Source organism: Streptomyces sp. NPDC003379 (assembly GCF_053589195.1).
In genome coordinates this window covers 1-51,626 of sequence record NZ_JBSFRK010000055.1, presented here as the reverse complement: position 1 = coordinate 51,626, position 51,626 = coordinate 1, and the positions used below count along the sequence as shown (strand labels likewise).

Here is a 51,626-nt window from a genome sequence, read left to right as displayed (position 1 = left end):
GACGCGCGGGCGCGGATCGATCAGGTACTGCGGCTTGCCGTCCTTGACGACCTCCAGATCGCCCTCGGCCCCCGGCTTTTAGGGGCGCGGGGAACTGCGCGAGCAACCCATGGCGGCCGTCAGTCGCACGACGGCCCCCGGCGGGCAGCCTCTTGGGCGCTACAGAAGCTCCCTCAGCCGCTCCGCCAGCAGGTCCCAGCGCCACTTCTCCTCGACCCAGGAGCGGCCCCGCTCCCCCATGCGGGCCCGCAGCTCCCCGTCCGCCAGCAGCGCAGCGATCCGCTCCGCCGCCTCCTCGGGGGCGCCGCCCCGGACGACCCACCCCGTCTCCCCGTCAAGCACCGCGTCCGGCGCCCCGCCGGAGTCGCCCGCGACGACGGGAAGCCCGGTCGCGGACGCCTCCAGGTAGACGATGCCGAGTCCCTCCACGTCAAGGCCCCCGCGCCTGGTCCGGCACGGCATGGCGAAGACATCACCGGCGCCGTAGTGCGCGGGCAGTTCCTCCCAGGGCACCGCCCCCGTGAACCGCACGGAGTCCGCGACCCCGGTCTCGGCGGCCAGCTTGCGCAAGTCGTTCTCGTAGGGCCCGCCTCCGACCACGAGAAGCACCGCCTCCGGCTCCCGAGCCAGAATCCCCGGCATGGCGAGGATCAACGTGTCCTGCCCCTTGCGCGGCACCAGCCGCGAGACGCAGACGACCACGGGCCGGTCGGCCAGACCGAGCCGCGCCCGCACCGCGTCGCCGCCCGAGCCGGGGTGGAACGTCTTCTCGTCCACACCCGGCGGCAGCTGGACCATGCGTCCCGCCGCGGCGGGCGTCAGGGCGGCGGCGATGCGCGAGCGCGTGTACTCGCCGAGATAGGTGATCGTGTCCGTCGACTCGCCGATCCTGCGCAGGAGTTGACGTGACGCGGGCAGCTGGGCCCAGCCCGCCTCGTGGCCGTGCGTGGTGGCGACGAGCCGCGTCGCCCCCGCCTTGCGCAGCGCGGGCGCCATGAGCCCCAGCGGCGCGGCCGCCCCGAACCACACCGACGTACAGCCGTGTTCGCGCAGGAGCGAGACCGCGCGGCGGGTGACGCGCGGGGTGGGGAGCAGCATCGTCGTGGGGTCGCGTACGACCGTGAAGGGCTGCTCGGCGTCGAAGGCGGCCGTCGCCTCGGCACCCTCGCGGCCGCGCTTCCAGGTGGAGGCGTAGACGACGAGCTGCTCGGGGTCCAGGCGCAACGCCATGTTGTGCAGGAACGCCTGGATGCCACCGGGCCTGGGCGGGAAGTCGTTCGTGACGATCAGGGTCTTGTGCATCGCGCCCGACAGTACCGAAGGCGGCCGACAGCAACCGAATGGCCCAGCCTCTTCGCCCTCGCCCGGCCCCGCCCGGCATCATGACACCCCGAATCACAATGAAGTGTGCGAAAAGGGGTGAGGTGCGCGCATGGCAGACACAGCACGCATGACGCGCATGTTGCACATGGTGGGCTCGGTGCGCATGGCGGGCATCGCACGCCTCCTCGCCGTCTGGGTCCTCACCAGGACACTCCTCCTGCTCTGCGTCTTCCACGTGCTCACCGCCCCGGGCCCCGACGTCACCAGCGACGTCTCCGTCATCTACCAGGGCTGGTACGAGATCCTGCGCACCGGCACCTTCCCGCTCGACGACGTCACCTGGCAGTACCCGCCCGCCGCCGCCCTCGCCGTCCTCTCCCCCGCCCTCCTGCCCTTCCTCGGCTACGCCCCGGCCTTCTTCGTCCTCGCCCTCCTCGCCGACGCCACCGTCTCCGGGCTGCTCCTGTACGCGGGGCGGCGGCCCGGCAAGTCGGTGCGGGGGCTGTGGGTGTGGGTCGTGGGCGTGCCTCTGCTGGGGCCGACCGCGTACGCGCGCTACGACATGACGGTGACGGCCGTCGCGGTCGCCGCGCTGCTCGCGGGGGCCCGGCATCCGCGCACCATGGGGGCGCTCGCCGGGTTCGGGGCGCTGCTCAAGGTGTGGCCGGTGCTGCTGCTCGTCGGCGCCCCGCGCGGGCGGGCGACCCGCCGGTCGTGGGCGGCGGCGGTGGGCACGGCTCTCGGCGCCACGCTGGCGTTCCTGGTGGCGATGCCGGGGGCGCTCGCGTTCCTCACCTTCCAGCGGGACCGCGGCACGGAGGTGGAGTCGCTCGGCGCGCTGGTCTTCCACGTCGGGCGGCACCTCGGCTGGCGGGGCGAGGTCCGGCTGAACTACGGCTCGGTGGAGTTCCTCGGCCCCTGCGTCCCGCTGGTGAGCGCGGCGGCGCAGCTCCTGTCGGCGGCGGCCTGCTGCTGGCTCCTGGCGTGGCGGCTGCGCGCCCGTGCCCGCTCGGCGAGCACGCTCGCGGACGCGGCCTTCGTGGCCGTGCTGCTCTTCACCGCGACGAGCCGGGTGATCAGCCCGCAGTACATGCTGTGGCTGGTCGGCGCCGCCGCCGTCTGTCTGGCGTTCCGCGCGAGCCGCATGGAGCTCCCGGCCCGTCTGGTCCTCGCGGCCACGTTCGTGACGTTCCTGGAGTTCCCGGTCTGGTTCTCGCACGTGGTGGCCAGCGATCCGCTGGGCGTGGCCCTGCTGCTCGTACGCAACGGCCTGCTGGTCGCGGCGGCGCTGCTGGCCTGCCGGAGCCTGTGGCGGCAGACGGTGTCCGAGCCGCGCGGCCGGGCCGCCCGGCCGGTGCCGGGGCAGGTCAGCCGAGCTCCGAGCGCAGATACGTACGCCAGCGCGCCGTGAACTCCTCCGGCGTCGTGTCCAGGACGTCCCGCAGCGCGTCCTCGACCGCGCCCGCCCGCTTCTCGTGGTCGCCCACGGCACGGTAGAAGTCCGTCAGCTTCCGCTCGCCCCACCGGTCCGCGATCATCCGGCAGGCCAGCCAGGCGCTCTCGTACGACTCGGCGAGCCGCGCCGCGTCCTCGCCGAAGCCGAAGTCCTCGTCCTCGGGGAGCGCGCCGGGCGGCCGCCCGACCTGCGCCGCCCGCCGCAGCTCGGGCGCGGCCTGCGCCGCGGTGCGGCCCGTGCCGCGGTAGCCGACCCAGTCCGCGAAGCCCTCGGAGAGCCACAGCGGGGTGGCTCCGGAGGTCTGTGTGCGGGTCGCCACATGGGCCGTCTCATGGGTGAGGACGACCTGCTTGCCGAAGTCCCCGAGGACGCCGTACGCCTCGGGGTTGATGATGATCCGGTCCGCCGGGGCCCGCCCCGAGCCGCCCGCCTCACCGGTGGTGACCGCCGCTATCCCCCGGTACCCGGAGGCGGGCGCCCCGAGGAGGCCCGCCATGCCCTTCAGGGAGCGGGGCACGATGACGACGGCCTTCTCCGGCCACTTCCCCGGCCAGGCGTCCCGCACCGCGGGCACCGCCCGGTCGGCGAGCTCGCGGTAGGCGCGCAGCTCCTCCGCGCTCTGTCCGACGCCGAGGACGAGGCTGCGCTCGCCCCGCTCGGCCCGCACCCGCCCCTGGTCCCACAGCTGCTGGCTCGCCTTCTTCGCGGGCCGCTCTGAGGTGACGTACCACCGCCCGCCGTGCCGCTCCAGGGAGAGCGTGCGCGCGGCGGTGAGCGGGGCGCGGTCGTGGCCCTTGACGCGGTAGCGGAGTTCGACGCCGGCCGTGGCCCGGGAGCCGGAGCGCTCCAGGCCGTTCAGGTGGTACTCCCAGGACTCCAGCGGGACGGCGCGGACGTTCGCGAAGAGGTCCGACGGGCCGCCCGCGTCCGCTGCCGCCCGCTCGGACCTCTCGGGCCTCTCGGTTCGCTCGTACGCCTTCTCGTCGCCGTCGAGGACCGCGTGCGCCCTGCGCTCCAGGAGCCTGCGGACGTCGCCCGCGGCGGTGTCCGGGACCGGGTCGGCGCCGCATCCGGTGAGTACGGCGAGGCAGAGCGCGAGGCACAGCGCCACCGCCCACGACCCACGCCTGTGCCCAGCCACCTCCCGATCGTACGGGGCGGGGGCGGCAGGCCGCCGGTCAGATCCGCGTCACGGACGAGACCGGCATCATGCCGACGGGGTCGTAGCGGACCGGCGCCCCGGGGTAGGGGGCGTGCACCACCTGGCCGTTGCCCATGTACATCCCGATGTGGCTGGCGTCGTCGCGGTAGGCCACCAGGTCGCCGGGCTGTGCCTGGGCCAGGGGCACCTGGCGCCCCGCGTGCCGCTGGGCCTGCGAGGTGCGCGGCAGGCCGACCCCGGCCTGGGCGTACGACCACTGCATGAGGCCCGAACAGTCGAAGCCGGAGGGGCCGTTGGCGCCCCACACGTAGGGGCGGCCGACCGCCGAGCGGGCGGCGGCGATGGCGGCGGCGGCCCGCGAGGAGGACGGGGCGGCGCCTTCGAGGTCCGGCGGCGGCTCCGCGTGCCCGCCGGAGCGCGAGGACTTGTCGTACGCGTCGCGCTCCTCGCTCGGCAGCGAGTTGAGCAGCCGCCTGGCCTTGGCGAGCTTGTGCTCGACGGCGCGCTTGTGGCGGGCGACGGTGGTGCGGCTCTTCTCCAGCTCGGCGAGTCTGCGCCCGGCCTCGGCGCGCTGCTGTGCGAGGCCGCGCTGGGCCTTCTGGAGATCGGCGAGCTGTCCCGCGTGCCGGGCGCTGACGCGGTTCAGGGCCGTGGCCCGGTCGAGGTAGCCGCCGGGGTCGGAGGAGAGCAGCAGCTGGAGCGAGGGGTCGATGCCGCCCTCGCGGTACTGCGCCTCGGCGAGCGCGCCGAGCGCGCCGCGCATCTGGTTGATCCGCTCCTGGCCGCGCGCGACGCTGTCCCTGGCCCGCTCGACCTGCCCGCGCAGCTTGTCCGTGCGCTCGTCGGCCTTGTTGTACGCCTCTGTCGCGTGCTCGGCCTCTTCGTACAGCCGGTCCACCTCGGCCCGGGTGCCGGACGGCTTGTCCTGCGGTGCGGCGCCCGCAGGCGCGGCGCCGAGGGCCGCGGCGGCGGTGGCCACGGCCGCCGAGAGGACGGTGACGCGCGTGCCCCGGTCGAGGCCGGGCTGTGCGGGACGGCGATGGGATCCCACGGGAAGCCGCTCTCCCTTCCGCTGACGGTCCCCCGGCTGGTCCGGGGGAATGCGCGCCGACAGTAACCGTGTGGCTACGCGACGGCCAACGGCCGGATGGGTGCGGACAGCCCGAAGCCCCGTTCAGACGCAGGTCATGAACGGGGCGTGGGGTCAGCGGCGGTTGCCGGAATTCGCCCGTTCGGGCGGTGCCGGCGAGGCATTGACGTCAGGCGGGGCGGCGCGTCGGGGTCAGACGCGGACGCCGAACTGGAAGTCGCCCAGGTACTCCATGGACTCGTAGCGCACCACGGCGCCCGGCTTCGGGGCGTGCAGCACCTGGCCGTTGCCGGCGTAGAGGCCGACGTGCGCGAGGTTGTTGAAGAACACGAGGTCGCCGGGCTTCAGTTCGCCGCGGCCTATCTTCGTACCGTCGTTCTGCTGCGTGTACGTGGTCCGCGTGAGGGAGACTCCGGCCTGGGAGTACGCCCACTGGGTCAGCCCGGAGCAGTCGAAGGAGTTGGGACCGGTGCCTCCGGAGACGTACGGCTTGCCGAGCTGGGTGGCGGCGGCGTTCAGGGCGGCGGCGCCGCGGCCCGACGCGGGGGTCTCCTTGCCGAGGTCCGCGCGCTTGCCGGCGGCGCGGCTCGCACGCTTCTTCTCCTTGGCGGCCATGTCCGCCTTCTCCTCGGCGGTCAGCGTGTTGAGGAGCCTCTGCGCCTCGCCGAGCTTGCCCTGGACTTCCCGCTTCTTCTTGCCGAGCTCCGTACGGGTGTCCGCGAGGTCGTCGAGCTTGCCCGCGGCCTCCTTGCGCTGCTGCGCGAGGTCCCGCTGCTTCTTCTGGATCTTCTTGAGCTCGTCGACCTGCTGGCTGCTCAACTGGTCCAGGGTGGACGCCTTGTCGAGGTAGTCGTCCGGGTCGGCGGAGAGGAAGAGCTGGAGGGAGGGGTCTATGCCACCGGAGCGGTACTGGGCGCTGGCCATGGAACCGATGCCGTCGCGCAGGTCGTTGAGCTCCCCCTGGCCCTTGGCGACCTTGTCCTGGAGAGCGTCGATCTGCTTCTCCAGCTTCTTCTGCTTCTCCTTGGCCCCGTTGTACTTGTCGGTGGCCCGTTCCGCGTCTTCGTAGAGCTTGTCGACCTTGGACTTGACCTCGTCCTTGCCCGGCTTCGGCGCGGCCTGGGCAGCGCCCTGCGAGGTGAGGGCGACGGCAGCGGCGGCGGTCGCGGTGAGCACGGTCACGCGGGTGCGGCTCGGCTGCTTGGGTCGACGGTGGGACGCCACGCGGGCGGCTCCTTCTTCCTCCGGCCGCCTACCGGGACGCGGCGGGCGGGTACCACCGCCGCCACCCCGGATGGGTGATCAACCGAGCGGGGGTTCGAGGCGAGACCCTAGTGACCTTCTTGTGATCAGTTCAAATCCCGTCGGCAAAAAACCGGTCGCCAAGCGCAATCTTTACCGATAACGCACAGCCAGTGATGATCTTCTGACGCTACGTCGTATGCGAGAGGCGCCCAATTCGGGCATAGGGCCCAGGAGTTATGTGATGCCCCTTAGCCCCGCGAAAGCCTCTTCAAGAGCACCACCGAAGCCACCGGCCGCGCCCCCGCCTTCGCGATCCCGTCGGCCACTTCACGGTCGGTCGAGACGACGACCACAGGCCTGCCCGGCGGCTCCGCGCGCACCAGCTGACGGATCAGCTCATCGGCGGTCACACCCGGCTTGGAAAAGAGCACCCGCACCCCGCGCGGCGGCGCGAGCAGCACCGGAGCGGCCAGTTCCGCGCCATCGAAGACGCAGGTGACCTCGGCGCCCGACTGGAGGGCGAGCTGCGAGAGCGAGCCGAGCAGACGCAGCCGCTGCTTCTCCAGCGGCATGGTCGGATAGCCGGTCTTGGTGACGTTGTAGCCGTCGACGACCAGGTGCGCCTGGGGCAGGGCGAGCAGCTGGTCCAGGATCGCCGGGTCGTTCTCGGAGAGCGCGCGGGCGGCGATGTCCTTGGGGGACATCCGGCCGGGCTCGACGGCGTCCACGGTCTCGGCGGGCCGTACGGAGACGGGCGGCAGGGCCAGTTCGCGCCGCAGCCCCTGGGCCGCCTCCAGGACCGTGTCGAGCAGCAGCCGCACCCGCATGTCCTCGACGCTGCGCCCCTCGCGCGCCGCCCTGCGGCTGGCCTCCAGGGCGGCCTCGCTCTCGCCGAGCCGCGCCTTGAGCCGCCGCGTCTCGCTCTCGGCGGCGGACACCTGGGCCTGGCCCTCGGCGCGGATCGCCTCGGTCTCGGCGGTGGCCTTGCGCAGCGCCGCCTCGCCGCGCTTGACGTCGCTGAGCGCGCCGCGCAGTTTGCGATGCATCGATTCGGCTTCCCTGCGCGCCGCTTCCAGCTCCGCGCGCAGCCGCTCGGTCTCCGCCCTGGTCTGGTCCCGGGCCGCGGCGAGCTCCTCGCGCAGCCGCTCCAGCTCCGCCCGCGTCTCCTCGTCGACGCGCTCGGCGTCGGCCCGCTGGGCCTCCTCGCCGGCGGCGGTCACCAGCTTCACCCAGCCGGCGGGGCGCAGCACATAGGCCGCGGCGGCCACGTCCAGGGGGTCGGCCGCCGGGGGCGGGGAGCCCGCGTCCAGGGCGCCGGCGAGCTCGCCCTGCGCCTCTCTGAGGCGTTCGCCGATGCGCTGGCGGAAGAGGGTGTCGCTCTCCAGCGCCGCCGCCATGGCGTTGCCCGCGAACTTCGCGCGCCGGGTGGGGGTGAAACGGGCGTACTGCCGCAGCTGTGCGGGCAGTTCGGCCAGGGTCAGTCCGCCGAAGCCGTCCGAGACGAGCCGGACGACCCGTCGGCGCACCCCGTCGGGCAGCGGACGGTCGAGCACCTCAGCGGTGCCGTCGTCCGGCTCCCCGCCTGCGCTCTCCACCATCCGTCACCCCACTAGCTGTGCGGGCCCCGCTCCCTCAGGAGTCGGTGCCCGGCCTGTCCACGAGTTCCACCTGGTCCACGGCGTTGCACCAACGGCAGCGCACCGACTCGATGGTCTCACTGACCACCTCGCGTTCCTCGACGTTCGACTCACCGGCCAGGTCGAGGTGCACATACTCGACGACCTTCGACGTGCGGGTCACGTCGAAACGCGTGAGATTGCCGCACAGCGTGCAACGCCACCGGGTGGTGGCGGTCGGCAGGGGAACCGTCATCGTGGCTGTTCGCTTTCCTCGGTGGCCGTGGTGCGTCCGCGCTGTTCCGTGGTGCGCATTGCCCGTAACCCTAAGGCCTGTAAGGGGCGCCATGCGGCGGCCTCCGTCGCGGCATGGCGGTCTATGCGGGTAGCGACCGTTACGTCATGCTCTGTCCATGATCAAAGCATGGGGTCCCCCGGCGGCCGGGCTGCTCAGGGGGCGGTCCGCCCCGGTGACGTACGGACTGATCGCCGTCTGCTGTCTGGTCTTCGTGGTCTCCCCGGTCTCCGGGCTCAACCACGCCTACGGCACCGGCGACCGGCTGCTCGCCGCGCAGCAGGCCTACTTCGAGCGCTGGGGCGTGGTGCCCGCCGAGCTGTTCAGCGGCGTCCCGCGCGCCGCGCTCGGCCCGTTCACCGCCCTGTTCGTACACGGCAGCTGGGTACATCTGCTCGGGAACCTGCTCTTCCTGTACGTCTTCGGGGCGATGGTCGAGGAACGCATGGGGCACCTCCAGTACGCGCTCTTCTACGTCAGCTGCGGCTACCTCGCCCTGCTCGCCTACGCGGCGGCGCACGCGGCCTCCGGCCAGACGCTCGTCGGCGCCTCGGGAGCGATCTCCGCCGTCCTCGGCGCCTTCCTCTATCTCTTCCCGAAGGCGCGCGTCACCAGCCTCTTCCCGTTCCTCTTCTTCCTGCCGCTGCGCTTTCCCGCCTGGGTGGTGCTGCCGTTCTGGGTGGCGCTGCAGTGGCTGGCGGCGGGGCAGGGCGGCAAGGGGACGGGAGTGGCGTATCTGGCGCACCTGGTGGGCTTCTCGCTCGGGTTCCTGTACGCGTGGGGGTGGTGTGCGCGCCGGAGGAGGGTGGCGCCGAGCGCGTCCTCGCCGGGGCGGGGGCCGGAGACGGGAGGGCTAGAGTGAAAGGCACAGCACCGGCCACCGAGGGAGACAGCCAGCCGTGATCACCGCGATCGTGCTCATCAAGACCAGCGTGGACCGGATTCCGGAGATCGCCGAGTCGATCGCCGCGCTCGACTCGGTCAGCGAGGTCTTCTCCGTGACCGGTACGTACGACCTGATCGCGATGGTCCGGGTGCCGCGCCACGACGACCTCGCGGACGTCATCCCCGGGCGGATCAGCAAGATCCCCGGCGTGGAGGCGACGGACACGCACGTCGCGTTCCGTACGTACTCGCAGCACGACCTGGAGGCGGCGTTCGCGATCGGCCTCGACTCGTAGTCGGTCGAGGGGCGTCACCCGGGCTCCATGAGGATTTCCTCATCTGCGGCTCATCCTGACGCAGCGGTACGCCGTCCACCCTCCTCTCATGGTCTTCTCCCACCGCATGGCCGCCCTGGCCGCCGTCGTGGCGATCCCGCTCGGCATCGCCACGACCAGCTACCTCCTGACCGACGACCCCGCGCCGCCCAAGGCCCCGCCGAAGGTGGAGCTGGAGAGCCGCTCGCCGTCCGCGAAGCCCACCACTCCCCGGACCGCCCCCAGCGACGAGAAGGTCCACCCGCCGCCGGTCGGCGACGAGAAGGTCACCCCGCCGCCCGTCAGCGACGAGAGGGGCACCCCGCCCCCCGTCAACGACGGGAAGGTCCCCCCACCGCCGGCCAACGGGAGTTCCTCGGGCGATGACAGTGACGACGACGGCAGCGCAGGCGGGGACGGCAGCGACGACGACGGCGCCGGTGACGACGGTTGAACCGCCGCGCCACCGGATCTCCGCCCGCGTCCGCATCCTGCTGTGGCTGCTCGTGGTGATGGCCACCGCGCTCACCGCCGTCGCGGCCACCACCCGCTCGGTGCTGCTGCGGGAGGTCGACCACCGGATCGACCGCCTCCTGACCCAGGAGACCGGGGAGTTCACCAACTTCGTACACGAAGGTGTCGATCCGCACACGGGCGAGAAGTTCACCGACGCCGACCCGCTGCTGCGGCTCTTCCTGTCACGGCAGTACGCCGATCCCGACGAGGAGCTCCTCGGCCTGATCGGCCGCGCCGGCACGGTGCCCGCCAAGAAGCAGCAGGCCCGTGAGCCGCGCATCGACCACCCGCTCGCCGAGGACCCCGCCTCGCTGACGGCCGTCTTCGACTCCCCCGACGCCACCGGCACGCTGCGCCGCCCCGAGGGCGAGGTCCGCTGGTCGAAGGTGGTGATCAAGGCGAGGGGCGCGCATGCGGAAGCGGCCTTCGTCGTCGCCTTCCACCCGGCAGGCGAACAGGCCAAGGCCAGTGACGTGTTCACCATGCTGCTCGCCATCTCCGGGGTCGCGCTCCTGATGACCACCGGCATCGGCTGGGCGGTCGCGGGCCGCATCCTCAAGCCCGTGCGGCTGGTGCGGACGACCGCCGCGCACCTCACCGAGCAGGACCTGACGCAGCGCATCCCCGTGCAGGGGCGGGACGACATCGCGGCCCTCGCCGAGACCTTCAACGGCATGCTGGACCGCCTGGAGCGGGCCTTCGCGGCGCAGCGCGAGTTCGTCGACGACGCCGGGCACGAACTGCGCACGCCCATCACCATCATCCGCGGCCACCTGGAGCTGATGGGCGATGACCCGGCGGAGCGCGAGGAGACCGTCCGCATCGTCACCGAGGAGCTGGACCGGATGAGCCGCATAGTCGAGGACCTGCTGCTGCTCGCCAAGGCCGAGCGGCCCGACTTCGTCACCCCCGGGCCGGTGCAGCTCGCCGAGCTGACCGCGGACGTCTTCGTCAAGGCACGGGCGCTCGGCGAGCGCGACTGGCACCTCGCCGAAGTCGCCGACGCGGAGGCCGACCTGGACGCCCAGCGCATCACCCAGGCGATGGTGCAGCTGGCCCAGAACGCCGTCCAGCACACCGTTCCCGGGCAGCGCGTCAGCATAGGGTCGCGGCTGCACGGGCGGCAGATCGAGCTGTACGTCGCCGACAGCGGGCCCGGCGTACAGCCGCAGGACGCCGGGGTGATCTTCGAGCGGTTCCGCCGCGGCACCGCGCGGCGCGGCGCGCGCGCCACCGGGGCGGGGCTCGGCCTCGCCATCGTCAAGGCCATCGCCGAGAGCCACGGCGGGCGCGTCGAACTGCGCCCCACGGTCGGCGGCGGCGCCACCTTCGTACTCGTGCAGGCCCGGCCGGAAGGGGCGGCCCACCCATGAACCGCATTCTGATCGTCGAGGACGAGGAGCGCATCGCCTCCTTCGTCGAGAAGGGCCTGCGCGCCAACGGCTTCACGACCACCGTGGTCGGCGACGGCGAGTCCGCCCACGACTACGGCCTGACCGGTGGCTTCGACCTGATCGTCCTGGACATCGGGCTGCCCGGCATGGACGGCTTCACGGTGCTGCGGCAGCTGCGCGAGGCCCGGGTCACCACGCCCGTCATCGTGCTGACCGCGAGCGACTCGGTGCGGGACACGGTGGCGGGCCTGGAGGGCGGCGCCGACGACTGGATGACCAAGCCCTTCCGCTTCGAGGAGCTGCTCGCGCGGGTGCGGCTGCGGCTGCGTACGGCGGCGCGGGCGCCCGAGGTGACGGTGCTGCGCAGCGGCGAGCTGTCCCTGGACCTGCGCACGCGCAGGGCGCGTGCGGACCGGCGGACGGTGGATCTGACGGCGCGTGAGTTCGTACTCCTGGAGCTGTTCCTGCGCCATCCCGGGCAGGTGCTCTCGCGCGAGCAGATCCTCTCCCACGTGTGGGGCTACGACTTCGACCCCGGCTCCAACATCGTGGACGTGTACGTCCGCGCGCTGCGCAAGAAGCTGGGCTCGCAGCGGGTGGAGACGGTACGCGGCATGGGGTACCGCCTCCCGGCCTGACCGCCCGGGCGCGAGTCCGGTCCGACGGCCGGTGAACTTTCTTTCATGAACGGCTCATCGAGGGCTCACCGCGGCGCACCACGCTGAACAGCGTGACCTCGCACCCGCGCCGAGCCGTGACTCTCTGCGCAGCGCTCAGCCTCTGCGCGCTGCTCCTGGTCCCCGGCAACTTCCCCGGCCTGAGCGGCGACGCCCGCCTCACGCTGGGCGTCTTCGCGCTGGCGACCTGCGCCTGGATCGGCACGCCGATCGACGACACCTACATCGCGCTGGGCGCGGGCCTCGCCCTCACCGTGACCGGTGTGATCAGCAGCGACACACTCTTCGGCACCCTCGGCGACGAGACGGTGTGGCTGCTGATCTGCGCCTTCGTGCTCGCCGCTGCTGTGGCGCGCAGCGGACTCTCGGGGCGGGCCGCGGCCTTCCTCGTCACCGGGGCGCGCAGCGTACGGCAGCTGACGCATCTGACGACCGCCGCCCTGGTGGTGACGGCCTTCGCGGTGCCCGCCACCTCGGGGCGGGCCGCGCTCGCCCTGCCCGTCTTCCTCGCGCTCGCCAAGGTCCTCGCCGAACGCGTACGGCTCGTGGTGATGCTCGCGCTGCTCTTCCCCACCGTCATCCTGCTCTCCGCGGTCGCGACCCTGATCGGCGCGGGCGCGCATCTGATCACCGTGTCGGTGCTGTGGGAGGCGACCGGTGAGCGGATCGGGTTCACTCAGTGGCTGCTGCTCGGGTTCCCGCTCGCCATAGCCTCCTCCCATCTGGCGGCGGAAGTCGTCCTGTTGACGACGACGCGGCGCGCGGACCGCGAGGGCCCGGTCCACATCACCCTCGACCAGCTCCAGGAACACAGCGAGCGGCCGGTGACCGGCCCCTGGGAGCCCGCCGAGACGCGCTGCGCCCTGCTGCTCGCCACGGTCGTGGCCCTGTGGTGCAGTGAGCCGCTGCACCAAGTGCCGCCCGCCGTCGTCGCGTTGATCGGCGCGGTCGTGGCCTCCTCCCCCGCTCTCGGCACCGTACGGCTCAAGGACGCCCTGCGGACCGTGCCCTGGTCGCTGCTCCTGTTCATGGCGGCCACGATGGCGATGGGCGTCGCGCTCACCGACTCCGGGGCGGCGAAGTGGCTGGTCGGCGGGTTGCCGCTGGATCTGCCGCCGTGGCTGTTCCTCACCGTCGTCGTCCTGGTCAGCACGGCCGCGCATCTGGTCCTGCAGTCCCGCTCGGCGCGCTCCTCGGTCCTCGTCCCGCTGGTCGTCGCGGCGGCCGCCGGCGCGGGCGTCAACCCGGTGGCCGCCGCCCTCGCCTCCACGGCGGCCGCCGGCTTCTGCCACACGCTGCCCGCCTCCGCGAAGCCGGTCACGCTCTTCGCCGACATCCCAGGCACCCCCACCTACACCCCTCGTGACCTGCTGCGCCTCTCCGCGGTCCTCGCACCGCTGACCGCCGCGCTCGTCCTGCTGTGCGCCGTCACGCTGTGGCCGCTGCTCGGCGTCCCCCTTCGCTGAACCACCGAGGAGACCCTCATGCTGACCCGTTTCGCCATCGCCCCCGGCGGCTTCAAGGAGTCCCTGTCCGCGTCCGCCGCCGCCGAGGCCATCGCCGCGGGGGTACGCCGTGTCGTCCCGCACGCCGAGACCGACCTGATCCCGCTGGTGGACGGCGGCGAGGGCACGGCCCGCGCGCTGGCCGCGGCGGACGGCGGCCGCCTCGTCGCGCTGCCCGCCACCGGCCCCGTCGGCCAGCCGATCGGCACGCACTTCGCGCTGCTGCCCGACGGCACGGCGGTCGTCGAGATGGCGGCCGTGGCCGGGCTGTCCCTGGTCCCCCGCGATCTGCGCGACCCGGGCGCCACCACGACATACGGCGTCGGCCAGCTGATCCGCGCCGCCCTCGACACGGGCGCCCGCCGCATCCTGGTCGGTTGCGGCGACTCCGGCACCTCCGACGGCGGCGCGGGCGCCCTACAGGCGCTCGGCGCCCGCCTCCTGGACGCGGACGGCTGGGAACTGCCGCGTGGCGGCCGCGAGTTGACGCGGCTGAGCCGCATCGACGCGAGCGGCCTCGACCCCCGCCTCGCGGAGACCGAGATCCACGTGGCCTGCAACCCGTTCAACGTCCTGTGCGGCGAGCGCGGCGTGGCCCGCGTCTTCGGCCCCCAGAAGGGCGCCACACCCCGGCAGGTCGAGGAGCTCGCGGCGGCCCTGGAGCACTGGGCGTACGTCCTCACACGCGACCTGCGCGTCGATGCGGACCTCTTCGGCGGCCCCGGCACCGGCGCGTCGGGCGGCCTCGGCGCCGGTCTCGCCGCGCTCGGCGCCCTGCTGCTGCCCCGCTTCGACGTACTGCTCGGCCGACTCGACCTGGACGCCCGCCTTGCCCGCGCCGACCTGGTCGTCACCGCCGAGGGCGCCCTGGACCACCAGACTTCGTACGGCAAGATCCCCGCCGAGGTGGCCCGCCGCGCCAAGCGGTTCGGCCGCCCGGTCCTGGTGCTCGCCGGCACCATCGGGGACGGCGCGCACACCGTCCGCGCGCTGGGCGTGGACGCCTACAGCGCGATCCTGCCCGCCCCGGTGTCGCTGACCGAGGCGCTCGGCCGGGGCGGCGAGTTCCTCACCGACGCGACCGAGCGGGCCCTGCGGATGATCCGGCTCGGGACGCAGCTGTCCGGAGGCCGGCTGCCCGTGGGTCAGGCGGCGGCGCTGGTGTCCGGCACGCAGCGGCCGTCCTCGGTGCGGTAGCTCCACCGAGCGCCGTCCGCCACCAGCTCCTTGACGGCGCGTACGAAACGCTCGACGTGCTCGTCCGGGGTGCCCGCGCCGAAGCTCACGCGGATCGCGTTCAGCGACTTCTCGCCGGGCGCCGCCTCGGGGGCGCCGCACTCGCCGGGCTCGTCGGCCTCGCCGCCGAGGAGGGTGCGCACCAGCGGGTGGGCGCAGAACAGGCCGTCCCGTACGCCGATCCCGTACTCGGCGGAGAGCGCGGCGGCGAAGTGCGAGCTGTTCCAGCCGTCCACGACGAAGGAGATGACGCCCACGCGCGGCGCGTCGTCACCGAAGAGCGAGAGCACCCGCACGGCGGGCACCTCGGCGAGCCCCTCGCGCACCGTCTTGATCAGATGCCGCTCACGGGCGACCAGCTCGTCGAAGCCCGCGTCGGTGAGGGCCTTGCAGGCGGAGGCGATGGAGTAGACGCCGATGACGTTCGGCGACCCGGCCTCGTGACGGGCCGCGGTGTCGTGCCACTCCACGTCCACGCCGCCGCCTGCTTCCTTGGGGCGTCGCGCCACCTTCCGCGAGGCCCCGCCGCCCGCGAGGTAGGGCTCGGCGGCGCGCAGCCAGTCGGAGCGGCCCGCGAGCACGCCCGAGCCGAAGGGCGCGTACAGCTTGTGCCCGGAGAACGCGACCCAGTCGACGTCCAACTCCCTTACGGACACCGGGTGATGGGGGGCGAGCTGCGCTGCGTCGAGCACGATCCGGGCGCCGTGCGCGTGCGCGGCGGCGGCCAGCTCCCGCACCGGCCACAGCTCGCCGGTGACGTTGGAGGCGCCGGTGACGCAGACCAGGGCGGGCCCGTAGGGGTGGCGGTCGGCCAGCGCCCGTTCCAGGGTCTGCACGGCCTCGTCGGGGGTGCGGGGCGCGTCGAGGTACGTCACCTGGGCGTCCCGCCACGGCAGGAGCGAGGCGTGGTGCTCGGTCTCGAAGACGAAGACCTGGCAGTTCGCGGGCAGGGCGGCGGCGAGCAGGTTCAGCGAGTCGGTGGTGGACCGGGTGAAGACGACCTGGTCGTCCGCGCGGCAGTCGAGGAACTCGGCGACGGCCGTACGGGAGTTCTCGAACAGGTCGGTGGAGAGCTGCGAGAGGTATCCGGCGCCGCGGTGCACGCTGCCGTAGTACGGCGCGTACGCGGCCACGTCGTCCCACACCCGCTGCAGCGCGGGCGCGCTCGCCGCGTAGTCGAGCGCGGCGTACGTCACCTCACCGCCGGTGACCAGCGGCACGGTGACGTCCCGGCCGAGCACGGCCAGCGGGGCACAGACGGAGGAGTCGGCGGCGACGGCGGAAACAGACATGGCGGTATCTCCCTGCGGGCAAGGCGGAACGGCTGCGAAAGATCCCGTGCGGCAGCGCGACGGCTGTCCGGCGTACGGGTGTTGCCTCGACGCACGGCGCTCTTCGCCGGGCGGAGGGTGTGAAAAACGGGGCCGACAGGCCCTATCGCATTCGCTTGCTCACGAGACTGCTCCCTTGAGGACCAGGACCCCAGGGCTGTGACATTCACCGATGTCCAGGGGTCCGCGCTTGCCATACGCCTTGCTGCGTACGACCTGGTCTTCACCCGGGGCACCCCGCCACGGACGGAGGGTTGCCGGACAGCGGGCCGGGGCCGTAGTCGCTGTCACTCATGACCTGTCCTGCATCTTGCCACAAGATCTTCGACGCGCAAGGCGCGGTCCAGGATCCGGACCGCGCCTCGCGTCACATGTGTCGGCCTCAGGCCCGGTGATCAGCGGCTGCTGGCCGTCACCCACCGCTCCAGGGACTTCTTCGCGGCCCCGGAGTCGATGGCCCGAGCCGCCTTCGCCATGCCGACGCGGATCTGCTCCACCAGCGGCTCGTCGGTCGGCGCGAGGGCGACCAGCGCCGCCGCCGCGTTCAGCAGCACCGCGTCCCGCACCGGCCCGCTCTCGCCGTCGAGCAGCCGCAGGGCGACCTCCGCGTTGTACGAGGCGTCGGCGCCCCGCAGCGCCTCGACGGGCACGAGGCCGATCCCGACGTCACGGGGGTCGAAGGACTCCTCGCGCACCGCCCCGTCCCGCACGACCCACACCCGCGAGGTGGCCGTGGTCGTGAGCTCGTCGAGCCCGTCGTCGCCCCGGAAGACCAGGGCCGACGAGCCGCGCTCGGCGAGCACTCCGGCGACGATCGGCGCCATGCGGGCGTCGGCCACACCGGTGGCCTGGGCCCGCACCTTGGCGGGGTTGGTGAGCGGACCGAGGAAGTTGAAGGTCGTACGGATCCCCAGCTCCTTGCGGGCGGGCGCCACATGGCGCAGCGCCGGGTGGAACTTCACCGCGAAGCAGAAGGTGATCCCGGCCTCCTCGGCCACCTCGGCCACGCGCTGGGGCGTGAGGTCCAGGTTGACGCCCAGCTTCTCCAGTACGTCGGAGGCACCGGACGCGCTGGAGGCGGCGCGGTTGCCGTGCTTGACGACCTTCGCGCCCGTGCCCGCGACGACGATCGCGGACATGGTCGAGATGTTGACGGTCTTGGCGCCGTCGCCGCCCGTGCCGACGATGTCGACGCTCGGCCCCGGCACGTCGATGACGCGTGCGTGCGCGTACATGGCGCGCACCAGACCGGAGATCTCCTCGACGGTCTCCCCCTTGGCCCGCAGCGCGACCGCGAACCCCGCGATCTGCGCGTCGGTGGCCTCGCCGCGCATGATGCGGTCCATCGCCCAGGCCGTGTCGTCGGCGCTCTGGTCGTGCCCGTCGAGCAGGCCGTTCAGTACGTCGGGCCAGGAACGGCCCGCCGCGGTAGTGCCTCCTGCGGGGGTCACAGCGCTCATAGCCGCTCCTGGTCTTCGTCTGTGGGAAGGAGACCCCGACACGTCGGGGTGGGACCACCCTATCCAGCCTCCGGGACGGCAAAGAGCCCCGTCCATGCACTGGACGGGGCTCTTGCCGTGGCGACGGTGATCAGTGGTGGCCGTGGCCGCTGGTGATCTCCTTGTACTCCTCGGCGGTGGGCTTGGGGATCTGGCTGTCCTCGCCGTAGTAGCCCTTGGAGAGCTTGGCCCGGAGCTTCTGCGAACCGGACACCTTGCGCTCGACACCGTTCTCGTCGACCGTCGGGCCGATCTCGACCGGCGCGTACTGCTCGTGCGCGGTGAGCGTGTGCAGCTGCCCCTGGTCGAGCGGCTCGTGGATCTCGATGAACTCACCGTGCGGCAGGCGCTTGATGATGCCCGACTCGCGGCCGTGCAGCACCTTGTCCTTGTCGCGCCGCTGCAGACCGAGGCAGATCCGCTTGGTGACGATGAAGGCGATGACCGGTGCGACGAAGAAGGCGATCCGGACGAACCAGGTGATCGCGTTCAGCGACAGGTGGAAGTGCGTGGCCACGAGGTCGTTGCCGCCACCGATCAGCATGACCATGTACCAGGTGATCCAGGCGACGCCGAACGCGGTCCGGGTCGGGGCGTTGCGCGGGCGGTCCAGGATGTGGTGCTCGCGCTTGTCGCCGGTGACCCAGGACTCGATGAACGGGTAGACCGCGATCACGACCAGGACCAGCGGGAAGATGATCATCAGCGGGATGAACACGCCCAGGACGAGCGTGTGGCCCCACAGGTTGATCTCCCAGCCCGGCATGACACGGATCAGGCCTTCGGAGAAGCCCATGTACCAGTCGGGCTGGGCGCCGGTGGACACCTGGTCCGGACGGTAGGGGCCAAGAGCCCAGATCGGGTTGATCGAGGCGATCGCCGAGATGGCCGCGATGACACCGAAGACCAGGAAGAAGAAGCCTCCGGCCTTGGCCATGTACACGGGCAGCAGCGGCATGCCGACGACGTTCTTGTTGGTCTTGCCGGGACCCGCGTACTGCGTGTGCTTGTGGTAGAAGACCAGGATCAGGTGCGCCACCACCAGGCCCAGCATGATGCCCGGCAGCAGCAGGATGTGGATCGAGTAGAACCTGGCCACGAAGTCGCCGCCGGGAAACTCCCCGCCGAACAGGAACATCGACAGATACGTGCCGACGATCGGGACGGACAGGATCGCGCCCTGCATGAAGCGGACACCGGTGCCGGAGAGCAGGTCGTCCGGGAGCGAGTAACCGGTGAAGCCGGTGAACATGCCGAGGACGAGCAGCAGGAAGCCGAAGAGCCAGTTGACCTCGCGCGGCTTGCGGAAGGCGCCCGTGAAGAAGACGCGCATCATGTGCACGAACATCGCCGCGATGAAGATCAGCGCCGCCCAGTGGTGGATCTGCCGGATCAGCAGACCACCGCGCACATCGAAGGAGATGTGCATGGTCGAGTTGAACGCCTCGGACATCAGCTGTCCCTGCAGCGGGACGTAGCTGCCGTGGTACTCCACCTCGTTCATCGACGGGTGGAAGAACAGCGTCAGATACACACCCGTGAGGATGATGATGATGAAGCTGTACAGGCAGATCTCACCGAGCATGAAGGACCAGTGGTCCGGGAAGATCTTGCGCATGTTGGCCTTGGCCAGGGAGTAGATCCCAAGACGGCCGTCGGCCCAGTCGGCCACCCGCTCGCCGGCGGGTGCCTTCTTGTTCGAGTTGTTCGGGGGTGTGGTACTCATCCGCGCTCCCAGAAGGCAGGACCGACGGGCTCTTCGAAGTCGCCGAGCGCTTCGAGGTAGCCCTCCTCGTTCACACCGATGCGCAGCTGCGGCAGGGCGTGACCGGCCGGGCCGAAGATGACTCGGGCACCGTCGGAGAGGTCGAAGGTGGACTGGTGGCACGGGCACAGGACGTGGTGCGTCTGCTGCTCGTACAGGGAGATCGGGCAGCCCACGTGGGTGCAGATCTTGGAGTACGCCACGACGCCTTCGTGCGACCACTCGAGCTCGCGCTTGTCCTTGATGTTCTCCGGCTGAATCCGGACGATCATCAGGGCGGCCTTGGCGATCTGGGTCTGGAAGTCGTGGTCGTGCTCCGACATGCCCTCGGGCATGGCGAACGTCAGCGAACCGACCTGCACGTCCGAGGGGCGCAGCGGCTCGTGCGTGTTCATGTTGACGAGCTTCTTGCCCTTGGCCCACTTGGTGTGCCGGAGCTTGTCCTCGGGCAGCGGACCGAGGTCGCGCAGGAGGACGACACCGGAGAGCGGGACCAGGGCGAGCGCGCCGAACATCGTGTTGCGGATCAGCTTGCGCCGGCCGAACTGCGACTCCTCGGCACCGGCCTTGAAGTCGGCCATGACCTTGGCCCTGACCTCGGGCTCGGCCTCGATCGGGTGACGGTCGTCGGCGACCTCCACATCGGACATCAGGGTGCGGGCCCAGTGGACCGCGCCCGCGCCGATGCAGAAGAGGGCGACGCCGAGGGTCAGACCCAGGGCGAAGTTGAGACCGCTGATGTGCCCGATCGGCCAGACGAAGATGTTCTTGTCCGCCGGGATGGTCACGAACGAGGCGATGAAGCCGACGGTCGCCAGCATGGACAGCGTGAACATGAACGCGATCGCACGCTCGGAGCGCTTCGCGGCCTGCTCGTCGATGTCCTGGATGCGGTGCTGGTGGGGCGGGAGCCCCGGGTCGGCGAACGGGTGCTCGTCCGCGACGGCCACCGAGCCGTGCTCGGGCTCGGTCACCTGCTTGCTGGGCAGGTTCTCTTCTGGAATCTCTTGGCTACTCATGACTTCTTGGCCTTTGCGGTCCGAGCGGCGACCCACACGGCGACCGCGATCAGCGAGCCGAGACCGAAGATCCAGCCGAAGAGGCCTTCACTGACCGGACCGAGACCGCCCAGCTTGAGACCGCCGGGGCTCTGGGTCTTCTCGCCGTTGACCGCGTCGAGGTACGCGATGATGTCCTTCTTCTCCTTCTCCGGCATGGTCGTGTCGGGGAAGGACGGCATGTTCTGCGGGCCCGTCTGCATGGCCTCGTAGATGTGCTTCGGGGAGACACCTTCGAGCGACGGCGCGAACTTGCCGTGCGTCAACGCACCACCTTCACCGGTGAAGTTGTGGCACTGGGCACAGTTGGTGCGGAACAGCTCGCCACCCTTGGCGATGTCCGCCCCGTCCGGGCTGTACTGCTTCTCGGTCGGGACCGAGGGACCGGCGCCGAGCGACGAGATGTACGCCGCCAGCTGGTCGATCTGGGCCTGGTTGTAAATGACCTTCTTCTTGGGCGCCTGGGCGCCCTGCTGCTGGAGCGGCATGCGCCCGGTGCCGACCTGGAAGTCGACCGCCGCGGCGCCCACGCCCACCAGGCTCGGACCGTCGGAGCCGCCCTGACCGCCGGTTCCGTGGCAGCTGGAGCAGCCCACGGCGTAGAGCTTCTTGCCCTCGTCGATGGCGAGGGACTGGGCGGTGTCATCGGCTTGCGCCTTGTCCGCCGGCGCGAACGCGGCGTACAGCCCCCCGGTGGCCGCCAGCGCGAGGAGTAGGACGACGACCGCCGCCAGCGGATGGCGTCGTCGTGCGGAGAGCTTTTTCACGGATTACCCCGGTGTCAGGATCTTCTGCGTCGATGCTTCAGGAATGTGTCGGTACGTCGCGTGAGCGACCCCGCCGATTACTTGATCATGTAGATCGTGGCGAAGAGGCCGATCCAGACCACATCGACGAAGTGCCAGTAGTAGGACACGACGATGGCTGCGGTCGCCTGTTCATGGGTGAACTTCCTGGCCGCGTAGGTGCGCCCGAGGACCAGCAGGAAGGCGATCAGGCCGCCTGTCACATGCAGTCCGTGGAAGCCGGTGGTCAGGTAGAAGACCGAGCCGTACGGGTCGGAGGAGAGCGAGAGCCCGTCCTTCTTGACCAGCTCGGTGTACTCGAAGACCTGACCGCCGATGAAGACCGCACCCATGATGAAGGTGACGATGAACCACATCCGGAGCTTCTTCACGTCGCCACGCTCAGCGGCGAACACGCCGAGCTGACACGTGAGAGAGGAGAGCACCAGGATGGTGGTGTTCGTCGCCGAGAACGGGAAGTTGAGGGCCGAGGCCATTTCCTTCCAGTGATCAGGACCTGTCACCGATCGCAGGGTGAAGTACATCGCGAAGAGGGCCGCGAAGAACATCAGCTCGGAACTCAGCCAGATGATGGTTCCGACGCTGGTGAGGTTCGGTCGATTGACCGGCGGGTGCGCGTGCCCTGTATCTACTGTCGTTGCTGTCGCCACGACCGACATTATGTCGGTCGCTTATCCCGCCCTCACCCCGGGGGGTGCCGTTCGGAGTGTCTGCGGGGTGTGTCCTGCCCGTATGGCCCAGCGGAGGCCTGTCCGAACCGCTGTTGACGGGGTGTCGGGAGGAGTAGCATCCGCGAGCACTGCTCGACGTACTCACGTACTGGAGGAACAATGCAGCCGACCGCCACGGTGCTGGTCTACAGCGACAACGCGAGCACCCGCGAGCAAGTCCGGTTGGCCACCGGGCGCAGGCCGGCGACGGATGTTCCCGAGGTCGAGTTCATCGAGTGCGCGACGCTGCCCGCCGTGCTCAAGGAGCTGGACGGGGGCGGGGTGGACGTCTGTGTGCTGGACGGCGAGGCGAAGCCCGCGGGCGGCATGGGCGTGTGCCGCCAGATCAAGGACGAGATCTTCCAGGCGCCGCCCGTGCTGCTGCTCATCGGACGCCCTCAGGACGCCTGGCTGGCCACCTGGAGCCGCGCGGAAGCGGCGGTGACCCTTCCGGTCGATCCCGTGGAGTTCGCGGACGCACTGGCCGCCCTGCTGCGCAGCAGCCGGGCCGTGCGCGCCTGACGGGGCAGGGCTTCTCCGCGGCCCTCTGTACCGGCTTCTGCGGCCTCGCTAGACCCGCGGCCGCAGTCGGGCCGCGTCGGCCGCCGTGGGGCCTTCCCTGGTGCCGGAGAGCAGCGCGCTGCCCTGGCGCCAGCTCTTCCAGCCCATGTTCCAGTCGCCGAGGCCGTTGCCGAACGTCGGCATGTCCTCACCGGAGCTGTTGACGACCTTCACGAGGTCGCCCTGGCGCACGGTCTCGTAGAACCAGGCGGCGTTCCCGGTGCTCATGCCCGTGCAGCCGTGGCTGGTGTTGGCATAGCCCTGCGAGCCGACCGACCAGGGCGCGGCGTGCACGTACTCGCCGGAGTCGGTGACCCGCGTCGCGTAGTAGACCTGCTTGTCGTAGAAGTCCGCCGCGCCGATGCTGGCACTGGTCATACGTACGGAGTACTCCTTGCCCAGTACGACCTTGACGCCGTTGCGGGTGGAGTAGCCGGGCTTGCCCGTGGTCACCGGGATCGAGTTGATCTCCTCGCCGTTGCGGTAGACCGTCATCCAGTGGGACGAGGCGTCCGTCACGGCCTCGATCCGGTCGCCGGTGGTGAACTTCAGGGGCTTGGCGTCGGCGCCCCACAGCTTGTCGTCGACCTTGATGCCCTCCAGGTTGCTGGACACGCTGATCGTCGCCTGGGTGGGCCAGTACTCCTTGGGGCGGTAGTGCAGCGTCTTGTCGTCCACCCAGTGCCAGGCGCCCTCGACCGCGGGCACCGATCTGACCTTCAGGGCGCGCTCGACGGTGGCCCTGGCCTTCTTGCCCCTCACCTCGGCGTCGAGCGTGGCGATGACGGGCTGTCCGACGCCGTACTTGCCCGCCTCGGGGCCGAAGGTGACCTTCAGCCGCTTCTTCTCGGCGGGCGTGTCGGTGTCGAAGGTCATGACCTTGCGGCCCGGCGAGCCCTCCTCGTCCTCCGTGCTCACCCGCACCGTGTAGTGGGCGCCGGCCGCCAGCGGCGTGGTGCTGTGCCACCGGGCGCCGTCCGCGGAGAGTTCACCCGCCACGTACCGGCCCGTCGCGTCGGTGGCCGTCACATCGGTGATGCGTCCGTCCTCGCCCTGCGCGGTGACCTCCAGCGGCTTGTCCGGGTCCGCCTTCTCGCTGCCCACCGGGCCGTTGAAGTCGATCTGGCCGGCCGCGTCGTACGGCTTCGCCGAGAGCGGGTGGCCGTCGGAGCTGCCGCATGCCGTGGTCCCCGCACCGAGGGCGGCCACCAGCGTCGTGCAGCTCAGTACCGTGCGGATTCGCGGTGAGTGGCTCATAAACACACGGTAGGGACGTTCATCGGGTCCGGCGCGGTGAGTGACCCGTCCGAGGGCCGGGCGCGACACGCCGAGGGGCCCGGACACTCCTGACGGAGTGTCCGGGCCCCTCGGTGCGGCTCGTGAACTACAGACTCACTGGGTCTGGTTCTCGCCGCGGTAGTACTCGAAGACCCAGCCCCACAGACCGATGAGCAGGAGGGGAGCCGAGAAGTACATCAGCCACCAGCCGATGGCGATGCTCAGGAAGGCGAGCGCGCCACCGATGGCCAGGGAGAGCGGCTGCCAGCTGTGCGGGCTGAAGAAGCCCACTTCGCCGGCCTCGTCCGCGACGTCCGCTTCCTTGTCGTCCTGGGCGGAGGCGTCGACCCGCCGGGCCGTGAAGGCCAGGTAGTAGCCGATCATGATGCACAGGCCGAAGGCCAGGAAGAGCGCCGTGGTACCGGCGGGCTCCTTCGACCACACGCCATAGACGATCGCCATGACGAGGACGAAGACGCTCAGCCAGATGAACAGCTTGCCCTGGATCTTCACTTCGCGGCCTCCTTGTCGCCACCGAACAGCGCGGTGTCCTTCTGCCCGGCGTTCTCGATCTGACCGAGGGCGGCGATGTCCGGGTGGTGCAGGTCGAAGGCCGGCGATTCACTGCGGATGCGCGGCAGCGTGATGAAGTTGTGCCGCGGCGGCGGGCAGGACGTCGCCCACTCCAGCGAACGGCCGTAACCCCACGGGTCGTCGACCTCGATCTTCTTGCCGTACTTGGCCGTCTTCCAGATGTTGTAGAAGAACGGCAGGATCGACAGGCCGAGCAGGAACGAGCTGATCGTCGAGATCGTGTTCAGCGCGGTGAAGCCGTCGGCGTCGAGGTAGTCGGCGTAGCGGCGCGGCATGCCCTCGGCGCCCAGCCAGTGCTGGACGAGGAACGTGCCGTGGAAGCCCACGAACAGCGTCCAGAAGGTGATCTTGCCGAGGCGCTCGTCCAGCATCTTGCCGGTGAACTTCGGCCACCAGAAGTGGAAGCCGGAGAACATCGCGAAGACCACGGTGCCGAAGACCACGTAGTGGAAGTGCGCCACCACAAAGTACGAGTCCGAGACGTGGAAGTCCATCGGCGGCGAGGCCAGGATGACGCCCGTCAGACCACCGAAGGTGAAGGTGATCAGGAAGCCGACCGCCCACAGCATCGGGGTCTCGAAACTCAGTGACCCCTTCCACATGGTGCCGATCCAGTTGAAGAACTTCACACCGGTCGGCACCGCGATGAGGAATGTCATGAACGAGAAGAACGGCAACAGCACGCCGCCTGTGACGTACATGTGGTGCGCCCACACCGTCACGGACAGACCCGCGATGGCGATCGTCGCGGCGATCAGACCCATGTAGCCGAACATCGGCTTTCGGGAGAAGACCGGGATGACCTCGGAAATGATTCCGAAGAATGGCAACGCGATGATGTACACCTCTGGATGGCCGAAGAACCAGAAGAGGTGTTGCCAGAGCAAGGCGCCGCCATTGGCCGCGTCGAAGATATGGGCACCGAATTTGCGGTCCGCCTCCAGGGCGAACAGCGCGGCGGCCAGGACCGGGAAGGCCAGCAGCACCAGCACGGCGGTGAGCAGCACGTTCCACACGAAGATCGGCATGCGGAACATGGTCATGCCCGGCGCGCGCATGCAGATGATGGTGGTGATGAAGTTGACCGAGCCGAGGATCGTGCCGAAGCCGGAGAAGGCCAGACCCATGATCCACATGTCGGCGCCGATGCCTGGGGAGCGGACGGCGTCCGAGAGCGGGCTGTAGGCGAACCAGCCGAAGTCGGCCGCGCCGTTCGGCGTGAGGAAACCGCCGACCGCGATGAGCGAGCCGAACAGGTAGAGCCAGTAGGCGAACATGTTCAGCCGCGGGAAGGCGACGTCGGGCGCGCCGATCTGCAGCGGCATGATCCAGTTCGCGAAGCCGGCGAACAGCGGCGTCGCGAACATCAGCAGCATGATCGTGCCGTGCATCGTGAACGCCTGGTTGAACTGCTCGTTCGTCATGATCTGCGTACCCGGGCGGGCGAGTTCGGCGCGCATGAAGAGCGCCATCACTCCGCCGATGCAGAAGAACGCGAACGACGTGACCAGATAGAGCGTGCCGATCGTCTTGTGGTCAGTGGTGGTCAGCCACTTGATGACGACGTTGCCCGGCCGCCTGCGCCTGACCGGCAGCTCGTTCTCGTACGAGTCTGTTGGTGCTGCCGCGGCACCCTGGGGTTCGTTGAGGATGCTCACAGGTTGTTCGTCTCCCGGTTCTTCTCGTGGGGCGTCTGCTCGATGCCGGCCGGGATGTAACCGGTCTGGTTCTTCTTCACCAGGTCCTCGAGGTGCTGCTTGTAGCGCTCGGGGGAGACGACCTTGACGTTGAAGAGCATCCGGGAGTGGTCGACGCCGCAGAGCTCGGCGCACTTGCCCATGAAGGTGCCCTCCTTGTTCGGAGTCACCTCGAAGGCGTTGGTGTGGCCCGGGATGACGTCCTGCTTCATGAGGAACGGCACCACCCAGAAGGAGTGGATGACGTCACGCGAGGTGAGCACGAAGCGGACCTTCTCGCCCTTGGGGAGCCAGAGGGTCGGGCCGGGGTTGCCGTTCTGGGGGTTCCGTTCGCCGGGCGTGCCGACTTCGTAGACGCCGTTGGCCTTGGCCGGGAAGTCCTTGCGGAACCTCTCCGGGATGGCCTCCAGGTCCTTGGACGTCTTGGCGTTTTCCTTGCCGGCGCCCGGAACGTTCTCTACGTAGTTGAAGCCCCAGCTCCACTGGTAGCCGACCACGTTGATCGTGTGGGCCGGCTTCTCCTCGAGCTTCAGGAGCTTCGACTCGTCACGTGCCGTGAAGTAGAAGAGCACGGAGACGATGATGAGGGGGACGACCGTGTACAGCGCCTCGATGGGCATGTTGTAACGGGTCTGAACAGGAACTTCCACCTTGGTGCGGCTGCGCCGGTGGAAGATGACGCTCCACAGGATCAGGCCCCAGACCAGCACGCCCGTGGCGAGCGCTGCCGCCCACGAGCCCTGCCAGAGGGAGAGAATCCGCGGAGCCTCTTCCGTTACCGGGGTGGGCATTCCAAGGCGGGGGAAATCCTTGTATGTGCAACCGGTGGCGGTCGCCAGGATCAGGCCCGCAGTCAGCACCTGCGGCAGCTTCCGCCGCATCGGGCGCCGCGACGAGCGGTCGGAGCCGTTGGGACTCACGTAGCGCCTTCCCGAGAGTCTCGCCCGCGCGGTCGGCTGCGGCCTTCTCTCTGGTAGGTCGCCGCCCTCTGCGTCGGGCAGGGGTTTGGATGTTTATGCGGACCAAACCCTACTGGACGCTATTTGGGGTCGCGCGGGGAGGGTGCCTAACGCGCCGCGGGTCACTCCGAAGGGTGGGGCGGCGCGCTGTCGGGGCTTTCTGACGGCGGGTCGGGCGCCCAGGAGCTCGGCGGAATCTGTGGGTCCGCGGGCGCGGGCTCGGTGGGGCTGGTCGCGCCGTTCCTCGCGCCCCTAGGGGAGCGGCCCCTGCAGGGCGCTCCCCTAGGGGCGCTTCTCAGCAAGCGCACCGTCTAGCGTTGCCGTGTGTCCTACTTCGATGTTGCCTCCTCCGCTCCCCTTCATCCCGTTGCCCGGCAGGCCCTGCTGGCCTCGCTCGATGAGGGGTGGGCCGATCCGGGGCGGCTGTATCGCGAGGGGCGGCGGGCCCGGCTGTTGCTCGACGCGGCGCGGGAGGCGGCCGCCGATGCCGTGGGGTGCCGGGCCGACGAGCTGGTCTTCACCTCGTCCGGCACCCGTGCCGTGCACTCCGGGATCGCGGGGGCGCTGGCCGGGCGCCGCCGCGCCGGAAGCCACCTGATCGTGTCGGCCGTCGAACACTCGTCGGTGCTCCATTCGGCTCAGGCCCACGAGGCCGGCGGCGCGGCGGTCACCCGGGTGCCGGTGGACCGGGGCGGGGCGGTCGATCCGGAGGTGTACGCCGCCGCGCTGCGCGAGGACACCGCGCTCGCCTGTCTGCAGTCGGCCAACCACGAGGTGGGCACCGAGCAGCCGGTGGCGGAGGTGGCGGCGGCCTGTCGCGCGGCCGGGGTGCCGCTCCTCGTGGACGCGGCGCAGTCGCTGGCCTGGGGCCGCGTCGAAGGGGACTGGTCGCTGCTGACCGGCAGTGCCCATAAATGGGGCGGACCGGCCGGTGTCGGACTTCTCGCCGTACGGAAAGGGGTGCGCTTCGCCGTGCAAGGGCCCGTCGACGAGCGGGAGTCGGGGCGCGCCGCCGGGTTCGAGAACATTCCGGCGGTCGTCGCGGCGGCCGCCTCGCTGCGGGCGGTGCGGGCCGAGGCCGCGGCGGAGGGCGCGCGGCTGCGGGAGCTGACGGAGCGGATCAGGGCGCGGGTGCCCGGGCTCGTGCCGGATGTGGAGGTGGTGGGCGATCCGGTGCGGCGCCTTCCGCACCTGGTCACCTTCTCCTGTCTCTATGTCGACGGGGAGACCGTGCTGCATGAGCTGGACCGGGCGGGCTTCTCCGTGTCGTCCGGGTCGTCGTGCACCAGCTCCACGCTGACGCCGAGCCATGTGCTCAGGGCGATGGGGGTGCTGAGCGAGGGCAACATCCGGGTCTCGCTGCCCGTCGGGACCGATGCCGCGGAGGTGGAACGGTTCCTGGAGGTGCTGCCCGGCGTCGTGGCCGGGGTGCGGGAGAAGCTGGGCGCCCCGGTCGGGGCTCAGGCCCGTACGGAAGGGGAGTCGCTCGTCGTCGACGCGCTCGGCAAGCGGTGCCCGGTCCCCGTCATCGAACTCGCCAAGGTCATCGGGGACGTCCCGGTCGGCGGGACGGTGACCGTGCTCGCGGACGACGAGGCGGCGCGGCTCGACATCCCGGCGTGGTGCGAGATGCGCGGGCAGGAGTACGTGGGTGAGCGGCCGGCGGACCACGGCGCCGCGTATGTGGTCCGCCGGAGCTCGTGACTAGGCGAGGTGCGCCCGGACCTCACCGGCGGCCTGATGGCCGTACGCCTTGGTGAAGCGGTCCATGAAGTCGGTGCGGTGCAGCTCGTACTCCTGGGTGCCCACGTTCTCGATGACCAGGGTGGCGAGCATGCAGCCGAGCTGGGCGGCGCGTTCGTGGGAGACGCCCCAGGACAGGCCCGAGAGGAAGCCCGCGCGGAACGCGTCGCCGACGCCGGTCGGCTCGACCTTGGCCTTCTCCTCCGGCACGCCGACCTCGATCGGGTCCTGGCCGACGGCCTCGATGCGTACGCCGCGCGAGCCGAGGGTCGTCACGCGGTGGCCGACCTTCGACAGGATCTCGGCGTCGGTCCAGCCCGTCTTGGACTCGATGAGGCCCTTCTCGTACTCGTTGGAGAAGAGGTACGTGGCGCCGTCGAGGAGGGTGCGGATCTCCTCGCCGTCCATGCGGGCGATCTGCTGCGAGAAGTCCGCGGCGAAGGGGATCGCACGGGTGCGGCACTCCTCGGTGTGGCGGAGCATCGCCTCCGGGTCGTCGGCGCCGATCAGGACGAGGTCGAGCCCGCCGACGCGGTCGGCGACGGTCTTCAGCTCGATGAGGCGCGCCTCGCTCATGGCGCCCGTGTAGAAGGAGCCGATCTGGTTGTGGTCGGCGTCCGTGGTGCAGACGAAGCGGGCGGTGTGCAGCGTCTCGGAGATCCGGACCGAGGCGGTGTCCACGCCGTGCCGGTCGAGCCAGGCGCGGTACTCGTCGAAGTCGGAGCCCGCGGCGCCGACCAGGATCGGGTGGGTGCCGAGCTGCCCCATGCCGAAGGTGATGTTGGCGGCCACGCCTCCCCTGCGGACGTCGAGGGCGTCGACCAGGAAGGAGAGGGAGACCGTGTGCAGCTGATCGGCGACCAGCTGGTCGGCGAAGCGGCCGGGGAAGGTCATCAGGTGGTCGGTGGCGATGGAGCCGGTGACTGCGATACGCACGGCTGGGTGCTCCTGTGGAGGAGAGGAGGGGTTGACAGTTCACGCTACCGGGTCGAGACACCCACCCTGAAGAGGCAAAACTACCCAATAGTAGGGCTTTTTCCTGGGCGGCCAGATGCTTACGGTGCCGTTATGACCGTTATCTCGAAGGATGTCGTCATGAAGCGTTCCTCCGCCGCGCTCCCCGCCGAGACCCGCAAGGCCCGCGCGACCCGCAAGGCCCGCGCGACCCGCGAGACTCCGGAGAGCATGGAGACGCTGCGCGGCGACTGCGCCCGCATGGCTCCGCACTGGGCGGTGCCCGCCGCGGCCGCGGCCGCCCCCGTGCCGCCGTCCCTGATCCACGGCGTCACCGTGCCGCCGTCCTCCGCCCGGCTCATCGACGGGATGTCCGAGTACGGCGACTGAGGGAGACTGGTCCCGGGGCCCGGTACGCGTACAGGGAACCGTGCGCTCCCCCGCCGCGTCCCATCGCCGTCCCCCGTAAAGGGGAACTGGAATACGACGAAGCCCGCCTGTGGGTTTCCAGGGACAGCAGTGCAGTCGAAGGAGCGATGCGGTGAGCACCGAGCGATCCGTTCATGAGGCGGCCGAGCCGCGGCGGCGGCGTGCCCGTCTCGCCGTCGCCTCGGTCGCGGCCACGGTGCTGCTGATCGGCGGCGGTGGCGCGTACTTCGCCGCGACCGCGTCCGGCGGTGGCGGTGGCGGCGACCGGGGCAGCGATGGGGCCCCCGCGGGGGACGGCGGCGATCCGCCGCCGCTCGCGCTGGACGGCTACCCGGTCGGCGACCGGCAGAGCGGCGGCACCGGGAGCGGCACCGGAGACGGCACCAGCGGCATCGCGCCGGGCGAGCCGGACCCGAGCGGCGTCACGTACAGGGCGACCGGCAAGCTGCCCAAGGGCCCGGAGTCGGCCGCCGTCCATCACGCGCGCGGCGAGGTCACTCGCGCCGAAGTGGCGGCGCTGGCCGAGGCGCTCGGCGTCTCCGGCACGCCGACCGTACGGGACGGCGCCTGGCGGGTGGGGCAGGACAAGGACGGTTCGGGCCCCTCGCTCCAGGTGAACAAGCAGGCGCCCGGCACCTGGACGTACGCCCGGCACGGCGTGGGCGGCACGGACGACTGCCCCAAGGGCAAGCCCTGTTCAGGCACCTCCACCGCGCCGAACGGCGACGCGGACGACGCGGCCGGTGCCGTCGGCGAGCAGGCCGCCAAGGACGCGGCGGCACCGGTCCTCAAGGCGCTCGGCCAGGACGACGCGAAGCTGGACGCCCGCCAACTGATGGGCGCCGTACGGGTGGTGAACGCCGACCCGAAGATCGACGGCCTGCCGACCTACGGCTGGTCGACCGGCATCCAGGTCGGCGCGGACGGCCACGTGGTGGGCGGCAGCGGACAGTTGAAGGAGCCCGTCAAGGGCGCCACGTACCCGGTGATCAGCGCCCAGGAGAGCCTGGACCGGCTGAACTCGATCGGCGGCGGCGGACGCGTCGGCATCGGCGGCTGTGCGACTCCGGTGCCGCACGTCGACGACAGCACCAAGACGGAGGGCGGCGGCGGCTCGAAGCAGGCGCCCTGCGACCCGTCGTCCGCGCCCCCGAAGCCGCGGCCGGTGGCCGTCAGCGGCGCCACGTTCGGGCTCGCCACGCACTTCGTGGACGGCCGGCAGACCCTCGTACCGTCGTGGCTGTTCGAGATGAAGCCGCAGGGAGCGCGCGACACCTTCACCGTGACGCACCCGGCGGTCGCACCCAAGTATCTGACCTCGCCCAGCAGCCCCGATGCCCCCTCGCCCACCGAGAAGCCCGGTGGCGGGGAGAGCACGCGCAAGGCGGCCATCGAGTCCTACACCGCCGACGGCACGTCCCTGACCGTGCACTTCTGGGGCAGCGCGTGCGCCGACTACGCCGCGTCGGCGAGCGAGGACGGTGACCGCGTGAAGGTCGCGGTCACGGAGACCAAGCAGAAGGACGAGGTCTGCATCATGGTCGCCAAGGAGCTCTCGCAGACGGTCACGCTGGACAAGCCGCTGGGCGATCGCAAGGTCGTGACCGGCTCGGGCGAGACCGTACGGCGGAAGTAGACGCGCCGACTGGAGCGGCCCGCTGGAGCGGTAGCGGTACGCATGACCGCGGCGGCCCCCTGAGGCTCAGGGGGCCGCCGCGGTCGTACGCGTGTGTCCATGCGCCTTCAGGGTCAGCTGAAGGAGTCGCCGCAGGCGCAGGAGCCCGTGGCGTTGGGGTTGTCGATCGTGAAGCCCTGCTTCTCGATGGTGTCGACGAAGTCGATGGAGGCGCCGCCCAGGTAGGGAGCGCTCATCCGGTCGGTGACGACCTTGACGCCGTCGAAGTCCTTGACGACGTCGCCGTCGAGCGTGCGCTCGTCGAAGAACAGCTGGTAACGCAGGCCCGAGCAGCCGCCGGGCTGGACGGCGACGCGCAGCGCCAGGTCGTCCCGGCCCTCCTGCTCCAGCAGGCCCTTCACCTTGCCGGCGGCGGCGTCCGACAGGAGGATGCCGTCGTTCACGGTGGTGGTCTCGTCCGATACGGACATCTGCTTCTCTCCCGGGTTGTACGGAGACTGCTTGCCGACGGTTGCAACCGGCGGGGCCCCGGATTCATTCCGGGCCGAGCGCTTACGTCTTACCCCTTCATGCTCGCACATGGTTTCCCTGGGGGCACCGGTCCATGGACCGGCGAATGCGTCACATCGACACTATGGGCATCGTCAAACTGACGTGAAGCGGTTATGATAGATAACGTCAATTAGACGAAAAGTCGTCTGCAGAAGAGAAAGGGTAGGTGTCGTCGTGACCACCGCCCAGTCCCCCGTGGACCTCGACGTCCAGCCCACGCCCCTCGCGCTGCTGCTGCTCGGCCGCGAGGCCGACCCGAAGAGCGAGCGCGGCGTCGAGTGCCCCGGCGACCTGCCGTCCCCCTCCGACCCGGACCTGGTGGAGCGCGCCCGGGCCGCCAAGGAGAAGCTCGGCGACAAGGTCTTCGTCCTCGGCCACCACTACCAGCGCGACGAGGTCATCCAGTTCGCGGATGTGACCGGTGACTCCTTCAAGCTGGCACGCGACGCCGCCGCTCGGCCCGCCGCCGAGTACATCGTCTTCTGCGGTGTGCACTTCATGGCCGAGTCCGCGGACATCCTGACGACGGACGACCAGAAGGTCGTACTGCCCGACCTGGCCGCCGGCTGCTCGATGGCCGACATGGCCACCGCGGAGCAGGTCGCCGAGTGCTGGGACGTGCTGACCGAGGCCGGCGTCGCCGAGCAGGTCGTCCCCGTCTCGTACATGAACTCCTCGGCCGACATCAAGGCGTTCACCGGCAAGCACGGCGGCACCATCTGTACGTCGTCGAACGCCAAGCGCGCCCTGGAGTGGGCGTACGACCAGGGCGAGAAGGTGCTCTTCCTGCCCGACCAGCACCTGGGCCGCAACACCGCCGTGCGCGACATGGGCTTCTCGCTCGACGACTGCGTGCTCTACAACCCGCACAAGCCGAACGGCGGCCTGACCGCCGAGCAGCTGCGCGACGCGAAGATGATCCTGTGGCGCGGGCACTGCTCGGTGCACGGCCGCTTCTCGCTGGAGTCGGTCGAGGACGTCCGCGCGCGGATACCGGGCGTGAACGTCCTGGTGCACCCGGAGTGCAAGCACGAGGTCGTGGCCGCCGCCGACTACGTGGGCTCCACGGAGCACATCATCAAGACCCTGGAGGCCGCGCCCGCCGGGTCGAAGTGGGCCATCGGGACCGAGCTGAATCTCGTACGCCGCCTGGCGAATCGTTTCGCCGCCGAGGACAAGGAGATCGTCTTCCTCGACAAGACGGTCTGCTTCTGCTCGACCATGAACCGGATCGACCTGCCGCACCTGGTCTGGACGCTGGAGTCGCTGGCCGAGGGCAACCTCGTCAACCAGATCGAGGTGGACCGGGAGACCGAGCAGTTCGCGAAGCTGGCGCTGGAGCGGATGCTGGCGCTGCCGTAGGTCTCGGGTTTCTTGTGGTGATGTAAGGGGCGTCCGCCATCGCGGGCGCCCCTTACCGCGTTCTACGCTCCTTCAGCACCGCGCCCAGTGCCTACGCGTCCGGGGTGGGCTCCGCGCTGCTCGGCACGGCGCAGAGCGCGCTGGGCGCGGTGGTCGCGCCGCTGGTGGGGCTCGGCGGGGAGCACACGGCGGTACCGCTGTTCTGCGGGATGGCCCTGTGCAGCGCGCTGGCCGTGCTGGCGCTGCGCCTGACGCGGAACACGCAAGGGACGCCCCTTGAGGAGAGGGACGTCCCTTCCACCGCGCGGGGTTGAGACCGGCTGGTGCCGAGCTTCGACTCCTGCTCGGTGTTCAGGGCTTCCTGCTCGCCCTGGCGGAGCCTGCCGCGGTCATTTGTCACGCCCCGCCTCCCGCGTGCGCAGTACGCCGTCCCTCGCGTCACTCCACCCTTGGGCGCACCAGACCTGATTCGTAGGCGATGACGACCAGTTGGGCCCGGTCGCGCGCGCCGAGCTTCGCCATCGCGCGGTTCACATGGGTCTTCACGGTGAGCGGGCTGACTTCGAGGCGCTCGGCGATCTCGTCGTTCGAGTGGCCGCCTGCGACCTGTACGAGGACCTCCCGCTCACGGGTGGTGAGCGCGGCGAGCCGCTCGGCCCGCGCCGGCGCGTCCCCGTCCGGACCGTCGCCCTGGGCAAGGAACTTGGCGATCAGCCCCTTGGTGGCCACCGGCGAGAGCAGCGCCTCGCCCGCCGCGGCTATGCGGATGGCGCCGAGGAGCTCGTCGGGCTCCGCGCCCTTGCCGAGGAACCCGGAGGCGCCCGCGCGCAGCGACTGCACCACGTACTCGTCGACCTCGAAGGTCGTCAGCATCACCACGCGTACGTGGGTCAGGGCCGGGTCGGCGCTGATCTCACGGGTGGCGGCGAGACCGTCCGTGCCGGGCATGCGGATGTCCATCAGGACCACGTCGGCCCGCTCCGACCTGGCGAGCCGCACCGCCTCGGCGCCGTCGGACGCCTCGCCGACCACCTCCATGTCGGGCTCGGAGTCGACGAGCACCTTGAACGCGCTGCGCAGCAGCGCCTGGTCGTCGGCGAGCAGTACGCGGATCGTCACGCGGTCCCTCCCTCTGCTGTGGTGACGGGGGTGACGACGGGCAGGATCGCATGGACGCGGAAGCCGCCGCCGTAGCGGGGGCCCGCGGAGCAGCTGCCGCCGAGGGCCGTGACGCGTTCGCGCATGCCGAGCAGGCCGTGGCCGCCGCCGTCGGTGTTGTGCTTCTTCTCGCCGTCGCCGCCCTTGCCGTGGCCGGGGCCGTCGTCGATGACGGTGACCTCGACGTTCGGGCCCACGCGGACGACGCTGACCTCGGCCTTGGCGTCGCGCCCCGCGTGCTTCTGTACGTTGGTGAGCGCCTCCTGGATGATCCTGAACGCGGCGAGGTCGACGGCCGCGGGCAGGTCGAGGCCGACCTGCCCGAGGGCCACCTCCACGGGCAGGCCCGCGTTGCGGAACGTCTCGACGAGCTCGTCGAGCCGGTGCAGGCCGGGGGCGGGTTCGGTGGGCGCCTCTGGGTCGCCGGTCTGCCGCAACAGGCCGACGGTGGCGCGGAGTTCGTTGAGCGCGGAGCGGCTGGCGTCGCGTACGTGCGAGAGGGCTTCCTTCGCCTGGTCGGGCCGCTTGTCCATGACGTGCGCGGCGACGCCCGCCTGCACGTTGACCAGGGCGATGTGGTGGGCGACCACGTCGTGCAGATCACGGGCGATGCGCAGCCGCTCCTCGGCGACGCGGCGCCTGGCCTCTTCCTCCCGGGTGCGCTCGGCCCGCTCGGCGCGCTCCCTGATGGCGTCCACGAAGGCGCGGCGGCTGCGCACCGCGTCGCCCGCGGCGGCGGCCATGCCGGTCCAGGCGAAGATGCCGAGGTTCTCCTGGGCGTACCAGGGCAGCGGTCCCGAGAGCATCGCGACGCCGGTGAGGCCCGCCATGGTGACCAGGCCGATCCGCCAGGTCGTGGAGCGGTCGGTGGTGGCGGCGACGGTGAACAGCGCGATGACCGCGCACATCACGACGGGGGCGCGGGGGTCGCCCGTGAGCAGCTCCGTGATGGAGGCGGCACAGGTCACGGCGAGCACCGCCCAGGGGGCGCGGCGGCGGAAGACCAGCGCGAGGGCGCCGAGGGCCATCAGGAGCAGGCTGGGGGCGTCGGGGGTGCGGGTGCCCCAGGTGGGGCCGTGCTCTCCGTAGGGCTCGGCGAAGGAGCCGACGACCATGCAGACAAGGACGACGGTGGCCAGCGCCGCGTCCACCGCCAGCGGGTGCGTCCGGGCCCAGCAGCGGCCTTTACCTAGCGTGGTCACTTCCCGCTCTTCTGTGTGTCTCCCGCTGCGGGTCCGCCGCGCCTGTGGATCAGCCGGGGATCAGGCCGTCGTCGCTCAGCATCTGCCGGACCTCGTCGATCGTCGCGTCCGGGGCGGGAAGGATCAGTTCGGACGGTTCGAGGGCGTCGTCCGGGAGGGGTTCGCCGAGCTCCCGGACCTTGTCCAGGAGCGCGTGCAGCGTGCGACGGAAGCCGACGGAGTCGCCGCCCTCCATCTCCTCCAGCAGTTCGTCGTCCAGCTTGTTCAGCTCGGCGAAGTGGCTGTCGGCCAGCTTCACCTGCCCCTCCCCCATGATCCGTACGATCATGTCGCCCTCCTCGGCTCCTGCTCGCTGCTGCCAGCTCCTGCGCGCTACTGCTTGTCGAAGCGCGGGGTGTCCTGCGGCTGCTGCTGCGACTGCGGCCGGCCCTGGCCACCCTCGATCGCCTGCTGTCCGCTGCTGGAGCCCCCCGCGAGCTCCGCCTTCATGCGCTGCAGTTCCAGCTCTACATCAGTACCACCGGAGAGGCGATCCAGCTCGGACTGGATGTCGTCCTTGGCGAGGCCGGAGGAGTCGTCGAGGGCACCGGAGGCGAGCAGCTCGTCGATCGCGCCGGCCCGCGCCTGGAGCTGCGCGGTCTTGTCCTCGGCGCGCTGGATGGCCATGCCGACGTCGCCCATCTCCTCGGAGATGCCGGAGAAGGCCTCGCCGATGCGGGTCTGCGCCTGGGCGGCGGTGTACGTGGCCTTGATCGTCTCCTTCTTCGTACGGAAGGCGTCGACCTTGGCCTGGAGTCGCTGCGCCGCGAGGGTGAGCTTCTCCTCCTCGCCCTGGAGCGTCTGGTGCTGCGTCTCCAGGTCGGTGACCTGCTGCTGGAGCGCGGCCCGCCGGGAGAGGGCTTCGCGGGCCAGGTCCTCACGGCCGAGGGCGAGGGCCTTGCGGCCCTGGTCCTCAAGGGTGGAGGACTGCTTGTTGAGCTGGGCCAGCTGCAATTCGAGGCGCTTGCGGGAGGTCGCCACGTCGGCGACGCCGCGGCGGACCTTCTGCAGCAGCTCCAGCTGCTTCTGGTACGAGTAATCGAGGGTTTCGCGCGGGTCCTCGGCCCGGTCAAGGGCTTTGTTCGCCTTCGCGCGGAAGATCATCCCCATACGCTTCATGACACCGCTCATGGGCTTCGCGCGCCCCCTTCTGACGGACTTCCAGCTCCAGGTACTGCTCAGAACCCACAGTACGGGCCCTGCATCCATTACCGCACTGTTCGCGTGCGGATGCGCTCATCCCCAAGGACGACTGCGTACGGCCCTGATCCGGCGTAAGGAGTAGGTGCACCCCCGAACCGGCTGGATACCGCCTGCTACGTCCCCTTAGGCACGTAAATCAAGACGCCCGGCGTTGCCGGATCGTTCCCCGTGCGGCTGGGGTCCATGCCGTCGCACCCCGTACCCTTGGATTTTGTGTTCCGTAGCCGATCCAAGGAAGAGAAGGCCCCGACCGCCCAGGCGCCGGTGACCGACTCCACGCAGCCCCGTGACCCGCAGGCCCCCAAGGGCCGCCCCACCCCCAAGCGCGCCATGGCACAGTCGCAGCGCCGCAGCGTGACCAATACGCCGACGACGCGCAAGGAGGCGGCGAAACGGCAGCGCGACGAGCGCCGCACGCAGATGGCGAAGCAGCGCGAGGCGCTGGCCAGCGGTGACGAGCGGTTCCTGCCCGCCCGTGACAAGGGACCCGTGCGCAAGTTCGCGCGCGACTTCGTCGACTCGCGCTTCTGCATCGCGGAGTTCTTCCTGCCGCTCGCGGTGATCATCCTCGTCCTGAGCATGGTCCGCGTGCCCCAGTTGCAGAACATCGCGCTGCTGCTCTGGCTCTTCGTGATCGTGCTGATCATCGCCGACTCCGTCGCCACGGCGTTCCGCCTCAAGAAGCGCCTGGCCGAGCGCTTCCCGAACGAGAACAGGAAGGGCGCCGTCGCCTACGCCCTGATGCGTACGCTCCAGATGCGCCGGCTGAGGCTTCCGAAGCCGCAGGTCAAGCGCGGAGAGCGGCCCTGAGCGGAGTCACCGGCGGGGCCGCGGACCGGCCGGCGGGGCCGGGTGGTCTGCGCGGTGCCGTACGCCAGGAGCTCGTGGCCCGGCAGCTCGACGAGCAGATAGCGGCGCGCTTCCCCGTGGGGCAGCGGCTGCGGGTGCTCGACGTCGGCATGGGCCGGGGCACGCAGGCGCTACGGCTCGCCCGTGCCGGGCACAAGGTGACGGGGGTCGAGCAGGACCCCGCGATGATCGCCGCCGCGCGCGAGGCGCTCGCCGAGGAGCCCGAGGGCATCCAGGGGCGGGTGCGGCTCGTCCAGGGCGACGGCCACCAGACCGGTGTGCACTTCCTGCCGGGCAGCTTCGACGTGGTGCTCTGCCACGGCGTCCTGATGTACGCCGATGAGCCCGACGCCCTGCTGGCGGGTCTCGCCCGGATGCTGGCCCCCGGGGGGCTGCTCTCGCTCCTCGTGCGGAACGCGGACGCGCTGGCCATGCGGCCGGGGCTCGGCGGTGACTGGAGCGGGGCGATGGCCGCCTTCGACTCCGTCACGTACCGCGACGGGCTCGGCCTCGACGTGCGGGCCGACCGGCTCGACGCGCTGTCGGCGACGCTGGCGGGGATCGCCGCGCCGCTCCAGGTCTGGTACGGCGTACGGGTCTTCACGGACACCGTCCACGACGAGGAACCGCTGCCCGCCGAGTGGGAGCTGGAGGCGCTGCTGGCCGCCGAGGAGCGGGCCGGACGCACCGAGCCCTATCGTCGGGTCGCCGCGCTGCTGCATCTGTGCGGGGTGCGGGACTAGAGCCTGTGCGGAGTGCATGAGGGAGGCGGTGGCCGGGGTCCGGCCACCGCCTCCCTCACTGTGCCGCGTACCGCTAGCCCTGGACTTCCTCCTGCATGTGCAGGCTCATCGGGCCGTAGATCTCGCTCGCGTCCTCGAAGAGGGTCACCTGGTCGGCGCCGCCGTCGGCCAGCGCCTTCCAGTACTCACCGATCCAGGACTCGGCGTCGCCCTGCGTGGTGAAGTCCTCGGGCTCCACGGCGGGCTGGACCTCCGTCCCGTCCGCCTTCTCGAACCGCCACGTCCATGCCGCCATGTCAGCCTCCCGAAGGTCCGTAGCGGTCTCGTGGAAACCGCCTGAATCCGCTTGAAGCGTAGCCGGGCGCGCGGCGCCGGACCCGACGCGGGAGGATCTTCGTGTGGAACTGACTCTGCTCGGCACCGGCGCCCCCGAAGGACTGCCCCTTCCCGGCTGCCCCTGCGCGGCCTGTGCGACCGCTCTCGGTGACGCGGCGCGCGCCGCCACCGCGCTCCTGGTGGACGGCGTCCTGCTGCTCGACCTCACGCCCGGCGCCGCCTTCGCGGCCGCCCGCGCGGGGCACTCGCTCGGCGGTGTGCGCCAGGTGCTGCTCTCCCATCCGCACGACGGGCCCGCCGTGGAGGTCCCGGCCGGTCTCCCGCAGCCCGTACGGGGCGCCGACGGGCGGGAGTTGACGCTCCTGACCGGCCACCGGGTGCGCACGGTGGCGCTGGACGCGCCCGGCTCCGGGTACGAGGTGACGGGGCCCGACGGGGAGCGGCTGCTGTATCTGCCGCCGGGCGGCGCGCCCGCGGGGCTCGCCGACGGGAACGGCCTCGGCGAGGCGAAGGGCGGGCGCGGCGCGTACGAGATGGTCGTCGCCGATGTCCTCGGGCGTCCCGACGGGCTCGCCCGGCTGCGCGCGGCCGGGGCCGTGGGGCCGACCACCGATGTGATCGCCGTCCACATCGGCCACGAGGTGCCCCAGGGCGGGGAGCTGACGCGCCGTCTCGCCGCCGTGGGCGCGCGGGCCGTGCCGGACGGGACGACGCTCGTCGTCGGCGCCTACGAGGACGTGCCGGACGTGCCGCGCCGCACCCTCGTGCTCGGCGGCGCCCGCTCGGGCAAGTCCGTGGAGGCCGAGCGGCGCCTGGAGGGCTTCCCCGACGTGCTGTACGTCGCGACGGGCGGGACCAGGAACGGCGACGCCGAGTGGGCGGACCGGGTGAGCCTGCACCGCGAGCGGCGCCCCGGCTCGTGGCGGACCGCGGAGACCTGCGATCTGGTGCCGCTGCTCGCGCAGGCCGGGCCGCCGCTGCTCATCGACTGCCTGTCGCTGTGGCTGACCCACGCCATGGACGAGGTGGGCGCGTGGGACGACGCCGAGTGGGCGGGCGGCGGCGAGCGGGCGCTGCGGGGGCGGGTCGCCGGGCTCGCGGACGCGGTGCGCGCCACCCGGCGCACGGTCGTCGCCGTCTCGAACGAGGTCGGCTCCGGCATCGTCCCCGCGACCGCGTCGGGCCGCCGCTACCGTGACGAACTGGGCCGCCTGAACGCGGCGTTCGCCGCCGAGTGCGAGCACGTCCTGCTCGTCGTGGCGGGCCAGGCGCTCCCGCTGCGCGGCTGATCCGGCCCTCTTGAGCACTTCGTACGTCAGTCGCCCTCGCCCCTGCGCGCGATGATCCGGTAGGTGTTGGAGAAGCCGGTACGGGTGAGCAGCGGGGCCAGCAGCCTGTCGAGGGCCTGGGCGAGGGTCAGCGCCGGCGCGCAGGCCCACCACGCGGCCCGGCGGAGCTTCAGCCGGAGCGGGGGCACGGGTCTGGCGCGCCAGGGGACGTCCGCCTCGGGCAGGCAGCGGTTGAGGACGAGCGCGAGCGCCCCGCCGAGGTCGGCCGGCACGTGGGCGGCGCGGCGCTCGATACCGACGACGGTGAAGCCGAGTTTCTCCAGCTCCTGGCGGAGGTTGGTGAGCGGGATGAAGTGCAGGTGGCGGGGCTGGGAGTACGAGAGCCACCACTTGCCGAGCAGTCGGGCGTAGCGGCAGCCGGGGTCGGGGGCCTCGATCATCAGGTGGCCGCCGGGGCGCAGCACGGTCTTCGCGGCTCTCAGCTCCGCGCGCGGGTCGGCGTCGCGGCCCAGCTGGTGGAAGAGGCTGAGGGCGTCGTAGCGGCCGGCGAGGGAGTCGGCGAGCCCGGTGAGGGTGCCGCGGTGGCCCTCCTCGACGCGGCCGCGGCGTACGGCGTGCTCGACGCCCCTGCCCGGGTCGAGCCCGTCGAAGGACGTGTAGGGCAGGACCTGCCTGGCCAGGACCGGGAAGTACGCCCGCCCGGTGCCGACGTCCAGCCAGCTCTCGGGCTCGTCGAACGCGCGCATGGCGCGGGCGCGGGCGAGGTGGCGTCTGTCGGTGGACCGGACGCCGGAGAGCTGGTGGTGGAAGTCCCGGTGGCAGAAGTCCCGGTGGTAGAAGTCCAGGCCTTCCGGGGTGAGGCTGGGGTTCTGGAAGCAGTGGGCGCAGTTGCGGCAGCTGTCGAGCGTGAACGTCCCCGGCTTGTGCTGGATCAGGTCGGTGGTGCGCAGCCAGGCCCGCAGCCGCGAGGAGCCGCACCAGGGGCAGTCGTCGCGGCGGGGCTCGTGGAAGCGCCCGGTGCCCTGGGCGAGCGCGGCGAGATAGGCGGGGCGCCGTGCGGCGACCCGCTGGGAGACGTCCATGGTCGTGCTCCTGACGTGGGGGCTTTGGCGCGATCGGTCCGGCAATGTCGTTATGTGCCCCATGCGATACATGTCGTAACCGTCCGAGGACCGTTCGAACACCGGCGCCGTGCCTGCCGGTACTGTTCGGCGAATGAGCTCGCTGAATCTCGACGACTTCACCGACCTGATCGAGCGGCCCGACGGCGGGGTGCGCCGCGACGCCGAGGAGCGCAGGGAGCGGCAGACCGTGCCGCCCGGTGCCCTCGGCCGCCTCGACGAACTGGGCGAGTGGCTGTCGGCGGCCCAGTCCTCGGTGCCGGTCCGGCCGGTCGAGCGGCCGCGCGTGGTGCTGTTCGCGGGCGACCACGGGGTCTCGGAGCTGGGGGTCTCGGCGCGGCCCGCGGGCGGCGCCGCCGATCTCGTCCGTTCCGTACTGGCCGGTGAGAGCCCGGTGGCGGTGCTCGCGCGCCGCCTCGACGTGCCCGTACGCGTCATCGACATGGCGCTCGACTGCGACCCGGCCGAGCTGCCCGCCGGGGTCGCCGGGCACCGGGTGCGGCGCGGGTCCGGACGTATCGACATCGAGGACGCACTCAGTGCCGAGGAGGCCGAGCGGGCGGTGCGCGCGGGCATGGCCGTCGCCGACGATGAGGCGGACTCCGGCACCGATCTGATCGTGCTCGGCGATGTGAGCGTGGGCGGCACGACGCCCGCCGCGACGCTGATCGCCGCGCTCTGCGGCACCGACGCGTCCGTGGTGACCGGGCGGGGCGGCGAGGCCATCGACGACCTGGCGTGGATGCGCAAGTGCGCGGCGGTGCGGGACGCGCTGCGGCGGGCCCGGCCGGTGCTCGGCGACCAGCTTGAGCTGCTCCAGGCGGTCGGCGGCGCCGATCTGGCCGCGATGACCGGCTTCCTGCTGCAGTGCGCGGTGCGGCGTACGCCGGTCATCCTCGACGGCGTCGTGGCGTCGGCGGCGGCGCTGGTGGCCCAGCGGGTCGCCTTCCGGGCGCCGGACTGGTGGCTGGCGGGACATGACAGCGGGGAGCCGGCGCAGGCCAAGGCGCTGGACCGGATGGCCCTGGAGCCGCTCCTGAACCACGGCGTGAAGGTCGGCGAGGGCGCCGGGGCGCTGCTGGCGCTGCCGCTCGTACGGGCCGCCGCGGCGCTGTCGGCGGAGCTGCCCGAGCGGGCCGCCGCCGCGGAGGACGAGCGGGAGGACGAAGCGGAGGGCGGCACGGAGGGCGGCACGGGCGGAGAAGCGGAGCCCGCGGTGCCGCCCGCCGAGTAGGCACCCGGCGGCGCGGGCCGACGGCGACGACCTTGCCCATATGATCCCTTTTCATGGGAGATGAGCAGATCGTCGCCGGGCGACAGAAGAAACCACGCACCGTCACACAGCGCCGCGCCGCGGGTTTCACCGTCTGGTATCTCCGCGCCGTCACGTTCATCAACTTCCTCAGCGCTGTCTGGGTCTCCTTCGGGCAGGACGTGCGGCAGCACAACACGGAGAACTACTTCACCCCGTACCTGCTGACCGCCGGCTTCGCCTCCGGGGCGTTCACGCTGTTCCTGGCGATCACCATGCGGCGCCGCAAACGCGCCGCATGGATCCTGAACCTCGTCCTCAGCGGGCTCTTCCTGCTGCTCTTCGCCTTCGCGATGGTCTTCCCGGAGATCCGCCGGTACGCGCAGAACTGGATCTCCCTCGTCCTGACCGCCGCCTTCGTCGCGGCGCTGGTCGTCGGGCGCCGCGAGTTCTACGCCAAGGGCGACCGCGCCAACCCGAAGCTGGCGTCGGCCGTCGCGGTCGGCGGGCTCCTGGTGACCTCGCTGATCGCGGCGCTGCTCGTCACCGTCACCAACCGCGCCGACGACGACTACCGTTCGACCTTCCTCGACCGCTGGCGCTACGGCACCATGCGCCTGGTCTCGCTCGCCGCCGACGACAGGCGCTTCGAGGGCATCACCACGCCCGGCTGGGTCAACGTCGCCATCAACGTCCTGAGCGCGCTGCTGCTCTGCGCCGTCCTGTACGCGGCGTTCCGCTCCCGCAGGGCCGTCGACCCGCTCACCGAGGAGGACGAGGAGCGGCTGCGCGCGCTCCTCGACCAGCACGGGGAGCGTGACTCGCTCGGCTACTTCTCGCTGCGCCGCGAGAAGAGCGTCGTATGGTCGCCGACCGGCAAGGCCGCGGTCGCCTACCGCGTCGTCAGCGGGGTCTCACTGGCCTCCGGCGACCCCATCGGCGACCCGGAGGCCTGGCCCGGGGCGATCGAGCCCTGGCTCGCCGAGGCCCGCGAGCACGGCTGGCTCCCCGCCGTGATGGGCGCGAGCGAGGAGGCCGGCACGATCTACGCCCGGCACGGCCTCGACGCCCTGGAACTGGGCGACGAGGCCATCGTGGAGATCGCCGCCCGAGGCGGAGCCTCTCAAGAGCACTTCACCCTTCAGGGGCGGGCCATGCGCACCGTCCGCCAGGCGTACAACCGCGTGAAGCGCGCCGGGTACACCGTCCGCATCCGCCGCCACGAGGACATCCCCGCCGACGAGATGGCGTACCTCCTCGATCGCGCCGACGACTGGCGCGACGGCGCGACCGAGCGCGGCTTCTCCATGGCGCTCGGACGGCTCGGCGACCCCGCGGACGGACGGTGCGTGATGCTGGAGTGCACGGACGGCGACGGGGAGCTGCGGGCGGTGCTCTCCTTCGTGCCGTGGGGGCCGCGCGGGCTCTCCCTGGACCTGATGCGGCGGGACCGGGACTCCGAGAACGGCCTGATGGAGTTCATGGTCATCGAACTCCTCCAGCGCGCCCCCGAGATCCAGATCACTCAGGTCTCGCTCAACTTCGCGATGTTCCGTTCGGTCTTCGAACGTGGCTCGCGGCTCGGCGCGGGTCCGGTCCTTCGCCTGTGGCGGTCGCTGCTCAGCCTCTTCTCCCGGTGGTGGCAGATCGAGTCCCTCTACCGTGCCAACGCGAAGTACCGGCCGATCTGGGAGCCCCGCTTCCTCCTCTTCGAGAAGAGCGGTCACCTGCCACGCATCGGCATCGCCGCGGCCCGCGCGGAGGGCTTCCTGGAAGCGCCGGGCCTGCCGAAGTTGCTGCACCGCAAACATCTGGAGTCGAGACGATGAGCACCCTGGCCCGCCGCGCCCGCGCCGAGTGGAGACCGCTGTTCTCCGCCGTGCGGGACGGGATAGCCGCCCGGCGGTGGCGGGCCGCGCCCATGACACTGGCGGCGGTCTGCCTCACCGCGTGCTTCCAGTACGTCCAGAACCAGCCCTGGGGCTACCAGTTCGTACAGAACATCGGCTCCGTGCGCGCCGACGAACCGCTCTGGCTCGCGCTGCTGCGCACCCCGCTCTCCCTCTTCGTGCCCGCCCTCGATCTGCCGGTGTGGGGCGCGCTGGCGCAGCTCCTGATCGTCTTCGGGATCGCCGAGATCTGCCTCGGCTGGTGGCGCACGCTCCTCATCGGCTACGTGGCCACGCTCGCCGGCACGCTCTACGCGCGCGTGGGCATCGAGCTGGGCCCCGGCCATCCCCTCGGGCTGCCCGCCTCCGACGCGCGGGTCGTCGACACGGGCCCGTCGGCCGCCGTCGTCGGCCTCGCCGTGTACGTGTGCTGGCGCCACCGGGCGTACTTCACCGCGGCCCTGGTGGCCGTCCTGATGGTCGTCGAGGTGGTCGCCAAGAACAACCTCGCGGGCAAGGAGCACCTGGCGGCGATCACGGCCGTGCTCGTGCTCTGCGCGGCCTCCTCTGTGCGTCACCGTCACCGCCGCGGGGGTGGCGGTGTGCGCTCCGGCTCCGACGTGTGCCCGGAGTCGGGCGAGAAGCCGCCGATCCAGTCCTGAAGCCTGCGGCGGGGACCCGACCAGCGGCGGTCGTGCCGGAAGGCGCGCAGGCCCGCACGCGCGCGTGCCCGGTGCCGGTGGCGGTAGAACCGCCGCGCCCACGCCGATCCCGGCCGCGCGAGGCGGACCGCGCCGACCAGCGCGACGAACGGGACGACCATGCCGATCAGCGCGGTGCGCAGCTTGCCCTTGAGGAGTGCGATCAGGGCGAAGCCGCAGTTGACGACGGCGTTCAGCGCGAGCAGGGCGCGGTTCTGCCGCTCGACGGGGGTGACGTCGTTGATCCCGAACGGCGTGAAGCCGGTGAGCACCAGCACCACCAAGGCGGCCGTGAGCATCACGGCCTCCACGCTCTTGCGGCCCTGCTCGCTCCAGTAGACGTCGTCGAGGTGGAGGATCAGCGCGAACTCGTCGAGCACGAGCCCCGCCCCGATCCCGAAGATGACGGCGGCGTACAGCGGCCCGGCGCCGCGCTGCCCGGCGGCCACCGCCCAGAACCCGCCGACCAGCATGAGGAAGATGCCCGGTACGACGTGGTGGACGTGCACCTCCCCCGAACTGATGTTCCGGAACGGCCCCTTTCCCGCCCGGATGAGCCGCGCGATGGACCGGGTGGCCAGGAACGACCCCGCGAAGGAGAGCAGCGCGAGCAGCAGCGGCAGCTTCCCCGGCTCGACGATGTTCCGGTACCACCAGTCGCTCATGCGGCCCACCAGTCGCTCATGCGGCCATCCTGTGCCCCCGAAGAGTGATCCGCAGGGCGGGACATCCTGCCGGGGTAGCCTTCCGCGGTGTCCAGAACCTCCCCCGCCGACGGCATACGTTTCGCCTTCGGCACCCTCACCGCGCTCCCCGTCCGAGTCACGAGGTGGGATCGCGCCGCGGCCCGCGCGGGCATGCAGTGGGCGCCCCTGGCCGGGCTGTCCGTCGGCGTCATCGCCGCAGGGCTCGGCGGCCTGCTGACACTCCTGGGCGCCGGCCCCCTTCTCGCCGCCACCGCGACCGCCGCGACCCCCGCCGCGCTCACCCGCGGTCTGCACCTGGACGGCCTCGCGGACACCGCCGACGGCCTCGGCAGCGCCAGGCCCGCCGACGACGCGCTGCGCATCATGAAGCAGTCCGACATCGGCCCCTTCGGCGTCATCACCCTGCTCTTCGTCCTGCTCGCCCAGGTCGCAGCGCTCTTCCAGCTGTACGAGAGGTCGTGGGCCCACGGCGCCGTCGCCGCCGTCGTCTCGGCCACCGCCGCCCGCCTCGCCCTCACCCTGGCCGCCCGCGCCGGAGTGCCGCCCGCCCGCCCCGAGGGGCTCGGCGCCGCCGTCGCCGGGGTCGTCCCGCGCGGCCGTGCCCTGCTGGTCGCGGCGGTCGTCGTGTGCGGGGCGGCGGCAGCGGGCGCCCCGCTCGGGATGTACGGCATGGCGCGGGCGGCGGCGGCCGTCGTCCTCGCGCTCGGCGCCGCCGAACTGCTGCTCCGGCACTGCGTACGGCGGTTCGGCGGGGTCACCGGGGACGTCTTCGGCGGCCTCGCGGAGACGGCGGCGACCACCGCTCTCGTGGTGCTCGCGCTCGGCTGACGCACGGCCCCGCCGAAACCCCGGCGTTCGCGACATCCCATCGAACACACTCAGTGAGGCGCACCGCAGCGTTCACGGGCGTAGGCTCGCGACGGGCTCACCACCCCCACAGCCCGTCGAAACCCAACCGAAAGAGGACCTCACCACCGTGACTGCTCTGACTCTCAGCACCGCCGCCGCGTCCGGCCTGCGTGCCGACGCGATCGTCGTCGGTGTCGCGAAGGGCTCTGGTTCCAAGGGGGCTCTGGTCGTCGCGCCCGGCGCCGAGTCCGTGGACAAGGCGTACGACGGCAGGCTCGCGTCCGTCCTGGAGACCCTCGGCGCCTCGGGCGGCGAGGGCGAGGTGACCAAGCTGCCCGCGCCGTCCGGTTTCAAGGCGCCGGTCGTCGTCGCGGTCGGCCTCGGCGAGGTCCCGGAGAAGGACGAGACGTACGGCACGGACGCGCTGCGCCGCGCCGCGGGTGTCGCCGCGCGCGCCCTGACCGGCTCGAAGAAGGCCGCGTTCGCGCTGCCCGTCGAGGACGCGGACGACATCTGCGCCCTCGCCGAGGGCGCGCTGCTGGGCGCGTACTCCTTCGTCGCGTACAAGGACCAGGGTGGCGCCGACGCCAAGGGCGGGAAGAAGAACGGCAAGGACGCCAAGGCGCCGCTCGCCGAGGTCGCCCTGCTCGGCGGCAAGCCCCGCGACAAGGCGTACAAGGCCGCGCTGGAGCGCGCCACCGCCGTCGCCGAAGAGCTGAACCGCGCCCGCGACCTCGTCAACACTCCGCCGAACGACCTCGACCCCGAAGCCTTCGCGGCGGTCGCCACCGCGGCCGCCAAGGAGCACGGCATCAAGATCCAGGTGCTCGACGAGAAGGCGCTCCTCAAGGGCGGCTTCGGCGGCATCCTCGGCGTCGGCGCGGGCTCCGACGCCCCGCCGCGCCTGGTGAAGCTCTCGTACACGCACTCCAAGGCCAAGAAGCACCTCGCCTTCGTCGGCAAGGGCATCACGTACGACTCGGGCGGCATCTCGCTGAAGCCCGCCGGTCACAACGAGACCATGAAGTGCGACATGGCCGGCGCCGCGGCCGTCTTCGCCGCCGTCGTCGCCGCCGCGCGCCTGGGCCTCGAAGTGAACGTCACCGGCTGGCTGGCGCTCGCCGAGAACATGCCGTCCGGCTCCGCCACCCGCCCCGGCGACGTCCTGCGCATGTACAGCGGCAAGACCGTCGAGGTCCTGAACACCGACGCCGAGGGCCGCCTGGTCCTGGCCGACGCGATCGCCAAGGCCTCCGAGGACGCGCCCGACGCGATCGTCGACGTGGCGACCCTGACCGGCGCCATGATGGTGGCGCTCGGCAACCGCACCTTCGGCATCATGGCCAACGACGACGCGTTCCGTACGTCGATCCACGAGATCGCCGAGGAGGTCGGCGAGCCGTCCTGGCCGATGCCGCTCCCCGCCGACCTGCGCAAGGGCATGGACTCCGCCACCGCCGACATCGCCAACATGGGCGAGCGCATGGGCGGCGGCCTGGTGGCCGGCCTCTTCCTGCAGGAGTTCGTCGGCGAGGGCATCACCTGGGCCCACCTGGACGTCGCGGGCCCCGCCTTCCACGAGGGCGCGCCGTTCGGCTACACCCCCAAGGGCGGCACCGGCAGCGCCGTGCGCACCCTGGTCCGTCTCGCCGAGCGCACCGCCGCGGGCGACCTGGGCTGATCCGCGTACACCGCTTCGGGGCTCCGGACGTCCCCACGTCCGGAGCCCCGTACGTTGCCGCGCGCGTCCGGAGCCGTCGGGTTTCGCCCTCGACGAAATCCGTACGTCCGCACGCGGCAGAACCGCTGGAGACGGTCGATGAGACGTCTCACAGCCTGGCCCGGCGTCCCGTCTCCCGTCGACAAGTGCGAAGATGGGTTCTCGGCAGGACAGGGCCCCCACCAAAGGGCCGAAACAAGAGCGGCCGAATACCAGCCGACTGACCGGTCGTCCCCCGCGCAAAGGGGTCCGGCGTACGGCGCACATGCATGGAGGACGTGACGTGGCGAACGACGCCAGCACCGTTTTCGACCTAGTGATCCTCGGCGGCGGTAGCGGCGGTTACGCCGCGGCCCTGCGCGGAGCGCAGCTGGGCCTGGACGTCGCCCTGATCGAGAAGAACAAGCTCGGCGGCACCTGCCTGCACAACGGCTGCATCCCCACGAAGGCGCTGCTGCACGCCGGCGAGATCGCCGACCAGGCGCGCGAGGCCGACCAGTTCGGCGTGAAGGCCACCTTCGAGGGCATCGACATGGCGGCCGTCCACAAGTACAAGGACGACGTGATCTCCGGCCTCTACAAGGGCCTCCAGGGACTCGTCGCCTCCCGCAAGGTGACGTACATCGAGGGCGAGGGCAAGCTCTCGTCCCCGACCTCGGTGGATGTGAACGGTCAGCGCGTCCAGGGCCGCCACGTGCTCCTCGCGACCGGCTCCGTGCCGAAGTCGCTGCCGGGCCTGGAGATCGACGGCAACCGCATCATCTCCTCGGACCACGGCCTGACCCTGGACCGCGTCCCGCAGTCCGCGATCATCCTGGGCGGCGGCGTCATCGGCGTCGAGTTCGCCTCGGCGTGGAAGTCCTTCGGGGCCGACGTCACGGTCATCGAGGGCCTCAAGCACCTCGTGCCCGTCGAGGACGAGAACAGCTCCAAGCTCCTTGAGCGCGCGTTCCGCAAGCGCGGCATCAAGTTCAACCTCGGCACGTTCTTCGAGAAGGCCGAGTACACCGAGAACGGCGTGCGCGTCACCCTCGCCGACGGCAAGACCTTCGAGGCCGAGGTCCTCCTGGTCGCCATCGGCCGCGGCCCGGTCTCGGCCGGTCTCGGCTACGAGGAGCAGGGCGTCGCCATGGACCGCGGCTACGTCCTGGTCGACGAGTACATGCAGACCAACGTCCCGACCGTCTCGGCCGTGGGCGACCTGGTGCCGACCCTCCAGCTCGCGCACGTCGGCTTCGCCGAGGGCATGCTGGTGGCGGAGCGCCTGGCCGGTCTCAAGACCGTCCCGGTCGACTACGACGGCGTGCCCCGGGTGACGTACTGCCACCCCGAGGTCGCCTCCGTGGGCATCACCGAGGCCAAGGCCAAGGAGATCTACGGCGCGGACAAGGTCGTCGCCCTCAAGTACAACCTCGCGGGCAACGGCAAGAGCAAGATCCTCAAGACCGCGGGCGAGATCAAGCTCGTCCAGGTCAAGGACGGTGCCGTGGTCGGCGTCCACATGGTCGGCGACCGCATGGGCGAGCAGGTCGGCGAAGCCCAGCTGATCTACAACTGGGAGGCGCTGCCGGCCGAGGTCGCCCAGCTCATCCACGCCCACCCGACGCAGAACGAAGCGCTCGGCGAGGCCCACCTGGCCCTTGCGGGCAAGCCGCTGCACTCCCACGACTGACCCTTCAGTTTCGGGCGCGACGACCTAGACTTCCTTCCCCGGGCTCTCGACTTCGCTCGAGCAGGGGAGGCCCCAATTTTTCGTAAGGAGCAACTGAAACCATGGCGGTTTCCGTATCCCTTCCGGCGCTCGGCGAGAGCGTCACCGAGGGCACTGTCACCCGTTGGCTGAAGGCCGAAGGCGAGCGCGTCGAGGCCGACGAGCCGCTGCTCGAGGTCTCGACCGACAAGGTCGACACCGAGATCCCCTCCCCTGCCGCCGGCATCCTGGCCTCCATCAAGGTCGCCGAGGACGAGACCGTCGAGGTCGGCGCCGAGCTGGCCGTCATCGACGACGGCTCCGGTGCCCCCGCCGAGGCCCCGGCCGCCGCCGAGGCGCCCGCCGCCCCCGCCGCCGAGGCCCCCGCGGCTCCGGCTCCGGCCCCCGAGGCTCCCGCCGCTCCGGCCGCGCCGTCCGGTGGCGCCGCCGAGGGCACCGCGGTCACCCTGCCCGCGCTCGGTGAGTCCGTCACCGAGGGCACCGTCACCCGTTGGCTGAAGGAGGTCGGCGAGGAGGTAGCGGCCGACGAGCCCCTCCTTGAGGTCTCGACGGACAAGGTCGACACCGAGATCCCCTCGCCGGTCGCGGGCGTACTGCTCGAGATCGTCGTCGGCGAGGACGAGACCGCCGAGGTCGGCGCCAAGCTCGCCGTCGTCGGTGCGCCGGGTGCCGCTCCCGCGGCTGCCGCTCCGGCCGCCCCGGCCCCCGCGGCCGAGGCTCCGGCTCCGGCCCAGCCCGCGGCCCCGGCCCAGCCCGCCGCTCCGGCGGCCCCCGCTGCTCCGGCCGCCGCTCCCGCCGCCCCGGCCGCGCCCGCCGCTGCCGCCCCGGCTCCGGCTCAGCCCGCGGCCCCGGCTCCGGCTCCCGCTCCGGCGCAGCCCGCCGCGCCTGCCGCCCCGGCCCCCTCCACCCCGGCCGACGACGGCGCCTACGTGACCCCGCTGGTCCGTAAGCTCGCCTCCGAGAACGGAGTGAACCTCTCCGAGGTCACCGGTTCCGGTGTCGGTGGGCGCATCCGCAAGCAGGACGTCATCGCCGCCGCCGAGGCCAAGAAGTCGGCCCCGGCCCCGGCCGCCGAGGCTGCTCCGGCCGCCGCCTCGAAGGCCCCGGCCCTGGAGGTCTCCCCCCTGCGCGGTCAGACCGTGAAGATGACCCGCATGCGCAAGGTCATCGGCGACAACATGATGAAGGCCCTGCACTCGCAGGCCCAGC

General features: G+C 71.4%; 49 protein-coding genes and 1 riboswitch. Of the genes, 24 read left to right on the top strand and 25 right to left on the bottom strand.

The window, feature by feature from the left end:
• Positions 1-159: 159 nt before the first annotated feature.
• Entirely contained in the window at positions 160-1,302 is a 1,143-nt protein-coding gene (locus tag ACWDVB_RS35155) for a glycosyltransferase family 4 protein (RefSeq protein ID WP_451519027.1), read from the bottom strand.
• Positions 1,303-1,459: 157 nt separating this feature from the next.
• Here ACWDVB_RS35155 and ACWDVB_RS35150 point away from each other — a divergent pair, with 157 nt between their 5' ends.
• Positions 1,460-2,734, top strand: coding sequence for a glycosyltransferase 87 family protein (locus ACWDVB_RS35150; RefSeq protein ID WP_451519028.1), 1,275 nt, complete (start codon positions 1,460-1,462; stop codon positions 2,732-2,734).
• Here the strand turns inward: ACWDVB_RS35150 and ACWDVB_RS35145 are convergent.
• From ACWDVB_RS35145 to ACWDVB_RS35125, 5 genes are all read right to left on the bottom strand, one after another.
• Positions 2,691-3,920, bottom strand: a complete 1,230-nt coding sequence (locus tag ACWDVB_RS35145) for a hypothetical protein (protein ID WP_451519026.1) — start codon at positions 3,918-3,920, stop codon at positions 2,691-2,693. The genes ACWDVB_RS35150 and ACWDVB_RS35145 overlap by 44 nt on opposite strands.
• Positions 3,921-3,957: 37 nt before the next feature.
• Positions 3,958-4,992, bottom strand: coding sequence for an NlpC/P60 family protein (locus tag ACWDVB_RS35140; protein WP_451519025.1), 1,035 nt, complete (start codon positions 4,990-4,992; stop codon positions 3,958-3,960).
• 231 nt (positions 4,993-5,223) lie between these two features.
• Positions 5,224-6,255: an NlpC/P60 family protein gene (locus ACWDVB_RS35135; RefSeq protein WP_451519024.1), complete on the bottom strand. Its 1,032-nt coding sequence runs from the start codon at positions 6,253-6,255 to the stop codon at positions 5,224-5,226.
• A 269-nt stretch (positions 6,256-6,524) separates the two neighbouring features.
• Positions 6,525-7,874: an NYN domain-containing protein gene (locus ACWDVB_RS35130; RefSeq protein ID WP_451519023.1), complete on the bottom strand. Its 1,350-nt coding sequence runs from the start codon at positions 7,872-7,874 to the stop codon at positions 6,525-6,527.
• Between the two features lie 34 nt (positions 7,875-7,908).
• Positions 7,909-8,148, bottom strand: a complete 240-nt coding sequence (locus ACWDVB_RS35125) for a hypothetical protein (RefSeq protein ID WP_358584052.1) — start codon at positions 8,146-8,148, stop codon at positions 7,909-7,911.
• Between the two features lie 157 nt (positions 8,149-8,305).
• Here ACWDVB_RS35125 and ACWDVB_RS35120 point away from each other — a divergent pair, with 157 nt between their 5' ends.
• The 7 genes from ACWDVB_RS35120 (at position 8,306) to ACWDVB_RS35090 (ending at position 14,675) form a co-directional block, all read left to right on the top strand.
• On the top strand, positions 8,306-9,049 hold the full coding sequence (locus tag ACWDVB_RS35120; RefSeq protein ID WP_451519022.1) for a rhomboid family intramembrane serine protease: 744 nt from the start codon (positions 8,306-8,308) through the stop codon (positions 9,047-9,049).
• A 37-nt stretch (positions 9,050-9,086) separates the two neighbouring features.
• The gene (locus ACWDVB_RS35115; RefSeq protein WP_125512351.1) at positions 9,087-9,368 is read left to right on the top strand and encodes an Lrp/AsnC family transcriptional regulator; all 282 of its coding nucleotides are present in this window, start codon (positions 9,087-9,089) and stop codon (positions 9,366-9,368) included.
• An 88-nt stretch (positions 9,369-9,456) separates the two neighbouring features.
• Positions 9,457-9,840 (top strand): small secreted hydrophilic protein, encoded by a 384-nt coding sequence (locus ACWDVB_RS35110; protein WP_451519021.1) that lies wholly within the window; start codon positions 9,457-9,459, stop codon positions 9,838-9,840.
• The gene (locus ACWDVB_RS35105; protein WP_451519020.1) at positions 9,770-11,275 is read left to right on the top strand and encodes an ATP-binding protein; all 1,506 of its coding nucleotides are present in this window, start codon (positions 9,770-9,772) and stop codon (positions 11,273-11,275) included. The genes ACWDVB_RS35110 and ACWDVB_RS35105 overlap by 71 nt, the downstream gene beginning before the upstream one ends.
• Positions 11,272-11,934 carry a response regulator transcription factor gene (locus tag ACWDVB_RS35100; protein ID WP_451519019.1) on the top strand — a complete coding sequence of 221 codons (663 nt, stop codon included), beginning with the start codon at positions 11,272-11,274 and terminating at the stop codon, positions 11,932-11,934. Before ACWDVB_RS35105 ends, ACWDVB_RS35100 begins: the two co-directional genes overlap by 4 nt.
• A 92-nt stretch (positions 11,935-12,026) precedes the next feature.
• Positions 12,027-13,439 carry an SLC13 family permease gene (locus ACWDVB_RS35095; RefSeq protein WP_451519018.1) on the top strand — a complete coding sequence of 471 codons (1,413 nt, stop codon included), beginning with the start codon at positions 12,027-12,029 and terminating at the stop codon, positions 13,437-13,439.
• 18 nt (positions 13,440-13,457) lie between these two features.
• On the top strand, positions 13,458-14,675 hold the full coding sequence (locus ACWDVB_RS35090; RefSeq protein ID WP_451519017.1) for a glycerate kinase family protein: 1,218 nt from the start codon (positions 13,458-13,460) through the stop codon (positions 14,673-14,675).
• Here ACWDVB_RS35090 and ACWDVB_RS35085 read toward each other — a convergent pair.
• From ACWDVB_RS35085 to ctaE, 6 genes are all read right to left on the bottom strand, one after another.
• Positions 14,624-16,006: an aminotransferase class V-fold PLP-dependent enzyme gene (locus ACWDVB_RS35085; RefSeq protein ID WP_451519016.1), complete on the bottom strand. Its 1,383-nt coding sequence runs from the start codon at positions 16,004-16,006 to the stop codon at positions 14,624-14,626. The two genes, ACWDVB_RS35090 and ACWDVB_RS35085, sit on opposite strands and share 52 nt — an antisense overlap.
• Positions 16,007-16,226: 220 nt before the next feature.
• Positions 16,227-16,344, bottom strand: a riboswitch (SAM riboswitch).
• 96 nt (positions 16,345-16,440) lie between these two features.
• Complete coding sequence (gene trpD / locus ACWDVB_RS35080) at positions 16,441-17,505, bottom strand: anthranilate phosphoribosyltransferase (RefSeq protein WP_451519015.1); 1,065 nt, start codon at positions 17,503-17,505, stop codon at positions 16,441-16,443.
• Between the two features lie 130 nt (positions 17,506-17,635).
• Positions 17,636-19,270 carry a cytochrome bc1 complex cytochrome b subunit gene (qcrB, locus tag ACWDVB_RS35075; protein WP_451519014.1) on the bottom strand — a complete coding sequence of 545 codons (1,635 nt, stop codon included), beginning with the start codon at positions 19,268-19,270 and terminating at the stop codon, positions 17,636-17,638.
• Positions 19,267-20,328 carry a cytochrome bc1 complex Rieske iron-sulfur subunit gene (gene qcrA, locus ACWDVB_RS35070; protein ID WP_451519013.1) on the bottom strand — a complete coding sequence of 354 codons (1,062 nt, stop codon included), beginning with the start codon at positions 20,326-20,328 and terminating at the stop codon, positions 19,267-19,269. Before qcrA ends, qcrB begins: the two co-directional genes overlap by 4 nt.
• Positions 20,325-21,134: a cytochrome bc1 complex diheme cytochrome c subunit gene (qcrC, locus tag ACWDVB_RS35065; protein WP_451519012.1), complete on the bottom strand. Its 810-nt coding sequence runs from the start codon at positions 21,132-21,134 to the stop codon at positions 20,325-20,327. Before qcrC ends, qcrA begins: the two co-directional genes overlap by 4 nt.
• Positions 21,135-21,211: 77 nt before the next feature.
• Positions 21,212-21,832 (bottom strand): aa3-type cytochrome oxidase subunit III, encoded by a 621-nt coding sequence (gene ctaE, locus ACWDVB_RS35060; protein ID WP_451519011.1) that lies wholly within the window; start codon positions 21,830-21,832, stop codon positions 21,212-21,214.
• Between the two features lie 171 nt (positions 21,833-22,003).
• On the opposite strand from ctaE, the gene ACWDVB_RS35055 reads away from it, so the two are divergent.
• Positions 22,004-22,405, top strand: coding sequence for a hypothetical protein (locus tag ACWDVB_RS35055; protein WP_451519010.1), 402 nt, complete (start codon positions 22,004-22,006; stop codon positions 22,403-22,405).
• Between the two features lie 48 nt (positions 22,406-22,453).
• On the opposite strand, the gene ACWDVB_RS35050 is transcribed toward ACWDVB_RS35055, so the two are convergent.
• From ACWDVB_RS35050 to ctaC, 4 genes are all read right to left on the bottom strand, one after another.
• Positions 22,454-23,701 carry an Ig-like domain-containing protein gene (locus tag ACWDVB_RS35050; protein WP_451519009.1) on the bottom strand — a complete coding sequence of 416 codons (1,248 nt, stop codon included), beginning with the start codon at positions 23,699-23,701 and terminating at the stop codon, positions 22,454-22,456.
• A 135-nt stretch (positions 23,702-23,836) separates the two neighbouring features.
• Complete coding sequence (locus tag ACWDVB_RS35045; protein ID WP_451519008.1) at positions 23,837-24,235, bottom strand: cytochrome c oxidase subunit 4; 399 nt, start codon at positions 24,233-24,235, stop codon at positions 23,837-23,839.
• Positions 24,232-25,974: an aa3-type cytochrome oxidase subunit I gene (gene ctaD / locus ACWDVB_RS35040; RefSeq protein ID WP_451519007.1), complete on the bottom strand. Its 1,743-nt coding sequence runs from the start codon at positions 25,972-25,974 to the stop codon at positions 24,232-24,234. The genes ACWDVB_RS35045 and ctaD overlap by 4 nt, the downstream gene beginning before the upstream one ends.
• Positions 25,971-26,933 (bottom strand): aa3-type cytochrome oxidase subunit II, encoded by a 963-nt coding sequence (gene ctaC / locus ACWDVB_RS35035; protein WP_451519006.1) that lies wholly within the window; start codon positions 26,931-26,933, stop codon positions 25,971-25,973. The genes ctaD and ctaC overlap by 4 nt, the downstream gene beginning before the upstream one ends.
• Positions 26,934-27,296: 363 nt before the next feature.
• Between ctaC and ACWDVB_RS35030 the strand changes: the two genes are divergently transcribed.
• Positions 27,297-28,676 carry an aminotransferase class V-fold PLP-dependent enzyme gene (locus ACWDVB_RS35030; RefSeq protein ID WP_451519005.1) on the top strand — a complete coding sequence of 460 codons (1,380 nt, stop codon included), beginning with the start codon at positions 27,297-27,299 and terminating at the stop codon, positions 28,674-28,676.
• Here ACWDVB_RS35030 and ACWDVB_RS35025 read toward each other — a convergent pair whose 3' ends face one another.
• Positions 28,677-29,651 (bottom strand): carbohydrate kinase family protein, encoded by a 975-nt coding sequence (locus ACWDVB_RS35025; protein WP_451519004.1) that lies wholly within the window; start codon positions 29,649-29,651, stop codon positions 28,677-28,679. It abuts the gene before it with no gap.
• A 132-nt stretch (positions 29,652-29,783) separates the two neighbouring features.
• Between ACWDVB_RS35025 and ACWDVB_RS35020 the strand changes: the two genes are divergently transcribed.
• Both ACWDVB_RS35020 and ACWDVB_RS35015 read left to right on the top strand, forming a co-directional pair.
• A complete protein-coding gene (locus ACWDVB_RS35020) occupies positions 29,784-30,059 on the top strand; it encodes a hypothetical protein (protein ID WP_451612022.1) in 276 nt (91 codons plus the stop codon).
• Between the two features lie 151 nt (positions 30,060-30,210).
• Positions 30,211-31,734, top strand: coding sequence for a hypothetical protein (locus tag ACWDVB_RS35015; protein WP_451519002.1), 1,524 nt, complete (start codon positions 30,211-30,213; stop codon positions 31,732-31,734).
• Positions 31,735-31,847: 113 nt separating this feature from the next.
• On the opposite strand, the gene ACWDVB_RS35010 is transcribed toward ACWDVB_RS35015, so the two are convergent.
• Positions 31,848-32,204, bottom strand: coding sequence for a HesB/IscA family protein (locus ACWDVB_RS35010; protein ID WP_268770782.1), 357 nt, complete (start codon positions 32,202-32,204; stop codon positions 31,848-31,850).
• A 256-nt stretch (positions 32,205-32,460) separates the two neighbouring features.
• Here ACWDVB_RS35010 and nadA point away from each other — a divergent pair, with 256 nt between their 5' ends.
• Positions 32,461-33,648 (top strand): quinolinate synthase NadA, encoded by a 1,188-nt coding sequence (nadA, locus tag ACWDVB_RS35005; protein ID WP_451519001.1) that lies wholly within the window; start codon positions 32,461-32,463, stop codon positions 33,646-33,648.
• A gap of 104 nt (positions 33,649-33,752) precedes the next feature.
• Positions 33,753-33,962 (top strand): hypothetical protein, encoded by a 210-nt coding sequence (locus ACWDVB_RS35000; protein WP_451519000.1) that lies wholly within the window; start codon positions 33,753-33,755, stop codon positions 33,960-33,962.
• Between the two features lie 124 nt (positions 33,963-34,086).
• Here ACWDVB_RS35000 and ACWDVB_RS34995 read toward each other — a convergent pair whose 3' ends face one another.
• From ACWDVB_RS34995 to ACWDVB_RS34980, 4 genes are read right to left on the bottom strand one after another with little or no spacing between them, the layout of a single operon-like run.
• Positions 34,087-34,767, bottom strand: coding sequence for a response regulator (locus ACWDVB_RS34995; RefSeq protein ID WP_451518999.1), 681 nt, complete (start codon positions 34,765-34,767; stop codon positions 34,087-34,089).
• Positions 34,764-36,008: a sensor histidine kinase gene (locus tag ACWDVB_RS34990; protein ID WP_451518998.1), complete on the bottom strand. Its 1,245-nt coding sequence runs from the start codon at positions 36,006-36,008 to the stop codon at positions 34,764-34,766. The genes ACWDVB_RS34995 and ACWDVB_RS34990 overlap by 4 nt, the downstream gene beginning before the upstream one ends.
• Positions 36,009-36,057: 49 nt before the next feature.
• Entirely contained in the window at positions 36,058-36,336 is a 279-nt protein-coding gene (pspAA, locus tag ACWDVB_RS34985; protein ID WP_451518997.1) for a PspA-associated protein PspAA, read from the bottom strand.
• A 44-nt stretch (positions 36,337-36,380) separates the two neighbouring features.
• A complete protein-coding gene (locus ACWDVB_RS34980; RefSeq protein WP_451518996.1) occupies positions 36,381-37,178 on the bottom strand; it encodes a PspA/IM30 family protein in 798 nt (265 codons plus the stop codon).
• A gap of 255 nt (positions 37,179-37,433) precedes the next feature.
• Between ACWDVB_RS34980 and ACWDVB_RS34975 the strand changes: the two genes are divergently transcribed.
• Together ACWDVB_RS34975 and ACWDVB_RS34970 are read left to right on the top strand one after the other, a co-directional pair.
• Positions 37,434-38,060, top strand: a complete 627-nt coding sequence (locus tag ACWDVB_RS34975; protein ID WP_451518995.1) for a DUF3043 domain-containing protein — start codon at positions 37,434-37,436, stop codon at positions 38,058-38,060.
• Positions 38,061-38,134: 74 nt separating this feature from the next.
• Positions 38,135-38,842 (top strand): class I SAM-dependent methyltransferase, encoded by a 708-nt coding sequence (locus ACWDVB_RS34970; RefSeq protein WP_451518994.1) that lies wholly within the window; start codon positions 38,135-38,137, stop codon positions 38,840-38,842.
• Positions 38,843-38,915: 73 nt separating this feature from the next.
• On the opposite strand, the gene ACWDVB_RS34965 is transcribed toward ACWDVB_RS34970, so the two are convergent.
• A complete protein-coding gene (locus ACWDVB_RS34965) occupies positions 38,916-39,137 on the bottom strand; it encodes a hypothetical protein (RefSeq protein ID WP_451519263.1) in 222 nt (73 codons plus the stop codon).
• Between the two features lie 103 nt (positions 39,138-39,240).
• On the opposite strand from ACWDVB_RS34965, the gene ACWDVB_RS34960 reads away from it, so the two are divergent.
• Positions 39,241-40,467 (top strand): bifunctional adenosylcobinamide kinase/adenosylcobinamide-phosphate guanylyltransferase, encoded by a 1,227-nt coding sequence (locus ACWDVB_RS34960; RefSeq protein WP_451519262.1) that lies wholly within the window; start codon positions 39,241-39,243, stop codon positions 40,465-40,467.
• Between the two features lie 26 nt (positions 40,468-40,493).
• Here ACWDVB_RS34960 and ACWDVB_RS34955 read toward each other — a convergent pair whose 3' ends face one another.
• Entirely contained in the window at positions 40,494-41,549 is a 1,056-nt protein-coding gene (locus ACWDVB_RS34955) for a class I SAM-dependent methyltransferase (protein ID WP_451519261.1), read from the bottom strand.
• A gap of 133 nt (positions 41,550-41,682) precedes the next feature.
• Here ACWDVB_RS34955 and cobT point away from each other — a divergent pair, with 133 nt between their 5' ends.
• The 3 genes from cobT to ACWDVB_RS34940 are packed head-to-tail and all read left to right on the top strand — an operon-like array spanning position 41,683 to position 45,391.
• A complete protein-coding gene (gene cobT / locus ACWDVB_RS34950; RefSeq protein ID WP_451519260.1) occupies positions 41,683-42,822 on the top strand; it encodes a nicotinate-nucleotide--dimethylbenzimidazole phosphoribosyltransferase in 1,140 nt (379 codons plus the stop codon).
• A 53-nt stretch (positions 42,823-42,875) separates the two neighbouring features.
• Positions 42,876-44,669, top strand: coding sequence for a phosphatidylglycerol lysyltransferase domain-containing protein (locus ACWDVB_RS34945; RefSeq protein WP_451519259.1), 1,794 nt, complete (start codon positions 42,876-42,878; stop codon positions 44,667-44,669).
• Entirely contained in the window at positions 44,666-45,391 is a 726-nt protein-coding gene (locus tag ACWDVB_RS34940; protein ID WP_451519258.1) for a hypothetical protein, read from the top strand. The genes ACWDVB_RS34945 and ACWDVB_RS34940 overlap by 4 nt, the downstream gene beginning before the upstream one ends.
• Here ACWDVB_RS34940 and ACWDVB_RS34935 read toward each other — a convergent pair.
• Positions 45,310-46,095 carry a hypothetical protein gene (locus ACWDVB_RS34935; RefSeq protein WP_451519257.1) on the bottom strand — a complete coding sequence of 262 codons (786 nt, stop codon included), beginning with the start codon at positions 46,093-46,095 and terminating at the stop codon, positions 45,310-45,312. The two genes, ACWDVB_RS34940 and ACWDVB_RS34935, sit on opposite strands and share 82 nt — an antisense overlap.
• Before the next feature lie 87 nt (positions 46,096-46,182).
• On the opposite strand from ACWDVB_RS34935, the gene ACWDVB_RS34930 reads away from it, so the two are divergent.
• The 4 genes from ACWDVB_RS34930 to ACWDVB_RS34915 all read left to right on the top strand — a co-directional run.
• Positions 46,183-46,965 (top strand): adenosylcobinamide-GDP ribazoletransferase, encoded by a 783-nt coding sequence (locus ACWDVB_RS34930; protein ID WP_451519256.1) that lies wholly within the window; start codon positions 46,183-46,185, stop codon positions 46,963-46,965.
• Between the two features lie 148 nt (positions 46,966-47,113).
• The gene (locus ACWDVB_RS34925) at positions 47,114-48,667 is read left to right on the top strand and encodes a leucyl aminopeptidase (protein ID WP_451519255.1); all 1,554 of its coding nucleotides are present in this window, start codon (positions 47,114-47,116) and stop codon (positions 48,665-48,667) included.
• 322 nt (positions 48,668-48,989) lie between these two features.
• Entirely contained in the window at positions 48,990-50,378 is a 1,389-nt protein-coding gene (lpdA, locus tag ACWDVB_RS34920; RefSeq protein ID WP_451519254.1) for a dihydrolipoyl dehydrogenase, read from the top strand.
• Positions 50,379-50,479: 101 nt separating this feature from the next.
• Positions 50,480-51,626, top strand: a 1,147-nt coding sequence (locus ACWDVB_RS34915; protein WP_451612021.1) for a biotin/lipoyl-containing protein, incomplete at its 3' end; no start/stop codon positions are given.

What these genes read in the sequence shown, in the direction of transcription:
- ACWDVB_RS35155 (WP_451519027.1), bottom strand. Translation starts at nt 1,302, where the DNA reads ATGCACAAGACCCTGATCGTCACGAACGACTTCCCGCCCAGGCCCGGT.
- ACWDVB_RS35150 (WP_451519028.1), top strand. Translation starts at nt 1,460, where the DNA reads ATGTTGCACATGGTGGGCTCGGTGCGCATGGCGGGCATCGCACGCCTC.
- ACWDVB_RS35130 (WP_451519023.1), bottom strand. Translation starts at nt 7,874, where the DNA reads ATGGTGGAGAGCGCAGGCGGGGAGCCGGACGACGGCACCGCTGAGGTG.
- ACWDVB_RS35125 (WP_358584052.1), bottom strand. Translation starts at nt 8,148, where the DNA reads ATGACGGTTCCCCTGCCGACCGCCACCACCCGGTGGCGTTGCACGCTG.
- ACWDVB_RS35120 (WP_451519022.1), top strand. Translation starts at nt 8,306, where the DNA reads ATGATCAAAGCATGGGGTCCCCCGGCGGCCGGGCTGCTCAGGGGGCGG.
- ACWDVB_RS35110 (WP_451519021.1), top strand. Translation starts at nt 9,457, where the DNA reads ATGGTCTTCTCCCACCGCATGGCCGCCCTGGCCGCCGTCGTGGCGATC.
- ACWDVB_RS35105 (WP_451519020.1), top strand. Translation starts at nt 9,770, where the DNA reads ATGACAGTGACGACGACGGCAGCGCAGGCGGGGACGGCAGCGACGACG.
- ACWDVB_RS35100 (WP_451519019.1), top strand. Translation starts at nt 11,272, where the DNA reads ATGAACCGCATTCTGATCGTCGAGGACGAGGAGCGCATCGCCTCCTTC.
- ACWDVB_RS35090 (WP_451519017.1), top strand. Translation starts at nt 13,458, where the DNA reads ATGCTGACCCGTTTCGCCATCGCCCCCGGCGGCTTCAAGGAGTCCCTG.
- ACWDVB_RS35085 (WP_451519016.1), bottom strand. Translation starts at nt 16,006, where the DNA reads ATGTCTGTTTCCGCCGTCGCCGCCGACTCCTCCGTCTGTGCCCCGCTG.
- trpD (WP_451519015.1), bottom strand. Translation starts at nt 17,505, where the DNA reads ATGAGCGCTGTGACCCCCGCAGGAGGCACTACCGCGGCGGGCCGTTCC.
- qcrB (WP_451519014.1), bottom strand. Translation starts at nt 19,270, where the DNA reads ATGAGTACCACACCCCCGAACAACTCGAACAAGAAGGCACCCGCCGGC.
- qcrA (WP_451519013.1), bottom strand. Translation starts at nt 20,328, where the DNA reads ATGAGTAGCCAAGAGATTCCAGAAGAGAACCTGCCCAGCAAGCAGGTG.
- ctaE (WP_451519011.1), bottom strand. Translation starts at nt 21,832, where the DNA reads ATGTCGGTCGTGGCGACAGCAACGACAGTAGATACAGGGCACGCGCAC.
- ACWDVB_RS35055 (WP_451519010.1), top strand. Translation starts at nt 22,004, where the DNA reads ATGCAGCCGACCGCCACGGTGCTGGTCTACAGCGACAACGCGAGCACC.
- ACWDVB_RS35050 (WP_451519009.1), bottom strand. Translation starts at nt 23,701, where the DNA reads ATGAGCCACTCACCGCGAATCCGCACGGTACTGAGCTGCACGACGCTG.
- ACWDVB_RS35020 (WP_451612022.1), top strand. Translation starts at nt 29,784, where the DNA reads ATGACCGTTATCTCGAAGGATGTCGTCATGAAGCGTTCCTCCGCCGCG.
- ACWDVB_RS35010 (WP_268770782.1), bottom strand. Translation starts at nt 32,204, where the DNA reads ATGTCCGTATCGGACGAGACCACCACCGTGAACGACGGCATCCTCCTG.
- pspAA (WP_451518997.1), bottom strand. Translation starts at nt 36,336, where the DNA reads ATGATCGTACGGATCATGGGGGAGGGGCAGGTGAAGCTGGCCGACAGC.
- ACWDVB_RS34980 (WP_451518996.1), bottom strand. Translation starts at nt 37,178, where the DNA reads ATGAGCGGTGTCATGAAGCGTATGGGGATGATCTTCCGCGCGAAGGCG.
- ACWDVB_RS34975 (WP_451518995.1), top strand. Translation starts at nt 37,434, where the DNA reads ATGCCGTCGCACCCCGTACCCTTGGATTTTGTGTTCCGTAGCCGATCC.
- ACWDVB_RS34965 (WP_451519263.1), bottom strand. Translation starts at nt 39,137, where the DNA reads ATGGCGGCATGGACGTGGCGGTTCGAGAAGGCGGACGGGACGGAGGTC.
- ACWDVB_RS34955 (WP_451519261.1), bottom strand. Translation starts at nt 41,549, where the DNA reads ATGGACGTCTCCCAGCGGGTCGCCGCACGGCGCCCCGCCTATCTCGCC.
- cobT (WP_451519260.1), top strand. Translation starts at nt 41,683, where the DNA reads ATGAGCTCGCTGAATCTCGACGACTTCACCGACCTGATCGAGCGGCCC.
- ACWDVB_RS34945 (WP_451519259.1), top strand. Translation starts at nt 42,876, where the DNA reads ATGGGAGATGAGCAGATCGTCGCCGGGCGACAGAAGAAACCACGCACC.
- ACWDVB_RS34940 (WP_451519258.1), top strand. Translation starts at nt 44,666, where the DNA reads ATGAGCACCCTGGCCCGCCGCGCCCGCGCCGAGTGGAGACCGCTGTTC.
- ACWDVB_RS34935 (WP_451519257.1), bottom strand. Translation starts at nt 46,095, where the DNA reads ATGAGCGACTGGTGGTACCGGAACATCGTCGAGCCGGGGAAGCTGCCG.